Source organism: Bremerella alba (assembly GCF_013618625.1).
Classification (GTDB): domain Bacteria; phylum Planctomycetota; class Planctomycetia; order Pirellulales; family Pirellulaceae; genus Bremerella; species Bremerella alba.
Map to the genome: position 1 here is coordinate 57,672 of NZ_JABRWO010000012.1, position 57,671 is coordinate 115,342.

The 57,671-nt window shown below is 54.5% G+C and carries 45 protein-coding genes (2 of these 45 cut by a window edge); 23 read left to right on the top strand and 22 right to left on the bottom strand.

Annotated features, from left to right (window positions below):
- From HOV93_RS19925 to HOV93_RS19960, 8 genes are all read right to left on the bottom strand, one after another.
- On the bottom strand, nucleotides 1-148 hold the 5' portion of the coding sequence (locus HOV93_RS19925; RefSeq protein WP_235990705.1) for a sigma-54-dependent transcriptional regulator. Its footprint begins 1,265 nt before the window's first position; the window shows 148 of its 1,413 coding nt (coding positions 1-148); the start codon lies at nucleotides 146-148; its stop codon lies off the left edge, out of view.
- Entirely contained in the window at nucleotides 145-999 is an 855-nt protein-coding gene (locus tag HOV93_RS19930) for a sensor histidine kinase (protein ID WP_207398300.1), read from the bottom strand. The genes HOV93_RS19925 and HOV93_RS19930 overlap by 4 nt, the downstream gene beginning before the upstream one ends.
- A gap of 45 nt (nucleotides 1,000-1,044) precedes the next feature.
- Nucleotides 1,045-1,503, bottom strand: a complete 459-nt coding sequence (locus HOV93_RS19935; protein ID WP_207398301.1) for a hypothetical protein — start codon at nucleotides 1,501-1,503, stop codon at nucleotides 1,045-1,047.
- A 17-nt stretch (nucleotides 1,504-1,520) separates the two neighbouring features.
- Nucleotides 1,521-4,046 (bottom strand): tetratricopeptide repeat protein, encoded by a 2,526-nt coding sequence (locus tag HOV93_RS19940; protein ID WP_207398302.1) that lies wholly within the window; start codon nucleotides 4,044-4,046, stop codon nucleotides 1,521-1,523.
- Between the two features lie 408 nt (nucleotides 4,047-4,454).
- Nucleotides 4,455-5,198 (bottom strand): alpha/beta hydrolase, encoded by a 744-nt coding sequence (locus tag HOV93_RS19945; RefSeq protein WP_207398303.1) that lies wholly within the window; start codon nucleotides 5,196-5,198, stop codon nucleotides 4,455-4,457.
- A gap of 323 nt (nucleotides 5,199-5,521) precedes the next feature.
- Complete coding sequence (gene mdh / locus HOV93_RS19950; RefSeq protein ID WP_207398304.1) at nucleotides 5,522-6,469, bottom strand: malate dehydrogenase; 948 nt, start codon at nucleotides 6,467-6,469, stop codon at nucleotides 5,522-5,524.
- A gap of 186 nt (nucleotides 6,470-6,655) precedes the next feature.
- A complete protein-coding gene (locus HOV93_RS19955; RefSeq protein WP_207398305.1) occupies nucleotides 6,656-8,110 on the bottom strand; it encodes a hypothetical protein in 1,455 nt (484 codons plus the stop codon).
- Nucleotides 8,103-9,209 carry a hypothetical protein gene (locus HOV93_RS19960; protein ID WP_207398306.1) on the bottom strand — a complete coding sequence of 369 codons (1,107 nt, stop codon included), beginning with the start codon at nucleotides 9,207-9,209 and terminating at the stop codon, nucleotides 8,103-8,105. Before HOV93_RS19960 ends, HOV93_RS19955 begins: the two co-directional genes overlap by 8 nt.
- Before the next feature lie 360 nt (nucleotides 9,210-9,569).
- Between HOV93_RS19960 and HOV93_RS19965 the strand changes: the two genes are divergently transcribed.
- The 7 genes from HOV93_RS19965 (at nucleotide 9,570) to HOV93_RS19995 (ending at nucleotide 18,814) form a co-directional block, all read left to right on the top strand.
- Entirely contained in the window at nucleotides 9,570-10,070 is a 501-nt protein-coding gene (locus tag HOV93_RS19965) for an RNA polymerase sigma factor (RefSeq protein ID WP_207398307.1), read from the top strand.
- Nucleotides 10,071-10,187: 117 nt separating this feature from the next.
- Nucleotides 10,188-12,209, top strand: coding sequence for a VWA domain-containing protein (locus tag HOV93_RS19970; RefSeq protein WP_207398308.1), 2,022 nt, complete (start codon nucleotides 10,188-10,190; stop codon nucleotides 12,207-12,209).
- Between the two features lie 262 nt (nucleotides 12,210-12,471).
- Complete coding sequence (locus HOV93_RS19975; RefSeq protein ID WP_207398309.1) at nucleotides 12,472-15,642, top strand: tetratricopeptide repeat protein; 3,171 nt, start codon at nucleotides 12,472-12,474, stop codon at nucleotides 15,640-15,642.
- Nucleotides 15,643-15,717: 75 nt separating this feature from the next.
- Complete coding sequence (locus HOV93_RS19980; RefSeq protein ID WP_207398310.1) at nucleotides 15,718-16,734, top strand: tetratricopeptide repeat protein; 1,017 nt, start codon at nucleotides 15,718-15,720, stop codon at nucleotides 16,732-16,734.
- Nucleotides 16,735-16,979: 245 nt separating this feature from the next.
- Entirely contained in the window at nucleotides 16,980-17,798 is an 819-nt protein-coding gene (locus HOV93_RS19985; RefSeq protein ID WP_235990707.1) for a MotA/TolQ/ExbB proton channel family protein, read from the top strand.
- Nucleotides 17,799-17,843: 45 nt separating this feature from the next.
- On the top strand, nucleotides 17,844-18,293 hold the full coding sequence (locus HOV93_RS19990; RefSeq protein WP_207398311.1) for an ExbD/TolR family protein: 450 nt from the start codon (nucleotides 17,844-17,846) through the stop codon (nucleotides 18,291-18,293).
- 17 nt (nucleotides 18,294-18,310) lie between these two features.
- Entirely contained in the window at nucleotides 18,311-18,814 is a 504-nt protein-coding gene (locus HOV93_RS19995; protein ID WP_207398312.1) for an ExbD/TolR family protein, read from the top strand.
- A 34-nt stretch (nucleotides 18,815-18,848) separates the two neighbouring features.
- Here HOV93_RS19995 and xerD read toward each other — a convergent pair whose 3' ends face one another.
- Nucleotides 18,849-19,790: a site-specific tyrosine recombinase XerD gene (gene xerD, locus HOV93_RS20000; RefSeq protein ID WP_207398313.1), complete on the bottom strand. Its 942-nt coding sequence runs from the start codon at nucleotides 19,788-19,790 to the stop codon at nucleotides 18,849-18,851.
- Between the two features lie 181 nt (nucleotides 19,791-19,971).
- On the opposite strand from xerD, the gene galE reads away from it, so the two are divergent.
- From galE to HOV93_RS20020, 4 genes are all read left to right on the top strand, one after another.
- Complete coding sequence (galE, locus tag HOV93_RS20005) at nucleotides 19,972-20,955, top strand: UDP-glucose 4-epimerase GalE (protein ID WP_207398314.1); 984 nt, start codon at nucleotides 19,972-19,974, stop codon at nucleotides 20,953-20,955.
- Between the two features lie 39 nt (nucleotides 20,956-20,994).
- Nucleotides 20,995-22,215, top strand: a complete 1,221-nt coding sequence (locus HOV93_RS20010) for a 1-acyl-sn-glycerol-3-phosphate acyltransferase (RefSeq protein WP_207398315.1) — start codon at nucleotides 20,995-20,997, stop codon at nucleotides 22,213-22,215.
- 80 nt (nucleotides 22,216-22,295) lie between these two features.
- Nucleotides 22,296-23,318 carry a 3'-5' exoribonuclease YhaM family protein gene (locus HOV93_RS20015; protein ID WP_207398316.1) on the top strand — a complete coding sequence of 341 codons (1,023 nt, stop codon included), beginning with the start codon at nucleotides 22,296-22,298 and terminating at the stop codon, nucleotides 23,316-23,318.
- Between the two features lie 114 nt (nucleotides 23,319-23,432).
- The gene (locus HOV93_RS20020) at nucleotides 23,433-24,725 is read left to right on the top strand and encodes a sensor domain-containing diguanylate cyclase (protein ID WP_207398317.1); all 1,293 of its coding nucleotides are present in this window, start codon (nucleotides 23,433-23,435) and stop codon (nucleotides 24,723-24,725) included.
- A 9-nt stretch (nucleotides 24,726-24,734) separates the two neighbouring features.
- On the opposite strand, the gene prmC is transcribed toward HOV93_RS20020, so the two are convergent.
- The 3 genes from prmC to rpmE all read right to left on the bottom strand — a co-directional run bounded on the left by prmC (nucleotide 24,735) and on the right by rpmE (nucleotide 27,110).
- Nucleotides 24,735-25,616, bottom strand: a complete 882-nt coding sequence (gene prmC / locus HOV93_RS20025) for a peptide chain release factor N(5)-glutamine methyltransferase (protein ID WP_235990711.1) — start codon at nucleotides 25,614-25,616, stop codon at nucleotides 24,735-24,737.
- A gap of 56 nt (nucleotides 25,617-25,672) precedes the next feature.
- On the bottom strand, nucleotides 25,673-26,749 hold the full coding sequence (prfA, locus tag HOV93_RS20030) for a peptide chain release factor 1 (RefSeq protein ID WP_207398318.1): 1,077 nt from the start codon (nucleotides 26,747-26,749) through the stop codon (nucleotides 25,673-25,675).
- Between the two features lie 130 nt (nucleotides 26,750-26,879).
- A complete protein-coding gene (gene rpmE, locus HOV93_RS20035) occupies nucleotides 26,880-27,110 on the bottom strand; it encodes a 50S ribosomal protein L31 (protein WP_207398319.1) in 231 nt (76 codons plus the stop codon).
- A 241-nt stretch (nucleotides 27,111-27,351) separates the two neighbouring features.
- Here rpmE and ubiE point away from each other — a divergent pair, with 241 nt between their 5' ends.
- The 5 genes from ubiE to HOV93_RS20060 all read left to right on the top strand — a co-directional run bounded on the left by ubiE (nucleotide 27,352) and on the right by HOV93_RS20060 (nucleotide 31,774).
- Nucleotides 27,352-28,062 carry a bifunctional demethylmenaquinone methyltransferase/2-methoxy-6-polyprenyl-1,4-benzoquinol methylase UbiE gene (ubiE, locus tag HOV93_RS20040; RefSeq protein WP_207398320.1) on the top strand — a complete coding sequence of 237 codons (711 nt, stop codon included), beginning with the start codon at nucleotides 27,352-27,354 and terminating at the stop codon, nucleotides 28,060-28,062.
- Nucleotides 28,059-28,712 (top strand): UbiX family flavin prenyltransferase, encoded by a 654-nt coding sequence (locus tag HOV93_RS20045; protein ID WP_207398321.1) that lies wholly within the window; start codon nucleotides 28,059-28,061, stop codon nucleotides 28,710-28,712. The genes ubiE and HOV93_RS20045 overlap by 4 nt, the downstream gene beginning before the upstream one ends.
- Nucleotides 28,705-29,613, top strand: coding sequence for a UbiA-like polyprenyltransferase (locus tag HOV93_RS20050; RefSeq protein ID WP_207398322.1), 909 nt, complete (start codon nucleotides 28,705-28,707; stop codon nucleotides 29,611-29,613). Before HOV93_RS20045 ends, HOV93_RS20050 begins: the two co-directional genes overlap by 8 nt.
- Before the next feature lie 115 nt (nucleotides 29,614-29,728).
- Nucleotides 29,729-30,880 carry an aminofutalosine synthase MqnE gene (mqnE, locus tag HOV93_RS20055; RefSeq protein ID WP_207398323.1) on the top strand — a complete coding sequence of 384 codons (1,152 nt, stop codon included), beginning with the start codon at nucleotides 29,729-29,731 and terminating at the stop codon, nucleotides 30,878-30,880.
- Between the two features lie 126 nt (nucleotides 30,881-31,006).
- Nucleotides 31,007-31,774: a hypothetical protein gene (locus HOV93_RS20060; protein ID WP_207398324.1), complete on the top strand. Its 768-nt coding sequence runs from the start codon at nucleotides 31,007-31,009 to the stop codon at nucleotides 31,772-31,774.
- 70 nt (nucleotides 31,775-31,844) lie between these two features.
- On the opposite strand, the gene HOV93_RS20065 is transcribed toward HOV93_RS20060, so the two are convergent.
- From HOV93_RS20065 to priA, 5 genes are all read right to left on the bottom strand, one after another.
- Nucleotides 31,845-33,302 (bottom strand): sulfatase family protein, encoded by a 1,458-nt coding sequence (locus HOV93_RS20065; protein ID WP_315853441.1) that lies wholly within the window; start codon nucleotides 33,300-33,302, stop codon nucleotides 31,845-31,847.
- Nucleotides 33,303-33,384: 82 nt separating this feature from the next.
- Nucleotides 33,385-35,481 carry an ATP-dependent DNA helicase RecG gene (recG, locus tag HOV93_RS20070; protein ID WP_207398326.1) on the bottom strand — a complete coding sequence of 699 codons (2,097 nt, stop codon included), beginning with the start codon at nucleotides 35,479-35,481 and terminating at the stop codon, nucleotides 33,385-33,387.
- 29 nt (nucleotides 35,482-35,510) lie between these two features.
- On the bottom strand, nucleotides 35,511-35,975 hold the full coding sequence (gene rnhA / locus HOV93_RS20075) for a ribonuclease HI (protein WP_207398327.1): 465 nt from the start codon (nucleotides 35,973-35,975) through the stop codon (nucleotides 35,511-35,513).
- Between the two features lie 82 nt (nucleotides 35,976-36,057).
- Nucleotides 36,058-37,965 (bottom strand): sensor histidine kinase, encoded by a 1,908-nt coding sequence (locus HOV93_RS20080; protein WP_207398328.1) that lies wholly within the window; start codon nucleotides 37,963-37,965, stop codon nucleotides 36,058-36,060.
- 114 nt (nucleotides 37,966-38,079) lie between these two features.
- Complete coding sequence (priA, locus tag HOV93_RS20085; protein WP_315853442.1) at nucleotides 38,080-40,365, bottom strand: replication restart helicase PriA; 2,286 nt, start codon at nucleotides 40,363-40,365, stop codon at nucleotides 38,080-38,082.
- A gap of 126 nt (nucleotides 40,366-40,491) precedes the next feature.
- Here priA and nadD point away from each other — a divergent pair, with 126 nt between their 5' ends.
- Nucleotides 40,492-41,115: a nicotinate-nucleotide adenylyltransferase gene (nadD, locus tag HOV93_RS20090; RefSeq protein WP_207398329.1), complete on the top strand. Its 624-nt coding sequence runs from the start codon at nucleotides 40,492-40,494 to the stop codon at nucleotides 41,113-41,115.
- Nucleotides 41,116-41,128: 13 nt separating this feature from the next.
- On the opposite strand, the gene HOV93_RS20095 is transcribed toward nadD, so the two are convergent.
- On the bottom strand, nucleotides 41,129-41,389 hold the full coding sequence (locus HOV93_RS20095) for a hypothetical protein (protein ID WP_207398330.1): 261 nt from the start codon (nucleotides 41,387-41,389) through the stop codon (nucleotides 41,129-41,131).
- A 221-nt stretch (nucleotides 41,390-41,610) separates the two neighbouring features.
- On the opposite strand from HOV93_RS20095, the gene HOV93_RS20100 reads away from it, so the two are divergent.
- Together HOV93_RS20100 and aroF are read left to right on the top strand one after the other, a co-directional pair.
- Nucleotides 41,611-42,465, top strand: coding sequence for a sensor histidine kinase (locus HOV93_RS20100; protein ID WP_207398331.1), 855 nt, complete (start codon nucleotides 41,611-41,613; stop codon nucleotides 42,463-42,465).
- Between the two features lie 274 nt (nucleotides 42,466-42,739).
- Complete coding sequence (gene aroF / locus HOV93_RS20105) at nucleotides 42,740-43,765, top strand: 3-deoxy-7-phosphoheptulonate synthase (protein ID WP_207398332.1); 1,026 nt, start codon at nucleotides 42,740-42,742, stop codon at nucleotides 43,763-43,765.
- A gap of 43 nt (nucleotides 43,766-43,808) precedes the next feature.
- On the opposite strand, the gene HOV93_RS20110 is transcribed toward aroF, so the two are convergent.
- The 4 genes from HOV93_RS20110 to HOV93_RS20125 all read right to left on the bottom strand — a co-directional run bounded on the left by HOV93_RS20110 (nucleotide 43,809) and on the right by HOV93_RS20125 (nucleotide 52,196).
- A complete protein-coding gene (locus HOV93_RS20110) occupies nucleotides 43,809-46,019 on the bottom strand; it encodes a hypothetical protein (RefSeq protein ID WP_207398333.1) in 2,211 nt (736 codons plus the stop codon).
- A gap of 25 nt (nucleotides 46,020-46,044) precedes the next feature.
- The gene (locus tag HOV93_RS20115) at nucleotides 46,045-49,029 is read right to left on the bottom strand and encodes a serine/threonine protein kinase (protein ID WP_207398334.1); all 2,985 of its coding nucleotides are present in this window, start codon (nucleotides 49,027-49,029) and stop codon (nucleotides 46,045-46,047) included.
- 283 nt (nucleotides 49,030-49,312) lie between these two features.
- Nucleotides 49,313-50,356, bottom strand: a complete 1,044-nt coding sequence (locus tag HOV93_RS20120) for a threonine aldolase family protein (protein ID WP_207398335.1) — start codon at nucleotides 50,354-50,356, stop codon at nucleotides 49,313-49,315.
- 103 nt (nucleotides 50,357-50,459) lie between these two features.
- Nucleotides 50,460-52,196, bottom strand: a complete 1,737-nt coding sequence (locus HOV93_RS20125) for a DUF1559 domain-containing protein (protein WP_207398336.1) — start codon at nucleotides 52,194-52,196, stop codon at nucleotides 50,460-50,462.
- Between the two features lie 206 nt (nucleotides 52,197-52,402).
- Here HOV93_RS20125 and rlmKL point away from each other — a divergent pair, with 206 nt between their 5' ends.
- The 4 genes from rlmKL to hisB form a co-directional block, all read left to right on the top strand.
- Nucleotides 52,403-54,604, top strand: coding sequence for a bifunctional 23S rRNA (guanine(2069)-N(7))-methyltransferase RlmK/23S rRNA (guanine(2445)-N(2))-methyltransferase RlmL (gene rlmKL, locus HOV93_RS20130; protein WP_207398337.1), 2,202 nt, complete (start codon nucleotides 52,403-52,405; stop codon nucleotides 54,602-54,604).
- Nucleotides 54,605-54,777: 173 nt separating this feature from the next.
- Nucleotides 54,778-56,142 carry a histidinol dehydrogenase gene (gene hisD, locus HOV93_RS20135; protein WP_207398338.1) on the top strand — a complete coding sequence of 455 codons (1,365 nt, stop codon included), beginning with the start codon at nucleotides 54,778-54,780 and terminating at the stop codon, nucleotides 56,140-56,142.
- Between the two features lie 76 nt (nucleotides 56,143-56,218).
- Complete coding sequence (hisC, locus tag HOV93_RS20140) at nucleotides 56,219-57,277, top strand: histidinol-phosphate transaminase (protein ID WP_207398339.1); 1,059 nt, start codon at nucleotides 56,219-56,221, stop codon at nucleotides 57,275-57,277.
- Between the two features lie 21 nt (nucleotides 57,278-57,298).
- Nucleotides 57,299-57,671: the 5' portion of an imidazoleglycerol-phosphate dehydratase HisB gene (hisB, locus tag HOV93_RS20145; RefSeq protein WP_207398340.1), read on the top strand. It continues 221 nt past the right edge of the window; 373 of the gene's 594 nt are visible here — the first part of the coding sequence; it begins with the start codon at nucleotides 57,299-57,301; the stop codon falls past the right edge of the window.

Here is a 57,671-nt window from a genome sequence, read left to right on the forward strand (position 1 = left end):
GATCAAGCGCCTCGCGACCGCTACCACAACAGGCCGTTTGATATCCAATCATGGAAACGGCATCGCCCAGGCTTTCACGCGAGTGCGGGTTGTCGTCGACAATCAGAACGGAATGACTTGGAGTGCTCTTTTTCATTGCGTCGATCATGCGGCTGCCTTCAGAGATTTCATCGGAAACATAAGCGTAAATGCGGCACCGAAGTCAGGGCAGTTCATCGCGGAGACTTGCCCCTGATGGACTTCCACGACTCGCTGGACGATAGCCAGACCGAGACCAGTTCCGGTGCTCTTGGTGCTATAAAATGGATCGAAAATGCGCCGCACATCGGTGTGGGAAATCCCACAACCAGTGTCGGCAAACTCTATTTCCAGATGGCCGAAGTTAACCTGGGAGGTGATTGTCAGGATGCCTCCGTCAGGCATCACATCCAAAGCGTTGAGAATCAAGTTCAGAAACGCCCGCTTGAGCATGTCCTTATCGGACAGCAACATCTCTTGCTCGGTCAGATCGAGACGAACTTGAACGTTTTGGGCCTGAAATTGCGGCGCCAGATCTTCGCAGATTTCGCGGATCATTTGCGACGTCGGCACATAGGCTTGACTAGGCTGTCGATCGGCCGTGAAGTGCAGTAAGTCATCGACAGTCGTATTGAGCACGGTCAGACCGGACTCGATCTTGCCTACAATACGTTTTGTATCAGGGTCGCTATCTACTTTTCGTTTGAGCAGCCCTGTATAAAGCGTCAGCGGCATGAGGCCGTTGCGTACCTCGTGAGCGATATGCGACGCAACCAAACCAAGATCGGCCAGGCGATTCTTTCGTGCGAGTTCGCGATTTTTGACTTCCAACTCGTCGGACAATCTCGCCACTTCTTTGCGAAGCGATTCGTGCGTTTCTTGGAGACGCACGGTGGCTTTATCCCAGCACGAAAGCAGCTCGCGAAGATCAATCGACTCGTCATTGGCCGAGAGATTCCATAGGCGATTGCTGTCGGGCATCGTAGGTTCTTCGTTGGGAGAGGTCATATCTCTGGGGGCCCCTTCTTACTCGGCGGTTAAATCGAAGCCGCGACTTGCGGGCAAGTTCGTGTTGTTGTAAGCCGATGCGGAATCAGCGGCAGTGTGCGTCTCTTGAAGCATCTTCGAGATCTCGTCGCGATGCGTGGAGACGAGATCAGTGCTCTTCTGCTCTAACTGTTTCAGCTCCGTTAGCAGTACTTCACAATGCTTGGCCTTTTGGGAACACTGAGTGCGTTCGCTGGCACTTCGCCAAACTCGGGCATCTGGATTTTGGTGACGAAAGGGATCGATCGTACGATCAATCTGAGTCAATCTTTCAATCAACGTTTGCTTGGCAACCAACACACGCATCAAGTCGTCGATATGATCGTCATGCCCGGCCAATCTCAGTTGGTATTGCGAAAGGGTCAGCAATTGCGTCAGAACTTCGTGCTTCTGACCAATGAGCTGAGCCAGTTGATCGGTTTCCTCAATACAAGGCATACAAATCAGCTTTCCAGTTAAAGGGTGGCCCCTAACCAATCGAGGTAGTTTTGCCAGTCATCACGCGAACCATGAGTCGTCTCCGAATAGTCGATGCCATCGGCGAGGCGCGATAGCACAATCTTGGCCTGCTCGACCGTGCCTCGGGCTTCGGTCGATTGATTCATATAACGATAACAATTGGCAATCTGAACAAATGCTTCCAGCGAAACGGCTTCGGTTTGATAACGATTCGAAGCGGTGGAATAGGCCTCGATCGCATCCTTGTAGCGTGCCAACTCGAACATGGCTGCCCCTTGTGCGAAGTAGCAGTTCCGCAAGATACTTGCCTCGACCGGATGAAGGTCAGCTTGCATTTCGAGTTTCGTCGTCAATTCGAATTCCAGGTCATTGTAAATCTCGATCGCGCTTTCGAGATGCTCCTTCACTTCCTTGTCGAACTTGATCCGTTGCGTTTCAATGTTAACCAGGCGAAACTTCTTTTTAGGCAACATGGACGAACGCCGATGACACTCGGCGATCAGATAGCGGGCACTGATCGAACGGGGATCGTCGGGGTAACGTCGGACGGCCGCATGCAGATACTTGATCGCACCCTTGTAGCTCTCGTTACTTTGCTCGAGAAATTGAAACGCTTCGCGAGGAATGCTTTCGGGAGCTTCTAGAGCTCCTTTAACACGTGCCTGGGCTTCAAACATCTCCCCTTCCAGGTGCAACACTTGACCGAGTGCAAACAGCGAATCTTGCCATTCACGGCTGCTCGGCTCGAGTCGACCATCGTCGAGGTTGGCCGTCAAAACACTCTTGGCCTCGGCCAGCTTACCAAGTTCCATGTAGGCCTCGCCGCCGAGCACGCGGGCTTCGTAGACCGACGGATCTTTCGGGTAAAACTCTAGGCACTCATTAATTGGGCTCAAGGCATCTTCGGCTCGGTCGAGTGCGATCAAAGCTCGGGCCGTAGCAACCAAAGCTCGGGGCTGGTGCTCGCGGGTTTCATATCGCTGGTAATCGGCGAGAATCTCTACAGCCTTGCTGAAATCTTGGCCGCGAAGATAGGCCGAAGCGCTATTCCAGAGGTCATTCGTGTACTCGCTCGTAGCGAACCGATACTCAGCCAAATCCAGATAAACCTTACCGGCACTGCGGAAACGAAACCGTGACTTCGCACGCAATTCAAGCGATTGATTGAAGGGTACTTCGTCAGCTTGCTGCTCGAGATAGTCCCCCCAAGCATGTTGCACATCGGCTTCGATCTGAAAGGCCTGATCAGCTGGAAATAAAGGACGCAGTGCCTGGGCGACTTCTACCGCTGGAGCGAATTTCTCGGCCGACTTCCAGGCGTCGATCGCTCGAGTCACGCGTTGACGGAAATCGACCTCGTCCACCCAAGGGTTTTCATACTTGCCGCTGAGCGTTGCTTCGCGAAGTGCTCGGCGATAGATCTCGACCGCTTCTTCGTCTTTATCTTCCGCACGAAGCAGTTCGGCCTCTTCTAGCCCAGCCGCCACGCTTTCTGGTGTTCGGTAGTAAATTTTCCGCGTACGGGTTGCTTGCTGCATCGCTTCGTCCAACTGCTCGTTGGCCCGCAGCATGACTGCCAGTAAGTACGAAGCCTTTCGAGTTGAATCCGCCGCAACCAACTGATTGCTGGCGGCTTTGCGGAACAAACGAATTGCCGAGTTGAGCGAGTCCTGAGCCTGTTCTTCTTCACCAGCTGATAGAGAATCTTGATAGCGGCGACGTGCAACCAATCCCTGCACAATCACGCCGTCCACATAGCTTGGCGAAGTCGGTGGAATTTCTAGAATCGTCTCCAGCGTTTCATCAAGTTGCCCGAGTTCGAATTGAATACGGGCCAAGCGAATGTGGGCTTCTGATTTTTGCGTTGGTGTAAGAACCGGATGGGAATCGTATAGCCGACTCCACTTCAATGCTTGCTCTAGATTTTCTGGCGTGGATGGCTGGATGGCCAAAAAGCAGTCGGCCAGAGCATTTTCGATTTCGAGCTGGTGCAAAGGATAGTCGGAATAAATTTTCGCGAGAGACTGGATAGCCTTTTCGTACTGTTTTGATTCCATCTGGCTAATACCCAACAGGTACTCGCCGCGAATTTTGTACTCAGGTGGAAATCCTCGCTCGCGGGCAGTTTCTAAATGCTGCACCGCTACGCGATAAACGGTCTCGCGGTCCTTGGGATTGAGAAACTCTTTCGCTTCGTCGTGCAGAATCATGCCCAACAAAAATGGTGCCGCGCCTTGGTACGGCTCATGAACATGCAGGTCTTCGACATGGGTGCGAGCAATCTCTCGCGCTTTAGAGACCTCTCCGTTTTCGTAAGCCTCGATGGCTGCGGCTAAGGTTTGCTCTTCGGCTTCGCCACCGCGAACGAGTACCCACGAGATTCCAGAAACAAGCCCTGCCACGATAACTGTTCCGGCAATCAGAAACATCCGATTGCCACCCAGCATGTCCATAAAACTACCACGAGGATTCGTCCCCTTGGTCGCTTCAGTTGCATCGCTTTGGTCAGTTTCCGTCGACATCGAAATTTGTTCTCAAGTTCCTTAGTGGCTCAAGTCGATATCGACAACGGGTAGGTTCGCTTTCGACTTTTCACAAGGTCATTCAAATACAATCGCGACTTTCTGCGAGCGCACGCAGCCGCGCATATTTTCGCGGGACAATATGTACAGAAATGCAGGGAAACAGGTCAAGACAGGATTGATGAGATCTTTCGCTGCGACCGATTGAAATGACCTACAAGTCCCTATGCCCGCCATTAGGAGGCTATCTGTGGCGACAGCAATGACAGCATGTAAAATTCCCGGCCTAGCCGATAACTTTTCACAGGGAAACGCTGACAACCCTGGAGGAACGCCAAAGAAAAAACCCTCGCTAATGCGAGGGTTATGCGGTGTGTTTAAGTGAGGACCAGCCTGGCAATGGGCGAGTTATCTCAAGACCTGCCCCATGACCCAGCCGTTCATATCTTCCAGCATGTCGGTCATGATGCCGTCGCCACAGAGATATTCGCGAACATCCATCTTTAGCCCAGCACTGTGGCCTAGACGAATATTCTCGCAAAACTGCTCTTCGGTGTAATAAGTACTTTCATGGCAGTGCATCAACATGATGGGAAGCTGTTCGCACAATGAAAGACTTCTTAGCGGGGCATGCCCATTGGGTAAGGGGCCATTAATCGAGATGACACCTGCGTAATCGCTAGGATTTTGCAGGGCCAACCGTAATGCCATCGTCGCTCCATCCTGGTAGCCGGCTAGGAAAATACGGCGACCATGAATGTTGAACTGGTCGGATGCTGACTCGATCGCCATCTCGACGCGACGAGATGCGGCCTCGATATTGGCTTCATCTTGCGACCAATAATAGCTGGCGAACTCGCTGCCGGTATCTCGCGTGTGACGACGAGTACCACGAGGACCAACAGCAACAAAATTGCGAGTGCTGGTCAGTGGCATAATTCGGCGCAACTGGGATTCGTTGTCGAACGCCCCATGCAGCCAGACGATCAGCGGATACGCATAGCCTGGTTCGTAGTGCAACGGAGTGAACAACTCCAGCGGGCAAGCCTGATTTGAATCTCGCCGAATGCGAAATTCGTAAACCTTACTTTGCTGAACGCTGAGGTTGGACGAATGGGTCGTTGGAAGCGCTGGCGTGTCTAAACGTTTCATGAAGACGTTCTGCAGACTCTCGGTGTTGGTTGTTTGGAGAGTGAAGCCCAAATGTGGCGATGTTCGCCAATTGGGTCAAGATCAGCCTCACCATCTTTTTGACTGATCGATTCACTTTGTTAGTGCCAACGCTGAGAAATCGTCTTCTAGCGTCCTGCGCGACATCCTTGTCGCCCCGTTGGAATAAGCATTGAAACACGAATGATTGAGGGAAACAATCTTGCTAGCGAGACCAACTATCCGTAAAATTTCATGGCCCAAGAAATGCATGGACCATGAATTGCTAGTCGCTTGGCGGGCTTCCCCGGGCAGACAACTTTTGATTACGAAGCTAAGAGTTTATCCATGGCTTCAACCAATCCCTTGACGGCGTCGACGCTCTTTTGGAAGTCGGACTTCTCTTGTTCGGTGAGTTCGAGTTCGACGACTTTCTCGACACCGTTGGAACCCAGGATGACAGGCACACCGACGTAGTAGCCACCCACGCCATACTCCTTGTCGCAGTAAGCGGCACAAGGAATCAGACGCTTCTTATCACGAACGATCGCTTCCACCATCTGAGTTGTGGCGGCCGCCGGTGCGTAGTAAGCGCTGCCGGTCTTAAGCAAACCAACAATCTCTGCCCCACCCTTGCGAGCGCGATCGACGATTTCTTCTAGACGTTTTTCGTCCATCAAGCGAGTGACAGGAATACCGCCAACCGAGGTGCAGGACGGCATCGGCACCATCGTATCGCCGTGGCCACCCATCAGCATGGCGGTTACGTCTTCGACACTGACGCCAAGTTCCATGGCAATGAATGTGCGATAACGGGCCGTATCTAAAACACCGGCCTGACCCATCACGCGATTGGCAGGGAAACCGCTGACCTTCAGCGCCTGTTGGACCATAGCATCCAATGGATTGCTGACAACGATGATCGTGCAGTTAGGACTGGTCGATTTGATTTGTTCGGTCACGGCGGTGACGATCTTCGCGTTGGTCGCCAGTAGATCGTCACGGCTCATGCCGGGTTTACGCGGAATGCCGGCCGTGATGACGACGACATCGCTGTCTTTCGTGTCGGCGTAATCGGTGGTACCGACAATATTGCTATCGAAGCCGACGATCGGCGAGGCCTGCATCAGGTCGAGGGCCTTACCCTTGGGCATGTCTTCGGTTTGCGGAATGTCCAGCAGCACAACGTCACCCAGTTCAGCGGCAGCACACCAGTGAGCACAAGTGGCCCCCACATTACCGGCACCGACAATCGTGATCTTGGCTCGTTTCATGAGAAAGTTCTCCTCAATAGCCCAGCTACTGCTGGGATTAATGGTTGAAGACGTGTCCGCAAGGTGAACCGCCCAAAGCTGCTATGCCACGCAAGGCGAGTCTGAAGCTGAATATGGGCGCACTGCCAACGATTATCAAGAGGGCTTGACGGCCTAACGTGCATCTTCAAGAAGGTTCGGCACGATTTAACGTCGACGAGACGCAGATTTGCGAGAGAACACAACACCAAACGCAATCCCCAGCCCAACCACGACGCCCAATACGACCAGCATCGAGAGCACGAACTGATTGGTTTGAGGATCGCTGGGTGCTGCATACCGCTCGACGCTGGCGGCAATAAACAGCGGGCTAATCTGCCGCCGGGTGAAATCGTCCCGAGACATAAAAGGGGTCCGATAGGCCCAAAGTTTGAAGAACGCCCCGGTCACGGCAACCGACTGATGCAGGTCCTCTCCTACCGAAAGCCCCGAAGGAAGTTCAGCCACGCAAACGAGAACCGGATAGTCGTTCGAAAATTCTTTGCGCGTCGACTCGTCCCCGGCACGCTGAGATACGATTGGATTCGCAATGGGAACGAAGACGGAAAGCTCGTAGTAGTGGTCGATACCTAATCGCTGCCGGATATCCTCGTCATCAACCTCAATCTTAGTAATTCGACGGCAAAGCCCCGTGAGTCGCATGAACTTGGCACGGTACTTCTTCGGGGCAATCATTAAGCCTACCTTGGGCTCGGTCAGATACTGAGAAACGGTTTGATTCGCCATGGCCGTTTGCTGATCGGCCGGAATTCGTTTCACCGCGGCCATCATTTGATAAAACGGTTCCCGTTCGAGCCCCTCGAATTTGACACGATCTTTGACATGCGAAAGCTCACCGATGTCCATCCCTTGCTCCGCCAAGCGTACCTGATCGGCCGTTACCCCCAGATCATGATTGGGCTCGCTGGGGTGCCACGAGATCTTAGGCGTCGCGAAGACAAAACCTTGGCGATCCTCACCTGTCTCAAATGACTTCAGAAAAATACCAGGACAACTGATGGATGCCCCCAAGATATTTTTTTCGGGATTAAGAGTGACCTTCCAGGGCTGCGGAATGTCCTCGACGATGATGGTACCGAACGTCGTACCGGTCGGCGTATCGAGCATGGCATCCACTTCATAGTAGGTGGCCAAACCTACGCCTTCGACGGCTTCTTGTGGGACGGTCATCTCGCGCACCGACTCAACACTTCCCGTTAGTAGATAGATTTCCAGTCGGTGGTCTTGCGGATTTGCTTCGAGTGCCTCCCACGGGGTCTCCAACTTTAGCCAACGCGTGACGCGATGGGGCTGCAAACGTCGAATCCGCGTTAACGCACGAATGACGGCCTCTTGCTCGCCGTCTTCCAACGGTTGACCATCTAGAAACATCTGAAGGTAACTGTCACCGAAGTCGATCAACTCGAAGAACTCCCGCGCTGACATCTGGTCGAAATCAGGGACGTGATCCCCAGTCGGTCCAGCTTCGCCTTCCGAAACCTCACTCTCAGCTACAGGCGACGGGTCTTCTACTCCCTGGGCACCAAGAGAGCCATCCCCACCGAGCAGAAGCAGAAGAACCAAGAGACACAGCAGATTGAATTTATTCAGCGATTTAGTCATCAGGTTTTTCGGACGACGAATGGTTCTTGAGTTGAGTGGACAGGGTACCGAGTTGATCTCGCACCGAAACCCCAACAGAGATGTCGGCCGCGTTCTCTTCAAAATTCTTTCGATTACGATGCCGTACCAACTTCTCGACTTGGGAATCGCGGTTGCGGTTGTTCCACCAGATAAAACCAACGACGACGATCGCCCCCCCCATCGCACACCCGACGCCAACGACGATCTCGACTGTCGTTATCTCGCGTTGTTCCATCAAGGGCGCTTGCCAGTTGGCAGTTCGCGCCAAGAGAAGCGGGGCCGTCATTGTTCCCCCTTTGGCAGCATACACCCACTTTTTAAAGTAGACGGCCTGAAAAGAAACCGTTTCATGAATCTCGTTGCCCACGGGAAAGCCTGCTGGAAGATTCATACTGTAGATAACAATGGGCGAGTTATCCCCGCCTGCAAAGACCCACAGCTGCCATAAGTTGCCGGCACGTTCGTCGAGCGGATTCGGCGGAAGCTTGACACAGCGGCGGACGGTTCCCTGGATCGTCACCAGCTTGCCGCGATATAACTTCGATTGCTGAAATAATTGTCCAAACTGGACCAGCGGAGCATGCTCGACCGACAAGTCCTGGGGAGTCGCATCTCGCATACGGTCAAAAATTTGCGACCAGGCCTCGAAATCGGATGCGCGAAAAGGACTACTATCTTCGACCAGTGCCAAAGCTTCCGGATCGGCCCAAACCTGATCGTGGGCCTCTTTCGCGTTCCCCTTCCCTTTGCCACCCAGTGTATAGGGTGTCGCTGGGCGGCGACTGCCGACAACCCGAAATTCTCCATCTGTGCCGTTGTCGCCGGCGACCGCTTTACGGGGGACCTGGATTTGATGCTGGGTCACTCGGGCACGATCATTATTAGATACGCCTTCCCCTGACGTTTTATCCGGAGCAATCCAACGCCACGTTTCAGGGTCGGCCGCTCGTATCATGAGGACAACCACCAACCCCAGCGAGCCAACGAGCATCATCAGACGCAACTGCTCACCTCGCGCAAAGTAATTCCGCGGAGGCTTTTGACTCGGTTTCGACGATTCAGGAGTTACTTGGGACATGTCACGACATTATACGGAAAGAGGTAAGCAACTCACGCAGCTACGGCCAAACACGTTTAGCCGATCGCTCGCAAGCGACTTGCCCGGCCTAACCAACGGACGAGCAAGTACTTTCCTTAAATCTAGATTTGAAAAAGAGATACGGCAACACGGCAAAAACTCAGGCTCCATCCTACCGTTCCCCTCGCGCCTTTGCTGAACTCTATGGTATCATGGGTTTTATCTCGAAATACGCTCCTCTTTCTGGGAATAATCCAATTCGTTGCCAACGAATGCTTAGTAAGGAGGAGTTGATAGACAGTCTCTGCTAGGTGTCAGCCTGGCAGGAATCGTTCACTCAGTTCCTCTTTGGAGTTCGCGTTGGCTCTTTCTGCCGAGCAGTTTCATCGATTGGTCGACCAGCATGGTCCTACGCTTTATCGCGTTGCTTATCGCTTGATGGGTAATCGCCATGACGCTGAGGATGTTGTGCAGGATGCTTTCCGATCGGTCTGGGACAGCCGGGATCGATTTGACGCAGAGAAGGGAGAGCGTGCTTGGCTGGTTGCGATTCTCCGTCGTCGCGTTGTCGATCGATGGCGGCGAAAAAAACAGCCCATGCCCCTTTCCGACCACGACAAGACCACGCCAGAATTGGTCGCACCGGTCGAACCAGAACAAGGGTTCAGCGACGAGATGCAGGCGGCCCTACAGTGCCTCTCGGAAGAACTTCGCGAGGCGATTCTGTTGGTGGTTGTGGGTGAACTGACCCACCAGGAAGCTGCAGACCTACTGAAAGTCCCCTTAGGAACAGTCCTTTCCCGTGTGAGTCGTGCCCGCAAGAAACTTCATTTAGAATTGTCCATTCGATTGCCATCCTGAGCGATCCGCAGCGGCATCGCCAATAACATCCATAATCAGATTTAGTCCCTAACTAGTATTACCGTGAATTCCTCCGACCACGATCGCGAACTTGACCGACAACTCCGAGGGGTCGCTATGCCGACCGATCTCGTTGCCCGGCTTAAGTGCATCCCAGAGGCTGCTGACATTGATGCAGCCCTCGATCGCGAATTGTCGGCAGTAGAAATACCGGGCGGTCTCACTGAACAACTGCACGAGATCGCTGCCTCACAGGCATTGGTAACTCGTAGTGTTCGCCAACGAAGTGCCGCCGACCGTAGCCCTCGAGTTTCATGGGCAGTTGGTATTTGGACGGTGGCAGCCACCTTGCTTCTCGCACTGGGTATCGGATCGATTTGGCAAATCAACCGGAATTCGGATATCGCCAAGCATGACCCGGTGTCAGTGATCTCTGCGCCGGTCAGGCTCGCGGAGCAGTCCCTGGCACTCGAGTGGCTAGGCCCTACTCGCTCAGAAATTGAAGGCCAGGCCCAACTCTCGGACTTACTCCCTTTAGTCGACATTCAATCCGTTTCGCCAGCGATCACCGAAGTATCCCTTCCGGAAATACAGGTCGCGCATTCCGATGTGCCAAGGATAAAGTCCCTCTCGGAAGAATTACCGGAAGATTTGCTGGCCAGCACGTTTCTTATGCGTTGGCAGCCGCTGGGTGCTAATCCAATGATTCGCTCGATGCACGGTCGCCCACAGCTTTTATTGCCTTCGGCGAACGCGGTATCCTTTTTCTCCGAATCCCAAGCTTATGATCGAGAGTTCCTTCTGCGGGAATCGTCACATCCATTTGCTTCCCCTCAGCATCCTTCGATGCGGTCTACAAGCGTGCCGATAACCGGGGACCAGAAGAGTTTCGAGAATAGCCTCTTCTCCGAGAATCCCTTCTCGCCTGAGGTGCTGGAAAACGCTCGCTCGGAAGAGTGGCTCGCCGCGACCGGCAAGTTCTATGTACCGGCTCAACCCAACCAACTCGAACTTCGTACGGCAGCTGGCCCAGCCGTATTTGCCGGAGCAGGCACCCAATTGCTTGAAATCGGGATCGTCGCCGGCTCGACCGATTCAAAAGATCGCGCCCCGGTTCATCTCACTGTGGCCGTGACGCCTCCTGAGTCGAAACAACATGCATTGCGAACGTGGCTACCCGTCAAAATCGCCCTTCGCGAGATGATTGAACAGCTTCGCCCGCACGACAGCGTGACGTTGGTGGTCATGTCCGACCTACCCTATGTTTTGATCGACGATGCCACCAGCGAGCATCGCGAGGAGTGGTTTGCCGCGCTCGATCGCATCGATTTAGGCAGTCCGTCGAATCTAGCGGAAGGGATTCGATTCGCCTCGGCTACCTCGTTAACCAAGGCAGGCTTTGGGGATATTCGCCGCTCGTTGGTGGTGCTATCCGATCGCTTCCCAGCCCTCGACGTTTCGACCAACGAGCAACTACGCCCCCTGATTGAAAATGCCTCGCAGCAGGGCGTTAAGTTCAGCTGGATTCAACTCGAAGATGAAAATTATGCGTCTCTCGTCCCTGCACCGTCTGCACTGCACGGCATGGGCGACTGGCTAGTAACCAATTCACTGCAACGACTAGGCCGTATCCTAAATCAGCAAATTCACGGGGCACCGTCGCTGATCGGCACCAATCCGAACGTTCGCGTTAAATGGAACCAGAAGTCCGTTGCCCAATACCGACTGATTGGTTACCAACCAGTCGGTGGCGATTTTGTGTCCACCTCCGCAACACACGAGTTTCACGCCCTCGATAGTGGTACCCTGCTATTTGAATTAGTGCTTCCCGAGGACGGACCAAACGACATCGCATCGATCGAGTTGACCTGGAACGATACCAGCGGCAAAGCTCGTAAATCGGTACAGAAAGTTAGTCGCCTGCAATTTGCTCCGTCTTGGCAGGCATCCCCCTTATCACTGCAAGCGGCACAGCTTACCCAGCAAAGCTTGGCCTTGCATCAAAATTCGTACTTTTCACGGCGTCGTGGCAACACGATCGATGAGTTAGATAATTGGGCTTCTTCCCTGAATCCTGCAATCCGGCAACATGCGAGCTATCCTCGACTGGAAGTCCTGTTGCCGAGCCTGCATGATTAAGTCAGGATGGAAGTTCACCTGAATACGGCCAACCTTGAAACGTCATGGTTAAGTCGATCATTTGACAAAAGGAACAGCACCTCCTCCCCCATCTCTTCTTAAGAGCATCCGTACGATCGCAGCCAAACAAGGTTCGCGTTAGTATCGGATGTGAACGATTAGCCTTTTCGCCTTCACAATCGAGTATGCCTGCGGTACCGATTAGCACCGAGAAGTCTTCGTTTGGGCAGAGGTTTTGCCTTGTCTTATAGGATAGAACCAAATGCGGATTACTAAGCTGATTTTGCTCGCAACCGGCCTTATTATGGCATTTTCGTCGGTTACGAATGCCAAGGAACCGTTCGACGAATTCTTCAATGGGCTCTTGCAACGCGGGTACCACGAACAAGCGATCTGGTACATCGATTCGATGGCCAACAATGCTGGCCTACCAGAGGAAGTCAAAAAGACCCTCGATTACCGCAAGGCGATTGCTCAAATCGAAGCGGCCCGTCGCAGTCCGAATCTTGACTCGCGCGAAGAATTGCTCGTCGCAGCCGGTAACAACCTGGGTAAATTCCTTAAAGCCAACCCCCAAAGCGATCGCGTAATCGATGCGTCGATCCAGCGAGGCAATGTGTTATCGGATCAAGCCCGCTTGGCCGAAGCCCGAGCACGTCGCGAGGAAAAGCCGGCCGACAAGAGACCTTTTCTCGATACGGCCCATAAACGCTACGAAGAAGCACGAAAAGTCTTTGAAGATGCGAACAAGCAAATTCGAGAAGCGTTGACCGCCTTGCCTAAGGTGCTCGATCCCTCGAAAGATTCCGCCAAAATTGCGTTCCGCGATGAAATGCGAGCGTCTTATATCCAGACGCAACTGTTAGCTTCCAATTGCCTCTTCGAGATGGCCAAAACACTTCCGGAAGACCATAAAGACCGCAAAAAGCAGCTAGAGCAAGCAGCCAAAGAATTCGGCGAAACGTACAGCAAGTACAAATCGCGTCTGGCCGGTCTCTATGCTCGGTTGTACGAAGCACAAGCTCAGCAGGCTTTGGACAAGACCAAAGAAGCCATCGCGATCTATGTCGACGACCTGATGCTATTAGGCGATCAGCCAGAGCAGTTTCGCCAGGTCAAACTCAAAGCCGCGATCGGTCTATCAACGATCTGGATGCAGAAAGATGAGCAAGCGAAAGTGCTCAGTGAGATCGCTCCATGGCTGGACGAACAACAACTGCGAGCCAACCAGGAACGAGACGAAGACTGGCTGAACATCAAGATGATTGTCGCCAAAGCCTATAAAAAAGATGCCGATGGCCGTGATAACAAAGACAAGCAGCGGGGCAATAATCGCCGCGAGGCATTGAAACTGGCCGTCGATGTTGCCAAGTACCCGAGCGAGTTTCAAAAGGAAGCGTTGGCAATCCGCGCCGAGTTGCAAGGGGAAGATGCCGTTGCTCAAGATGACTCGGATGCCAAAACATTCCAGGAAGCTGTCACCGCAGGTCGCGACCTTATCAATGAAGCGAATACCCAAAGCTTCGCCGTGAGGAAGATGCAAGCCGACTTAAAGGCCACCAAGGATAAGGCGGCCAAAGAGCAATTGGCCAGCCAGATTGAAACGGACGAAAAGGTCGTTCAAGATGCTTTCAGTAAAGCGGAAAGCAAGTTTCAACAAGCCCTGCAACTTGCCGACCGAGACACTCCTTCGGACGAAGTGAACGGCGTACAGTACTTTCTCTCCTTCCTGGGTTTCCAAGATGGTGATTACTGGCAAACCTACGCTCGGGCGTCTTTCGTTGCTCAGCGATACCCGAACAGTCCTAGCGCTAAGCCATGTGCCAAAATGGCGCTCGCATGTGCCCTACGATTGTTTGAAGCCGCCCCGGCCGACAATCGCTCGTTCGAGTTAAGCCTGGTTCAAGACACGACCGACTTCATGGTTAAGACGTGGCCAGATTCGGAAGAAGCGGGTCAGGCATTGTTGGCACTCATTGGGTTCCAACTGCAACAAGCGAGTTCCAAAGAGCTTTCCTGGGACCAACAAAAAGCGATGCTGGAAGCCGCTGAAAAGTCTGTAGCCAAGATTGGTGACGGAACGGCTGCCAAAGCGGATGCCCAGTTAAAGGTGGGTCAAACGTATTGGAATCTCTTCTTACGTGGTAACTCACTGCGTCGTGAAGCGAAAGACAACCCTGACGCCATGGGAGTTCCCACTGATGAGCAACTCGCCGCAATCAAGGAAAAAACCCAGAGTATCCTCTCAGCCGGTGTCGACTCATATCAAGGCGAAGATCCGGATTATAGCTATGTCCTCGGAGCGTTGTCCCTCATCCAGGTCTACACCGACACGGGCGAGCCCAACAAAGCCGTCGAACTGCTTGAAAAGAAAAAAACCGGCCTAATGGGTCTAGTCGAGAGCAAGAATGCTGTCGCAACCCGGCCTGGTATCGATCAACTGATCTACAAGGCGGCCGTCCGAGCTTATATTTCGGCACTTCCCACGACGACCGACGCTTCCAAGACAGAGTCGTTGATGGCCAATGCTGAGAAAGCCATGGCACAACTCAAGAGCCTGGCTGGCAACGATGCGAATAGCCAAAAGCAACTGGTTGCCATCTACATTTCTCTGGCCAATGACCTGAAAACCCAGTTGGACAATGCCAACCCGGCATCCAAAGTTGCCCTGGCGGGTGCGTTCGAGAAGTTCCTCAATCGCGTCGCCGAATCAAGTAAGGAACCTAACGTGCTGAACTGGGTTGGCGAAACGTTCTACAACCTAGGACAAAGTTTCTCGGAAGACCCAAGCTTTAACGGAGACACGAAGAGCTTCTACAACAAGGCAATCGCCGCCTACCAGCAAATTATTGACCAAGCTGGTAGCGGCTCGCTGAACCCGGCTCTCGTGCAGCAAGTTCGAGTTCGTATTGCCATGGCCCAGCGGGAAATTGGCGAGTATGAACAGGCCGTCGCCACGTTTGCCGATGTGCTGAAGGAAAAGAATATGATGGTGAACGTTCAAGTCGAAGCCGCGAAAACCTTCTACATGTGGGGACTCAACGGAGGAGACTCGAAGACGTTCTATCAATCGCTGATGGGTGCCAAGCCTAATCCGGAAACCAAGCAGAATGTGATCTGGGGCTGGGGTCGTTTGCAATCCATCTTGGCACGCTACGCCCAAGCTGGTGCTGATCCTTCGCCTTTTAAAGAGACGTTCTTCGAGTGTCGGTACTACCTCGCGGCGTGCCGATACCAATTCGCGCTCTCTCAATCGAGTAAGGATAAGAAAGATCAGTATTTGGCCGCTGCCGCCAAAGATATTTCCTCGACCCAGTCGTTTGATCCCAGCTTAGGCGGGGACGAGTGGTTCCAGAAATTCGATACACTGATGCGAAGAATTCAAAAGGACCTGACTGGTGATGTCAAAGGACTCGACAAGCCACAACCTTAAGTGGCCCGGAAGTCAGGTACTCTTTTCCCCAAACTATTCCCGTAAATGATCGATCTATTCGAGGAGTGATAAATAATGCGTCAAATTCTCTTTCAAGCTGTCGCTATGGCGCTGGTCGCCGGTGGACCGCTACTGGCCGATTCAGTTCGCACCGAAAGCGGCGCTCAAACGGGCACCATTATTGGCGCAACCAAAGACGCCGTCCAACTTAGCAAGGGTGGTTCCAACGTTGAGATTCCTACGAATGAAATCGTCGAAATCGCACTCGACGCCGAACCGTTCGACGTGAAGACAGCCCGTCGCATGGTTCAAAGCGGTCAGTTCGCCGACGCGATCGACAAACTCCAAGGCATTGAAGGGGGCAATAACGAACTCGTTAAACAGGAAATCGATTTCCTTCGCGCTTACTCGATGGGCAAACTGGCCCTGGCCGGTTCGGGCGACCGACAGAAAGCTGCCCAGGCACTGCTAGGCTTTGCGACCAGTTCGTCTAACAGCTTTCATTTCTATGAAGTGGCTCGAATGCTGGGTGATCTCGCCGTCAGTGGCGGAGACTACGCTTCGGCGGCCAAGTACTACGGCGGATTGAACTCGGCTCCTTGGCCCGACTATCGCATGTCAGCCCAAGTTTTGGCCGGTCGTGCATTGCTGGCCCAGGACAAAACAGCCGAAGCCATCGCCAACTTTGATGAAGTGATCTCGGCCAACGCGACGGTTTCTGGTGCTGCCCGTCAGAAAAGCTTCGCCGCCGTCGGAAAAGCCAAAGCTTTGGCTTCTAGTGGCAAACCTGCCGAAGGCATCGCGCTCGCTCAGAAAGTGGTTGAAAACGCCGACCCGGACGACAAAGAACTGTTCGGTCGTGCTTACAACGCTCTTGGGCTGTGTCAGCTGAAGCAAAACAACTCGAAAGAAGCACTCTTGGCTTACCTACATACAGACATCCTCTTCTACACCGACCCTGAAATCCACGCCGAAGCCTTGTATCACCTGGCCAATCTCTGGAAGGATCTGAACGATCCCGATCAGTCCACCGATGCACGAAATTTGCTCAATGACCGCTATCCCGGAAGCATTTGGGCTAATCGGCAATAATTCACCCAGGCTGGTGCGATTAAAAGGGAGAGTTTGCCCAAAAACGTCGGCAAACTCTCGGTGCAGATGCTTTTCGAGGGGAAATCACCCAACTAGAATACGAATCCACCTCGTCGACATTCCCTTCAAAACAAGATCTTCCTTTCACCCTCTTTCTGGGTACAAGACAGGTCGAACCCGTTTCTTAGTGCTTAAACAAACTACCAAGACATAGCTCAGATAATCGCCAAAGTCTGGAGAACCCAATGTTGCGTCGATCTCAAGCGTACTCCCTGTCCCTCTGCGTGGCTTCTGTGGCCTTGATGTTGGGCATTTTTCTGACCACCCAGTCAGTCACAGCCCAAGATGCCGCTGCAGACGCCGAGCCTGCTGCCGCAGAACCGGCTGCTGCCCCAGCAGCCGGCGATGGTGCCGGCGATGCGGCTGCTCCTGCCGAAGCCCCCAAGACGGTCTTCGAATGGGTTTACACTTCGTTGAGCTATTACTTCTGGATCTTCATGGTCATTTCGATCGTGTTCGTAGCCCTGTTGGTGATGAACATCATGAATGCCCGCCGCGAAAATGTCGTTCCCCTGGCATTGGTCGAAAGCTTCGAGGCCTGCCTAGAAGAAAACCAGGTTCAGGAAGCCTACGACATGGCCAAGGAAGATGAATCGTTCCTCGGCAAGGTTCTTTCGGCCGGCTTGGAAAAGGTCTCACTAGGCTACGACAAAGCCCTTGAAGCGATGCAGGAAGTGGGCGAAGAAGAGAACATGAAGCTCGACCATCGCCTAAGCTACCTGGCCCTGATCGGTACGCTCAGCCCCATGATCGGATTGTTCGGTACGGTCGACGGGATGATTAAGTCGTTTAGTGTGATCGCTCGTAGTGGTGGTACGCCAGACGCCTCGGCACTGGCCGAAGGTATTTCGACCGCATTGTTCACCACGCTTGTCGGTTTGGCCCTCGCCATTCCAGCGATTGCCGCCTACAACATCCTTCGCAACCGAGTCGATCGCCTGGCGCTGGAAGTCGGCATCACCGGCGAAGGCCTGATGAGCCGTTTCCAAAATGTCGGCAAGTAGTCTCCCTTAAGTCCATGTGATCTCTTTCGCGAAAAGATGTAGCTAATGAAGATCAAAAAGAATAAGCGGGAGATGCTCGAAGGGGACCTGACCCCTATGATCGACATGACGTTTCAGTTGATCGCATTCTTTATGGTGCTGATCAACTTTACCCAGGCCGATCAGAACAAAAAGATTCAGCTCCCGCAGAGTGAACTGGCCAAGCCGCCGGAAGTTCCCTTTGAAAATGCCATCACGCTGCAAATGTATCAGGACGGTATGGCATACTTCGACGGCAACGACTATACGCTCGATTCCCTTCGGCAACGCTTAGTTGTCGAGAAGCAAATCGCCGACGATTTCAAAGCTGATACAGGCGGTGCGAAGAGTGTCACCGTCATTATTCGCGGTGATGGTCGCGTTGCCACCGGCAAAGTTCAAGAGATGATCAAGCTCTGCCAGGACGTTGGCTTTGAAAAATTTGCCCTCAGAGCCAAAGAAGAAGCTCCCAACTAAGGTATACGGTTAGGTTCATGAAACTTCGCAAGAACGAAGTCCACGGACGCGAAAAGATCGATGTGCCGATGACACCGATGATTGACATCGTGTTTCAGCTCCTCGTCTTTTTTATCATGACGTTCAAAATCGTCGCGATGGAAGGGGACTTCAACATCAACATGCCCCAGGCAGCCGCCGGGGCACCCAGTACGAGCCTTCAGGTTCCGATGAAACTGAAGCTACGTGCCGGCCCCAACGGTGCCCTGCAATCGGTGGCACTCAACAATACGTCTTTCGATGGAAATGCACGCGAAAAGTTCGCTCAGTTGCAAGATGCCATCGTTCAGCAAATCGGCGTCGCGGACGGCCCTAGCTCGGCCCAGGAAGAATCGGAAATCGAAATCGATGCCGATTACCAGCTGCAATACACTTACGTGATTGAAGCAATCACCGCAGTGACCGGCCGCATTGATCCCAAAACGGGCGAAGTGCAGAAACTGATCGAGAAGATCAAGTTTGCACCTGGTGCCGGTGGTTAATCTCCGTACGCAATTGACTCAACCTAAGTAAAGTTCACGCTCGCGGATGAAACGCAGCGTGAACTTTTTTTAGGCGCGTCTGATCGACGTGCGTGTAAATTTGGGTTGTCGCAATGCTCGCATGACCGAGCAGTTCTTGAACCTGGCGAAGGTCGGCCCCACCGGCAAGCAGGTGTGTGGCAAAGCTATGCCGCATTGTATGCGGGCTGACGGCCGGGTCGATCCCAGCACGGCGGGCATATTTCTTCACGAGCTCCCAGATCGCCTCGCGTCGCAGCGGTCGACCGGTTCGCGTCAAAAAGAACGCAGGCGAATCGAAGCCCCGAGCCAACAGCTTGGGGCGTTCCTTTTCCAGGTATAACCTACACGCGGAGACCGCCTTTTCGCCCAAAGGGACGATGCGTTGCTTGTTCCCTTTACCATGCAGCCGACAATGACCTTCGCTCAAGTGAACGTTTTTCGCATCCAGGCTGGCGATCTCCGATGCTCGGCATCCACACGCATACAAGACCTCCAAAATGGCTCGGTCACGCCGCCAGTAAGGATCTTCACTCCAGGGGGCCGTCAAGAAATCATCGATTTGATAGGGTGGTATCACCGTCGGAATTTTTTGCCATAGCTTCTGGCAGCCTAGAAGTTCCGCCAGGTTATCCTGCATTATTCCTTCTAACTGCAGGTAACGGAAAAACACCTTCAAGGAGATGATATGCCGGGCTACCGATGCCGGAGCGAGATTCTGCGCGTGGAGCCATGCCACGTAATCAGAAAGTTGGACAATGTTCAGCGTCGTAGGATTTTTTGTCCCCAGCCATGTCCGAAATCGCTGTAAATCTCGCGAATAAGCTTGGATGGTATTGGGCGAAAGATGGCATTCGGTGGTCAGATATGTCACCATCGCTGCGATCAGACGCTCGGTCCGCTCGCCTTCTGGTTGTGGCAACGGCCGCTTGAGTTTCAGTTTTAATTTTCGGGGCATCGAGATCCCAAGCTATTTTTAGGAGAGACTATCCACCGTATAGGTGTTTTCGGCATTCCGTCGGGGCCGTCGCACGTTGTTGATGAGGATTCAGGTCGTATTGATCGTAGGGACGCAATGCGACAGAATCGGTGCAGATGCGATCCCCGCATTTTTGGCTAAGGCATTCAAGGAAAAGAAGATGCGCGTTCTTGTCACCGGCGGAGCAGGCTACATAGGTTCTCACACGGCCCGAAAACTGGCGGTCGGGGGACACAATGTTGTCGTCTACGACAACCTTTCCGCAGGGCATCGAGGCGCGGTCGGCAAGCTTCCCTTGGTGGTCGGAGACCTATCCGACGGCGAAAAGCTGACCGCCACCCTGAAAGAATACAACATAGAAGCGGTGATCCACTTCGCAGCGTTCGCACTTGTCGGCGAATCGGTCACGAATCCGGCCAAGTACTATCAGAACAATGTTCTCGGTACGCTGAGCCTGCTCGATGCTATGCGGGCCGCTGATGTGACTCGCATTGTGTTTTCGAGCACTTGTGCCACTTATGGTATTCCTGCGTCTTCGCCCATAGACGAAAGCTTCCCTCAGGCACCTGTGAATCCTTACGGCTTCACAAAACTGGCAATCGAACATGCGCTGCAGGATTACGCTCACGCTTATGGAATGGCTTTCGCGGCACTTCGTTACTTCAATGCCGCAGGGGCTTCCGCCGACGGAGATATCGGCGAAGATCACACGCCAGAATCGCACTTGATACCCTTGGTTCTGCAGGTGGCGTTGGGGCAAAGAAAATCGATCAGCATTTTCGGCAACGACTACCCCACCTCGGACGGGACATGCATTCGCGATTACATTCATGTCGACGACCTGGCCGATGCCCATTTAGCGGCGATGCAGCAGATTACGCCTGATCATTGCCTGAAACTCAACTTGGGGACTGGGCAAGGGGTCAGTGTCCAAGAGATCATTCAGGCAAGCCGAGATGTTACCGGCAAGGATATTCCCGCAGAAATTGGCCCTAGGCGCGAGGGAGATCCCCCTGCCCTGGTAGCCAACGCCGATAAGGCTCATAAAATTCTTAATTGGCAACCAAAGTACATGGACGTCCGCGAAACGATTGAAACTGCCTGGCGATGGCATCATTCGCATCCTCACGGATTCGCCCAGTAAAAGAAAATGCGTTGAGTCCGAAAGGATTTCCGCGAACTCATGCAGAATATCATTATCGAAAAGCCATATCGATTTGTTCCGCCGCACCGCGGGACTCGCTGGCCTGCGTTTATCCAGAAATTCAATCTTTACGGTAAATACCTCCAACACTTTGAAGGCGTTCAGTCTTACGAGGTCCGAAACGCAGACCGCTTACAGAAGTCGCTCGATGCCAACCATGGCATTCTTCTGGCGCCCAATCACAGCCGCCTGTCCGATCCATTGGTGCTGGGCTTCCTGGCAAAAGAAGTTGATTGCAACCTTTACTCGATGGCCAGCTGGCACCTCTTTAATCAAGGATCGTTTAAAGCGTGGGCCATCCGAATCATGGGGGGCTTCAGCATCTATCGAGAAGGTGTTGATCGAAAGTCGCTGGCAACGGCAGTTGACGCCATGGTCGAGGCCGATCGACCACTGGTCGTTTTTTCTGAAGGTTCGACCACGCGTACCAACGACCACCTCCACCCGCTTCTGGATGGGGTCGCCTTCGTAGCACGTTCCGCCGCCAAACGGCGTATCAAGGAAGGTCGCGGCGAGACAGTGATCCATCCGATTGGTATCAAGTACGTCTTCCAGGGAGACATCGACGCCACGGTTCGCCCCGTGCTGCACGAGATCGAACAACGCTTAGGCTGGCGAACGTCCGAGGAACTTCGACTGCTCGAACGTGTCGAACGCATGGGAGAAGGGTTATTTTGCCTGGAAGAGATTCGATATTCGGGAAGTGCTCACTCGGACGATGACATGGCCACCCGCACCGAGCGATTGATTGACTGCATTCTGCATCCGCTAGAGAAAGAGTGGCTTCGCGTCGAATCGACCGGAAACATATTACCACGCATCAAAGCACTACGCTCACGAATCCTGCCCGACATGATCGAGGGCAAACTCTCACCGGAAGAGCGATCACGACGCTGGATGCAATTGGAAGACATCTACGTTGCACAGCAGATTTCGTGTTACATCCCGAACTACCTGCGAGACTATCCTAGCGTCGATCGCCTTTTGGAAACGGTCGAGCGATACGAGGAAGACCTGAAGGACAAGACAACCGTGCACGGGGCCTTGAAGGTCATTATCGATGTCGACGAACCGATCATGGTGTCCGATGAGCGACGCCCCAAGGGTGATGAAGATCCCTTAATGTCTCAACTGCGAGATCGTCTTCAAGCCAAGCTGACTCATCTCTCGAAAGAATCGAAACTCTACGGTTCCGAATAAATCGATTGGCATTCACTTCGCCCCCTAATAAGATGGGGTCTGTTATCCACGCTTTGGTAGCAGAGATCAGGGGATGTGCAGTGATTCAGGTCGATCGCTTAGCAGCGTTGCAGCACGGTCAAGAAGCCGATTTTTTCGCGCAATTATTTCAAAAGGACCTTCGCTTAACACGGCAAGGGCGCCCCTTTTATCTTCTCGAGTTTCGAGATCGTACCCGGAATATTGCGGCCACGATTTGGGAAGGATCGACTCATGAAGCGGCATGCCGTGACGAGTGGACCGTTGGGCACTTCTACAAGCTTCGAGGAACTTTTCAAGAGACGATTCACGGAGGAAAGATCGAGATAAAACGCCTTCGCCCGGTCGAAGCAAGCGACCACGAGAGCGGTTTCGATCCCGCGACCTGCCAGCCGTCGTCGGAAGCAGATCCCCAAGAACTCTTCGACCGTCTGTTGGATTTGGTCGATCAAGAGATCGATACGCCTGAGCTTAACTCCCTTGTAACGACCATTTTGGAAACCAACCGAGAACGAATCGAAGCCTTACCCGGCGCGGTGCATCATCATCATGCGTACGCCGGTGGGTTCCTTGAGCATATCTTCAGCGTGGCCCAAAATGTCATGTACTTGCTCAATGCCTACCGCGGCCAGCACCCTTCCCTGCGAGACCCTATCACGCGGCAGTTGACGATCGCAGGTGCCCTGCTGCACGACATCGGTAAACTAGAGGAATTAGACGGCGAAGTCGCCAACACGGCCTACACGGCACACGGCGAACTGATAGGACACATCGTGCTTGGACGTGACTTGGTACGAGATTCAGCTCGGGACCTTGGAATTGACCTGAGTACGGAGTGGCTACTTCGCTTGGAACATCTCGTTCTTAGTCACCAAGGAACATCCGCCAACGGAAGCCCGAAACCTCCGATGACCTGGGAAGCCAACTTAATATACTGGGCGGATGAACTCGACGGAAATATCTTTCGCCTAGCCAAAGCTTGTGAGCAACAGGATGACGGAGCCCCCTTCGTACCTAAGAGCAACCCATTCAGGCGGCGTATCTATCGGGGGGATTTGCCGTCGCATCCGGACAAATCGTCATAATCATCCAAATTTTTCCACTTCGATTTTCGACAATCATGCAACGTAGCCTACGTTTACGTGACCCATCCAACGGATGGTAGGTAAGGGGTACACGCACACGTCGGGGTTAAGTGGATGTTTCTATTTCTTCTGCTGATGATCGGAGCGAATCTGTTGATCGGATTCTGCGCCGCCGTACGCGTTCGTCAATTGATTCAAAATCAAACATCGATCGTCAGTGTCGAGACCGCCGAGATTTTCCTCAACGAATTCGAGAACCATTCGGCTGCCGCCCCGATCAACAACGACTCCAAGCCCAAACTACCGCAGCCTGAACCCGAAGAAGTCATTCCTTACGAATACTTGTCGGTTCTTGAAGAAGAGGCAGTCGTCGCCAACGGCCTGGTCGAAGCGTCCGCTCAGGTCCTTCGTCTGGAAGTCGGCAAATATCGAGCTCGGCTCGTAGAAATAGAAAACAAGCTTCGCGAAACGTGGTATCAACCAACCGAAGATGCCCTTCACGAAATAGCCGAGCAGCTTGATGTCATTAATATCGACTGGCTCGAAAAACAAGCAGAAGCCTCTCAACATTTGGACAGCAGCCAGGAAGGGCTCGGGGCATATGCCGACATTGGAACCCGTCTCTGCGACACCCTGTTCGAGCAAACAGCCCAGATCGAAACGACACTCAGCAATTTGCAACAGATCGATTTCCAAGACAACCTGAACGATGTCTGTCGCAAGCTAGTATTGGAAATCGCTCGACTGATCGATCTCTGCCATGACCTGCGCGACAAGATGACTGAAACCATCGTGACAGTGCTCCGCGCAGAAAAACGTCTGGCCACGGTCGACAACGGAATGAAGATCGACTCGTTAACCGGATTGAACAACCGAACGGGAATTGAGTGCCAGCTGTTTCAGTGGTGGCGAGACGATATCCGTCGAGAACGCGCGCTAAGCGTTGCCGCCGTCGACATCGATGAGTTTCGCAAGTTCAACGAACGCCTGGGCACCGAGGTGGGCGACAAGATTATCGCCTCGCTGGGAAAATACCTCGCCGACTGTATCCGGACGGAACGCGGCTTCGAGTATGCGATGCGTCTAGAGGGTCAGCGATTCCTGCTCTTCTTCGGCGATGTCGGCCCCCGTGGTGCCACCAGCGCCGTCGAACGTATCCGCCAGACAGTGGACGGGACAGTCTTTGAGTTCGATGGCGAAGAACTCGAACTTCATGTCAGCGCCGGGGTTACGGAAGCCAAGCAGGACGACACTGTCCCCAAGCTGTTCGCGAGAGCAATCACTGCTTTGAGGACGGCGAAAAAGAATGGGCGTAATCGCACATTCATCGACGAGGGCCAGGGGCCGCAGCCGATCGATCCGCCGACCTATAAGATTCGCGATAAGGTCATTATGATCGACAAGTAAGCCATCTAGCTAAGCGGTCTTCTTTGCAATCAAGTAGCGATCGAGCTTTGCCAGATCTTTGCCGATCGAAATCCGCTCGTAAAACCCAGTCGCCTCGGCAATCTTGGTAACACGCTTGGCAACCATCGGGCTGAATTCCATCAGCAGCCATCCGCCGGGCTTCAGATAGTCGGTGGCCTCTTCCAAGATTCTTCGCAAGATGGCGGTGCCTTCTTCCTCGGCGAACAATGCATCATGCGGCTCGTGTGCGATGACATGCGCATCCATTAGAGGCCGTTCCGATTGAGCGATGTAGGGCGGATTGCTGACGATGACATCGAACAGGGCCCCGTCCGGTACCGCTGCGAACAGGTCGCCGGTGGCGAACTCGATCCGCTCATTCACGCCGTGTTTCTCAGCATTTTGCTTCGCGACGGCCAACGCTTTTTCACTGATGTCGGTCGCTAGCACGCTGGCCTTAGAAATTTGCTTGGCAATGGTAACAGCGATAATCCCGCTGCCGGTTCCGATATCGAGAATGCATACCGTTTCATCTTTTGATCTCCCTTTAAGAAGATCGAGCGTTTCGATCACCAAGTGCTCGGTCTCGGGGCGCGGAATGAGAACATCCGGCGTGACCAGGAATTCCATCGAGTAGAACTCACTGGTTCCGAGCACGTAAGCTACCGGCTTACCAGTGGCTCGCTGTTTGACCAGTTCGCGAAACTTAGCACGCTTTTCTTCGTCAACGACTTCCTCGAACCGGGCATAAAGCTGAATCTTGGGGCACCCTAACGAATGACCAAGCATCAACTGAGCTTCCAGCCGTGCCTCTTCGCTTCCCTTCGATTCCAGGTACTCCGTCGTCCAGTTCAAGAGACGGCCAATCGTCCATGGTTCGGCAGTCGACATGCGGGTAAAATTCGCCTTGAAGGAAGGATTGGGACAAACGGCAAATCGCAGGCTTATTAGTCGAGATCTCCCATCTCGCCGCGAAGCTGTTCGCGATCATGATCGATCAACGCGTCGATAACCTGCTGTACTTGGCCGGCCATGACCTGATCGAGCTTATACAACGTCAAATTGATACGATGATCGGTGATGCGATTTTCGGGGAAGTTATAAGTTCGGATACGCTGACTGCGGTCGCCAGACCCGACCAGGCTCTTTCGCTCGTCGGCACGCTCCTGGGCTTCTTTCGCACGTTGGCTGTCATACAGCTTGGTCTTCAACAAACGCAAAGCACGATCCAGATTCTTGTGCTGACTTCGTTCTTCACAGCACTGGACGATGACGCCCGTTTCCTGGTGAATCAAACGCACGGCCGATGCTGTCTTGTTGACGTGCTGCCCACCGGGACCACTACTGGCCGCATAACGTTCGACCGTGTAACTATCAGGGCTGAGATTGAACTCGACTTCTTCCGGTTCCGCCATCACCGCCACGGTAGCCGCCGAGGTGTGCACGCGACCTTTGGTTTCCGTTTCCGGAACGCGCTGCACACGGTGGCCGCCACTCTCGTATTGCATTTCGCGATAGACACCTTCGCCATGGACGGAAATAATCGCTTCCTTGAATCCGCCTAGTTCGGTCGGGCTAGATTCCATGATCTCGTACTTCCACTTCTTGGTTTCCGCGAAGCGTTTGTACATTTCATAGAGGTCACGGGCGAAAAGAGCCGCTTCATCACCACCGGCACCGCCACGAATTTCCAGCACAATTTTATCACGATCAGCATCTTCGCCACCGATCGTCATGTCTAATAGATCGCGCCAGATCTTCTCTCGTTTCGCCTTGAGGTCTACGAGATCCGCTTCAGCCAATTCGGCCATCTCGACATCGTCTCCCTCCATCAGTTCTCGAGCATCTTCGATCTCGCTCACGATATCTTTGAACTGACGATAGCGTGTCGCCGTACGGGCCAACGTGCCATGTTCGCGCGCAACGCTCGCCATCATCGACGAGTTCGACAAAACGTCTGGATCGCTCATCTGCTGTTCGAGAAACTCGAAGCGAGAAAGCTTTTCTTCCAAAATCTCGCGCATGAGAGGCTTTGTCCTGAGAGGTACCTGACCGGCTGATTAATAAGTCAGGTCGATTGCGGGATTCTACGAAAACACGCGAGTCCCCAATGCCAGGAAACTCGCGTGATGATGACGGTTAAAATGGAAGAAGCTACTTCTTCTTTTTCTTCGACAGACTGGCGTAGTTGCCTGCGAACTTGTTCTTGAACTTCTCGATACGACCGCCCGCGTCAAGGAAGCGTTCCTTACCGGTGTAGAAAGGGTGGCACACGTTGCAAACGTCGACCACGATTTCCTTGCGGGTGCTTCGCGTGGTGAACGAATTGCCACAACCGCACTTCACGACTGTATCAATATATTTGGGGTGGATTTTTTCTCTCATGGACCTTCACTCCGTGACAAGTTCGCGGACTAGCCCTGCGCCGGTCCGTTCCCTTGAGATGCTGGGAAACCTACGATTATAGAGTTCTGATGCCGAATCGGCAATCGTAGTTACCCCCCTCCCCTCGAGCTTACCGGCAGATAGCAATTCACAAGACATGGGATGTTACCAGAAGGTGACAATTCCGGTAGATTAAATAGTTTCACCCGTTAGGTTTAAGACAATTCAGGCCCAAGCACGCATGGCGATCGACAAATCGGGAACCCGCGTTCGACAGATGTTCTCGGAAATTGCGGGCAACTATGACCGCATGAATCATCTTTTGTCGATGAATATCGACAAATACTGGCGTTGGCGAACCGTTAAAATCGTCCCCCCTACTGGCGATAGCCCTATCTTGGACGTCTGCACAGGGACCGGCGACCTGGCCCTGGCGTACTACAAAGCAGCCGATGGTAAAGTTCAAGTCGAAGCCACAGACTTCTGCCCCGAAATGCTTGAGGTCGGCGAAGTTAAGAAGCAAAAACTCGGCATCAACGGTCAGGTTCGCTTTCAAGAGGCCGATACCCAGCAACTTCCCTTCGATGACGACACGTTTCAGATCGTCTCCGTCGCGTTTGGTCTCCGGAATGTTGCCGATACCGATCTGGGCCTGAAAGAGATGGCTCGCGTTTGCCGGCCCGGAGGTAAGATCGCGGTGCTCGAGTTCTCGCAACCCCGTTATCAGCCAATCCGCGGTCTCTACCAGTTCTACTTTAAGAACATTCTTCCCCGTGTCGGTCAGGCCTTGGCCAAGAACAAGCAAGATGCCTACAAGTACTTGCCAGACAGTGTCGGCGAGTTCCCACATGGCGAAGCGTTAGCCGAGCGGATGCGAGCCGTTGGGCTGAAAGATGTCTACTTCAAGCCGTTTACTTTTGGCGTGGCAACATTATACGTGGGGACAAAATGAGCCTGCCCGTAGTCGTGGCAATCACCGGAGCAAGCGGAGCCGTCTATGCAAAGCGGCTTTTGAACGTGCTGCACCACAGCGGCTACGATGTGCAACTCTCGATCAGCCCTTCCGGCAAGGTCGTATTTCAGCAGGAATTGGGCATCCGGCTGGAACTCGATAACTTCGATCCCGAAACGCTCGTTCCATTGACGATCGACGCCGACGATAAGCGATTACTCGAAACGGTCAAACTCAATCAAGCCACTACGCCAGGCGACTTTCAGTACTACCACTACGCCGATTTCATGTCGCCCATGGCCAGTGGATCGGCTCGTTCGGCAGGCATGGTCGTGTGCCCTTGCTCCGGAGGCACCCTCGCTGGAATTGTCAGTGGTACTTGCACCAATCTCATTCAACGGGCTGCCGAAGTCCATTTGAAAGAACGCCGTAAACTGATCCTTGTGCCACGTGAGACGCCCCTCTCCCTCGGTTACATCGACAACATGAAAAAAGCAACCGAGGCCGGTGCGGTCGTGATGCCGGCCATGCCAGGCTGGTATCACGGGGTGCGGTCGCTCGATGACCTGATCGACTTCATGGTTGCCCGCATTTTAGATCAGCTGGAAATTCCACACGCTTTAATGCAACGCTGGGGAGAAGATGCCTGAGCGACTTCGTCACATTTTGGAAATGATCCGCTTCAGCCATACGGTTTTTGCGATGCCGTTTGCCGTGCTGGCAACCCTCATGGCTTGGTGCCTACCGGCTCCTGAAGGGCAAACCGTATCGCTTAGCTGGCAAGCAGGACTAGGAATTGTGCTGTGCATGGTTTTTGCCCGTAGCGCTGCAATGGCATTCAATCGGTTGGTGGATCGAAAAATCGATGCCGGGAACCCACGAACCGCCACACGGCATTTACCCTCGGGCATACTTTCGGTGCAGAGTGTCGCCTTTTTCACCGTCGGTTGTAGCATCGGCTTTGTTGCCTCGACGCTCTTATTCTGGCCAAACTGGCTGCCGCTGGCATTGTCGGTGCCAGTCCTGGCATTTTTGTGCGGATACAGCTACACGAAACGTTTCACTTCTTTGGCCCACTATTGGCTTGGGGTTTCCCTGATGCTCGCCCCCATTTGTGCGTGGGTGGCGATTCGCGGAGAAGTAGTTCTGGCCCACCCGCCCGACATCCTGCCGGCATTGATGCTCGGATTAGGGGTCCTGTTCTGGGTCGCCGGGTTCGACATCATTTATGCCTGTCAAGATGCCGATTTCGACCGCGATACCAAGCTCCGCAGTGTGCCAGCTAAGTACGGTGTGCCAGGAGCTTTACGGATTGCTGCTGTCAGCCACTTGCTGGCCGTGCTGGCCTTCGCTGCCCTGCCCTTTACGGCTGCGTCGCTTGGTATTATTTACTGGATCGGATTGGCCGCCGTTGCCGCTCTGCTGCTGTACGAACACGCTTTGGTCCGCCCCAATGACCTGTCGAAGGTCAATCTGGCGTTTTTCAATGTGAATACAGTCATTGGGCTTGGAGTCCTGGCGTTTACCAGCTTGGATCTCCTTTGGAACTGACCCACCTTGCAGCATGACGGCCAAATCGCGACCATAAACGTTAATGATCGCACTGACAGTGCGGTTGCCACAGCATAAGAACATTCTTCCCTTTTATTCAGCCAAGCGACCTGGAATGATTCGAGCAGACAAGATTTCGTTGGATACCATCGGTAAGAAGGTCGAAAACGGCGAACGCCTGAACCTGGACGAAGGGGTTTTCCTTTACCGGGACGACGTTCCGCTAAATGAAGTCGCGGAGTTGGCCAACAAGGTTCGCGAGCGGAAGAATGGCAACTATGCGTACTTCAACATCAATACGCACCTGAACCCGACCAATGTCTGCGTCTACCGCTGCAACTTCTGTGCGTTCCGGGCCGATCTTCGCGACCCTCGCGGGTACCTGATGAGCGACGAGCAGATCCTCGCTCGCGGACAGGAAGCGGTCGATAACGGTTGCACCGAAATGCACATCGTTGGCGGTCTGCACCATCAAAAGAAGTTCGACTGGTACGTCAACGTCGTGAAGATCCTGCACGACACATTCCCTATGCTGCACCTCAAAGCGTGGACTGCGGTCGAGATCAACTGGTTCGAGTTCCTTACCAAGAAGTCGGTTCGAGAGATCTTGGAAATCCTACGTGACGCGGGCCTCGGCAGCATGCCAGGCGGTGGCGCTGAAATCTTCCACCGCGAAGTCCGCGACCAGATCTGCGAACACAAAGCCGACACCGGCAAATGGCACGAGATCCATCGCACAGCCCACGAACTGGGCATCAAGACGAACGCCACCATGCTGTATGGGCACATCGAGAACGCTTATCATCGAGTCGACCACTTGATTCGCCTGCGAGAGACTCAAGACGTCAGCGGCGGCTTCCAAACGTTCATCCCGCTGGCCTTTCACCCAGACAACACCGAGTTGGCCGAACTGAGGAAGCTGAAGAAGCCATCGGTGATGATGGACCTGCGAACGATGGCCGTCTCGCGCTTGATGCTGGACAACTTTCCACACATCAAAGCGTACTGGATCATGCTCGGTATCGGCACGGCGCAAACAGCCCTGTCATACGGAGCCGACGACATCGACGGAACGGTACGTCACGAACTGATCTACCACGACGCCGGAGCCACCACCCCGGAAGTCATGTCGGTGGAAGACATCCAGCGACTGATCGTCGAGGCCGGCCGAGAACCGGTCGAACGCGACACGGTCTACAACCGGGTGATTCGCGATCCACAGAATCAGTCGGAATGGACAACCGGCGAGCCCGTGGAAGTAGGCTAATTGGCAAGGACGGCTGAGGGGGACGCCTCCTCATGTCTTCGCAGCGAGCCACTTGATTGCACCAATGGAAACATGAGGCTAACTTGGTATTGGATATCAAGTTAGTCTTACCCTACGGGCCTTGCCATGGATGCGATCGTCGAAGTAATTGGAGCCATATTCCAATTTTTCGTGTACGCATGCATCTACGTAGCGGATATCTGCATTCGTGCGGTCTGGTTTTCTATCGACAGTATTCGCTACGGTTACAAAGGCGCACTCCAACGGAACGAACAGCGTCGCAAAGACGAGTTCACCCCTTTTGCGACACGAATCGGAGGTGCTGTCATCTTTTTTGGCACCGTTTTCATTTCCCTATCCCTTCTGGCTTGGTGGCAAAGCCATCATCAGCAGAAGGTCGACCAAACCGAACGCCTCGTCGATCGCTTAGCTGAAAAGTATTACCAGCAAACGACCGAAGATGATCCCGTTTTCCAAAATGGTCCCCTCTCTGAGCAAGATGCCTGGGGACAACCGGTCCGTTTAGATACCGAGAAGTCCTTGATGGGCTGGTGGATTGTGGTCAGTTCTGACGGCCCCGATGGTCGACCTTCTACGAGCGATGATGTCGAAGCGATTCGTTCAAACTGGGCCAACCTGGAACAAGTGGGCGGTGAACTAGCCGAACGCGGATCGAACGCGATCAAGCAAAAACTCAAAGGGATGTTCTCGGGCGATGACAGTGATCAGCCGAAAGAGGCCGTCGTTCTACTCGCCGAAGAAGGTGCACCCGCGGAAAATTTGCCAATGGACGACGAGTCAGTAGCGACGGAACCGAACCAGGCCAATGCAGAAGAGAAGAAAGGCTGGAAGCTACCCTCCATCAAATTCCGCTGGGGCAAGAAGGATGAGTAGCTCAAGATCTTGAGCCCATCACAATCATTGTCGCTGGATTGGACTACAGACGAGCCTAAAGGTAATACCGTCAGCGTTTGGCGTCATACTGGCGCAGCAACACATCAAGCTCTTGAATCTTCTGCTTAATGTTTGGCCGCGAATCGTTGATCAAATTGTTGTTTTCATTCGGGTCTTCCACCAAATCGTAGAACTCGTCGCAGCCTTGGTTGTGATCGTCACGCACGAGCTTAAAACGATCGGTTCGGTAACATCGAAGCGAAGCGGTCGCATAGTGGATCATGTTGTACTCAGCGAAGACGTCGTTGCTCCAGTCTTCTGGTTGCTCACCCTTTAACAGCGGCAAAAGACTACGGCCTTTCAGCTGCGGGTCTGCTTGTACACCAGCCAATTGTGCCAGCGTGGGGAAAATATCGAGCGCCGTCGCCGTCTGAGCAATCTCTGTTTCCGGCGAAACGATGCCTGGCCAACGCACTACAGCCGGGACTCGAAGAGACTCCTCATACAGGTTTGGACGGTACTTATTGGAAATCACCTTAACACCGTTGTGAACCTCGCCTGGCGGTTGCTTTTTGGTCGCCCACAAGCCATTCCCTTTGTGCCAGATGCCATGGTGCCCCATGTTGAACCCGTGGTCGGAAGTAAAAATCACCAATGTATTATCCGCCAACTGATTCTCATCCAACGCGGCGAGTAGCCGACCTAGGTTTCGGTCGACGCCTGAGGTGCTGGCCAGGTACTCACGCATCATCTTTTTAATCCGCACGATGTCGAGCCCGGGGTAATCAGGGATTGCAGGATCGAGTTCGGCGTACGGCTGCCAATCTTCGGGCGCTACCGGCAACCATTTACCGTGCGGTGCCCGGGTCGACAGGCACAAAAAGAAAGGACGCTGCTTGTTTCTTTCGATAAAGCCGATTGCCCGATCGGTCAGAATATTGGTCGTAAGCCCCTCGAACTTGCGAATCACTCCGTCTTCTTCCAACATCGGGTTATCCGGAGACGTTCCACCGCCGGTAAGTCCCATGAAGTAATCGAACCCGTGCTGCGTCGGATGAAACTTCTCATTGCCCGGAGCGGTCCAGTCCCCCAAGTGCCACTTGCCGACCAGCCCGGTTCGGTAGCCGGCCGTTTTGAGAAGCTCAGCAATGGTGAACGTACCATCGGGATCCAAGCGAACTTCGTCGTTGGGATCGTATAGCTTATGTCCTGGCTGAGGAATGAAATCGGGAATCCCCAACTCACTGGCATACCGTCCTGTCATGAACGAAGCACGGGCCGGACTGCAAACAGGTGTCGTGCAAAAGAAATTACGAAAGACGGCTCCTTCGCTGGCGAGGCGATCCAGGTTGGGTGTCGCCGCAGGGGGAACATTGCGATACTGACCGGAACGTACGGCCGATCCAAACGCCCAAGGTGCCTGATCATCAGTCAGCACGATGACAATGTTTGGCTTTTCTCCCCAGCCGATCGTTGTCATTAGGATGACGAGAAAAAGACTGCATCCAATTTCTGTAAATCTATACACGGAAAAGACCTTCGATACGGACCGGGAGATGTATCCCAGTAGCATACCAGCTTTTCTCTGGCACTCAACTTTCCTATAAGGGCTAACCCAAGTCGCCAATATCGAGTGATTTCCCGTATCGGATCATTACCATTCGCTGAAGCTTTTCCCACTTCGCCCCGGCCAGGTTGGGATCGGTATCGGTGATCGAAAACGCATCCTCACGGGCCTTGGCCAGCAGTTCACCGTCGCGCTGCAAATCAGCGATTCGTAGCGGGGGCATGCCGTGTTGTTTCCACCCGAACAGATCGCCGGGGCCACGAAGCTTAAAGTCGACTTCGGCCAACTCGAATCCGTCGGTAGTGCCTGCGAATGCCGCTAAGCGTTCCTTCGAGGCGTCCGTTGCCGGATTGGCAAACACACAAAGATAGCCGGGGTGCTTGCCACGGCTGATCCGACCGCGAAGCTGATGCAGTTGAGCCAGGCCGAAGCGTTCGCCGCTTTCTATCGTCATGAGCACCGCATTCGCGACGTCGACGCCGACTTCCACCACCGTCGTGGCAATCAAGACATCGATCTTATGATTGGCAAAACGCTGCATCACAGCATCCTTTTCGGCTGGCGGCATGCGTCCATGCAACATCTCCAAACGAAACTCTTCCAGTTCGCCGTTGGCCAGGTGCTCGAGCAGTTGCTCGACGCCGCCGAGTGTGTCGTCGCGCTGCGTTTCATCAACCAGCGGTGCAATGACGTAACCTTGCCGCCCTTCACGAAGCTTCTTGCGAAAAAACTCCCACCACTTGGCCCGCTGCTCGTCTTCGGCAATGTAAGTGCTGACTGACTGCCGACCAGGCGGGGCGTTGCGGATGGTCGAGATATCAAGATCTCCGAACATGCCCAAGGCCACCGTGCGGGGAATCGGCGTGGCGGTCATCACCAGGTAATGCGGATCGTTGCCCGCACTTCGCAGCGCGGCGCGTTGACGGACGCCGAACTTGTGCTGCTCGTCGATGATCACCAAGCCGAGCTTTTGAAACGCAATTTCGGTCGCAATGATGGCCTGAGTTCCGATCAGTAGGTCGATCTCACCGGCGGCGACCTCTGCCAACAGCTTCGAGCGTTCCTTCTCGGTCAGCGAGCCCGTCAGTACCCCAATCCGAACTTTCGCATGACTGAGTAGCTTGGTCAGGGTTCTTGCGTGCTGCTTGGCCAGGACTTCCGTCGGAGCCATCAGGGCGGCCTGGGTCTTGGCGGCAACGGCGGCCAGCATTGCATAGACCGAGACCATTGTCTTACCGGTTCCCACGTCTCCTTGCAGAAGCCGGTTCATGGGGATCGTGCGGTTCAGGTCATGGCAGATATCGTGGATCGACTTGTTCTGGTCTTCGGTCAATTCAAACGGAAGCAGCTTACGGATACGTTCATCAATCCGAAAATCAACGGGAATCGGCAGCGCACTTTTACGGTCATTGAGCTGATGCTTCCTGAGCGACATGGCAAGTTGCAGCACAAGCAATTCCTGATAGATGAACCGCTTTCGGGCTGCTTCCATGTCATCGCGAGAGTGCGGGCGGTGAATCTTATTCAGTGCATCGTGGACGGAGAGCAGCTCGTGTTGCTTCAGAAACGAGTCAGGCAGAACTTCTTCCAGATCGCCACCATGCGTTTCGAGCGCCGTGTGAACCATCTTCCGCATCAAGCCCTGGCGAACTCCTTCGGTTAGTGGGTAGATCGGCAGCAGTTTGCCCCCTTCGGGGTGATCGCCTGGCTCGACGATATCGACCACCGGGTGGGCCATTTCCCAGCGATTGCCTTGAAACCGAGGACGACCCGATACGATCACGTGCTGTCCGATTTGAAATCGCTTTCGCAGAAAAGGCTGATTAAACCAAACACCGCGAACGTAGGCCTGATTATCGCGAACGAGTACTCCCAGTATGCTGCGTCCAGGTCCGGTTCCGCGGAAGTCGACGTCTTCGATCACGCCGGTAATCGAAGCGGGTTCGTCTTCTTTGAGATCGTCGGTAGGGACAATCTCTAGCAAGTCTTGATAGTCGCGCGGAAAGAAAAAGATGAGGTCCAGCGCTGTATAAAGTTGAAGCTTAGCCAACTTCTCGGCACGTTGCGGACCGACCCCTTTGAGGAACTGAACCGGCGTGCGAAGACGCTGCAGAGGGGTCGAAGCGTGGCTGTCTGACATTCCGTCCTCACCAGGGCGATCCGTCGGGGTTATCGGTACGGCTGATACGCCGCCACGGCCAATTCATCGCAACGATCGTTTTCCGGGTGTCCACTGTGACCGGCGACCCGGGTATATTTCACGCGATGTTTTTGCAGTTGCTCGTCCAACTGTTTCCACAGGTCGTCATTCTTAACTGGCTTCCACTGTTTGCCTTCTTTGCGTTGCCAGTTGTTCTTCTTCCAGTTTGGCATCCACTCGGTCATGCCTTTGCCGACATACACGCTATCGGTAAACAGTTCGATATTGCATGCCCGGCTCAGGGTTTGCAGGCCCTGGATGACGGCCATCAATTCCATGCGATTGTTGGTCGTCTCGCGTTCGCCGCCTGATTTTTCCATTTCTTTGCCGGTAGAAGGATGCCGCAAGATGCACGCCCAGCCGCCGGGGCCAGGGTTCCCGCTACAGGCTCCATCGGTGTAAAGAAGAACCTCAGGCTCGAAGGTGGCCGCCATGCACTGCTCCCTATGAATCGATCGCTAAACGAGCGATTATGTCCCGGGATGCGCCTGGGATAAAGCCCCACTTTCAAGATGATCAATTTCTCGTCGTCGAATCGATCGTTTCCGGCGTTTCTACCTGACGCGACCCTTGAATTCGGACAAAATCGCCATGCTTGCTCTTCGTGATGTCATCGATGCGGGAAGTGAACGAGTCTTCACGAACATCGGGACGGTCTTCAATTACCCACGGGATGTCCACGAAAAACGTGCTACCTTTGCCCAGTTCGCTCTCAGCGCGAACCGTTCCACCTAGCAGTTGGCATAACTCTCGGACGATCGACAAGCCGAGGCCTGTCCCCGAGTATTCACGCGTGAGTGTGTCCCCTTGCGAGGCCGTTCCTTGTCGGAACTTCTCGAAAATGATTTCGCGATCCTCTTCCGCAATGCCCACACCCGTGTCGCTCACCGAAAGCTCAAGCCGATTGTCGATGCGATTCGCTTTAACGACAATGCGTCCTCCTTCCGGCGTGAACTTAATGGCATTGGAAAGCAAGTTCGTCAGAATTTGCTGGAACTTCGATTGGTCCTGAAGCGCCGGCTCTTCCTGGGGATCGACGTGACACGTCAGATCGATGTTCTTTTCTTCAGTAAGAGAGCGAACCATGTCACACGCGCCGCTGACAATCGAGGCGACCGAGAAGCGCGACGGGCGGACTTCCATCCGGCCGCTTTCCACCTTGGCTAGGTCGAGAATGTCGTTGATCATGTCCAACAACAAACGCCCCGATTTTCGGATATTCTCGACGTAACGCTTCTGTTTATCGTTCAGGCTGTCGATGCCACGCAGCACGTCCGAGAAACCCAAGATACTATTGAGCGGCGTCCGCAGTTCGTGGCTCATACTTGCCAGGAAGTCGCTTTTCAAGCAGTTCATCTCGTACAACTGCATGTTGGCTTGGGCCAGTTGATCGACCTTGCCGTCGAGATCGTGGTTGACGTAGGTCAACTTGTTCTGGGCATCGATCAAGTGAGCCAACATGCGGTTGAACGATGTCGCTAAATCTTCAAATTCGTCACCAGTGTAGATCTCGGCTCGTACGTCCAAGTGTCCCTGGCTCACCTCGTCGCTCACATCACGCAGGTGAGTCAGCGGTTTCACGATGATGTACCGGACAATCAAGTAAAGTGCGATCATGGAAAGCGCCACCGTAATGATCGCCGTAGCGAGCAGGTAGGCCCGGTTTTTGGTAAGCGCGATCTGCGTGATCTCGTCGTCTTTGACGATCTTGATCACGTTGAAAGGCAATTCATTCTCAAGCGGAAACCCAGTGGTCGAGACGGCCAGATCTAGATTCGTGTTGTGGCAGGCAACTGTGCAGTTTCGTTTCCAATAGATGGGCTGATAGTAAATGTACTTCTGACGCTGGGCATCGTAGAAAGCTTCCGACGCCGGCGAATAGGCAATGGTGTCTTCGTCGTTATCGTCACCACCCCGCCCTAGTTCCACGAATTCGTCGGTCGTTTCTTGGGTGCTGATGCCAGGCGTGCTGAGGAATTTTTCGAGGATATCCTTATCACGCGTTTGCTGAATATCCTTCAACCGCCGTAGGATCTCGGCTTCCTCTTCATTGGCAGGCAGAAGAATGCGTTCTTCGGGTCGACTCGTTGCGGCAAGCTTGCGGTCGGCCGGGTCAAGTGTCATCACTTCCCAGTCGTACTTCATGTACTCCAGTTCGAGCCCCGTATCGCGAACGTGCTCGTCCCATCCTTCAGGATTTTTCTGAGCCTGAGCATCATGCTTCCAGTGGATCTTCATAAGCACCGCATCGACCAAATGCCGACCGGTACTTAGGTTGTTGTTATGCACCAACTGTTCGGTAGACTGTCCGTACCACCAGAAGCTGCCGGTAATCAGCAGCAACAGACACGTTCCGTACAGAAAGCGGCATTTTCGCTCGAGATTGGTCTCGCCGAGTACGCGCTTGATGGAACGATAGGACATAGATCGTTTTCAGTCTTCAGTTTTCAGTGTTCGGCCAGAACACACGTGGAATCGATTACCTTTGAATTCTAGGAGTTTCCCACTTCTGAAACTACCCAGATTTCCTGGATTGGCCTACATCATGTCGATCGGGTCGACATCGGCAATCCACAGGACATCGTCCGGAACGGCTACCTTTTCGCGGCAACGCAGGACCGCGGCCCTCATTAGAAGTCGATCGAAGCTGTGCAGCAGTAAGTGATAGCGATAATTCCCCCGCAGCTTTTCGATAGGGGCAGGAGCCGGGCCTTGCTGCGAGATATCCCCCCCCTGCTCTTGAGCAAAACGAGTCAACTCCTCAGAAACCTGCTGCATGAAAAGCTCCACCGCAGGCTGCGTCGGACCACGCGCAATGATCCGAACCATGTGCGCAAATGGCGTCATTTGAAAGTCGCGACGAAATGGCAGCTCACGTTCGGCAAACAGTGCGTAGTCGTGCCGCGTGGCCGCCTCGATCGCTGGATGATCGGGGCTTAGCGTTTGCACCAGGACTTCCCCCCCCAGGTCTCCTCGACCGGTTCGTCCGGCAACTTGGGTAATCAGCTGGAAGGTCCGCTCACCAGCACGGACATCGGGAAAGTGCAACGCTGTGTCCGCATTGATCACACCCACCAGTGTCACATTGGGAAAGTCCAACCCCTTAGCGATCATCTGTGTACCGACCAGAATCTTCACTTCTTGACTGCGAAACCGCTCGAGCGCCGCTTCGTGCGACCCTGGCTTCTTCATCGTGTCCGAGTCCATCCGAATGATCGGATACGATCCGAATTTCGACTTCACCTCTTGCTCAAGTTTCTGGGTTCCGATTCCCGAAAATCGAATCCCGCTATAGCGACACGTGGGTTCCGGACAGACGCGGGGAGCCGAACTCCGGTAGTCGCAGTAATGGCAAACCGTGCTGCCGTCGGTGATATGATGCGTCAGCGGAATTTCGCAGTGAGGGCACTCGACCAGATGCCCACAAGCTGGGCACTGAATGTGGGTACTATGCCCTCGACGATTCAGTAGCAAGATGATCTGCCCGTCCAGTTCAAGAGTCCGCTTCATCGATTGGTAAAGCTGTCGACTAATGGCCCCACGAAAGCTGGCCGTTTTGTCGTATCGCATGTCGACGGTGCGCACAGCTGGTAATGGACGATTGCCAATGCGGTGTGGCATTGGGATCAACGCGTACTGACCTTCCTGGGCGCGATAGTAGGTTTCGAGCGAAGGAGTCGCCGTCCCCAAAATCAGCGGGACCTTCTCGTATTCGGCCCGCTTCGCGGCGACTTCCCGGGCATGGTAGCGCGGCATGGAATCTTGCTTGAACGAAGTATCGTGCTCTTCATCCAGGATGATCATCCCCAACTGTGGTGTCGGAGCAAACACGGCACTGCGGGCCCCTACCACAACGTTGACGATGCCTGAGGCAATGCGTTTCCACTGCCAGTGCCGTTCGACATCGCTCATATGGCTGTGCAGGACGGCTATCCGATCGAACCGCGAAGCAAATCGCTGCTTGGTTTGCGGGGTGAGGCTGATTTCCGGAACCAGGACAATCGCCTGCTTCCCTTGATCGATCACGTGCTCAATGGCCTGAATATAGACTTCGGTCTTTCCGCTGCCCGTGACCCCATGCAACAAGATAGGCTTGGGTTGCGGGTCGCTGACTTGGGCAAGGATCGTTTTTAGCGCCGACGATTGAGCTTCATTCAATGTCTTGGCTACTTCGCGCTCGATATCAATCTCGTCGAAGTGGGCATGACTAACGCGGCGAACCTCGGATTCGATCAGCTTTTTTTTGCGAAGCCCGGTGATGGGCGCCTGGGTGCAGCGGCACTTGTCGGCCAAATCCCCAGGCGTCATCGGTTTACTGGAAGCGGCCAGTGTAGTCAGCACGTGATGCTGTTTCTCAGGCAACTTGATTGTGGCAATCCGGACAGCCACTTCCCTGGGAACGCTCAGCAGCGTCACTTCCCGCGTCCCCGCATTGCCGCGTACTGCCGCCGGGATAACCGCGTCGAGAACCTGTCCCCAACTGGCCAGGTAATACTCGGCCATCCACTGGGTCATCTGCAGCATTTGCGAGGAAAGCAGCGTCTGTTGATCGAGGGCCGACAACACGTACTTCAACTTGCGACGGCCATACTCTTTCCGTTCGACGGCCACGCAGTATGCCATCACGCGGCGATTGGATCTTCCCAGGGGGACGTAAACCCGGCGGCCCGGCAAGATTTCGCCTACCAATTCATCGGGAACCAGGTAATCGAACGACTTCTCTGGCCCGGTCGACATTACGATCGATGCAACCAGCCCTGTCTGGGCATCGTCTTGCTCCCAGGGGGTCGAATCGTCGCCGAAAAGTCCTTTTTGATTCTTCACAAAATCCCGAAATGTTGGCGGTCGAAGCGGTCATCCTGGCCAATTATGCCCAGGACCGATACGATAGCACTTTGACGGCAACCTTCCCACCACGCCGAAATCGGCTAGCGAGAAAGGGGGAGTTTCATGCGATTAGGAATTTACGGGGGTTCGTTTTCCCCCATTCATAACGGCCACTTACTCCTCGCAGAATCGTGTCGCGAGCAGTACGCACTCGATGAAGTGTGGTTTCTGCCAGCGGCTACCAATCCCTTGAAACAAGACGGCGTGCTGGCCTCGGATGCCCATCGCGTGGCAATGATCGAACTTGCGATCGCTGGCAACCTTGCGTTCAAATGCAGTTCTCTTGAGCTTCAGCGGGGTGGTCTCAGTTATACTGTCGACACACTTAGAGCAGTGCAGAAAATCGTCCCCCAGGCCGAGCTATTCCTACTGGTCGGCGGCGACTCATTTGCCTCTTTCTTTCATTGGCACAAGATCGAAGAAATCTGTGCGCTGGCCACCATTTGCACTGTCGGCCGTCCCGGTAGTGATTTAAGCGACTGGGGACGCCTGCCGGAAGTCCTTAGCGAAGATCAAATGGCGCACATCCAGCAGCATTTTGTCGAAATGCCGCTGATTGATCTTTCCAGCACGGACATCCGCCAACGGATCGCTAGCGGCAAATCCATCCGTTATATGGTGCCGCGCAGTGTCGAAAAGTACCTTGAAACGCAGCGAGTCTTTAGCAAACAAGCGGCGCCGGCCTAGTGCGCAACTGCCGTTATGCAGCGCGTCGACGCCCCAACACCTGCCCCAGTTGCGGCGTCAGGGGTGTTTGCTCTAAGGAAGGGTCGCTTTTAAGGGCATCCAGCACTTGATCTAGCTGCTCCATGGAAGACAGGCTGAGATCGAGAAAGATCCAACGTTTGCCAGCGATTTCGCAAACGCCGCCTCCTTGACCGTCGAGCCATTCACGGCGTATCTGATAGCCCAGGTCCTTTGCGGTAGCGATGGCCTGGTCGAGCAGATCGAGGGTGTGCATCCTTGCGAACTCCGATGATCTAGGTAATTTGCATGAGCAACAATAAAGGTTGCCGATTGTTCAGGCGGAAATTGTAGCGATCAATGGGGAATCGTCGATAGACATATTACGGGCCAGCGCGATTAGGCCGTCGATTTCGTCGAAAGGATTCTACGATTTCGGTTGATACAGGCTGCTAGCTCGCTCACCAGTCGCGATTAAACACGGAAGCAGGGTCAAGGATGAACCACTCGCAATCCCCCACGGACGCTTCGCTGATTGAACGTCAGGCGAAGGAAATTGAAATCTTGAAACGCCGCCTGCTTGAAGCGCAAAAACTGTCCGCGATGGGGGAGCTCGTCAGCACGACAACCCATGAATTTAATAATGTGCTGATGGCGGTGATTAACTATGCCCGGATGGGGCTGCGTCACCAAGACGAACAGACACGCAACAACTGTTTCGAAAAGATCGCCGCCGCCGGAGATCGGGCCGCCAAGATCACCACTGGCGTGCTGGCCATGGCCAAAAACCGTGGCAACCGCATGGAGCCGACTGACCTGTCGAAGATCGTCGACGATACGATGGTTCTACTCGAACGCGAACTTCGCAAGTATCGCATCGAATTGGAATTTCAAAACGGTGACGTTCCTTTGGCAATGGCCAACGGCAACCAAATTCAGCAGGTGCTGTTGAATCTGATGATCAACGCTCGTCAGGCAATGCCCAAAGGAGGGTGCCTGATCCTAAAGCTTTCCTACGATAAGCAGGCCCACACGGTCGATCTCTTGGTCCGCGATCACGGCACCGGTATTCCGACCGATCAGTTGCCCCATATCTTTGATGCGTTCTATACGACCAAAACGGGTCCTGATGAAACGGGCAAAGGGGGAACCGGAATCGGTCTGGCCGCTTGCCGCGACATTGTCGAAGCCCACAACGGAAAGATTCGCGTGCAAAGCACCGTGGGGATGGGAACCGCCTTTACGATTCGAATTCCGGCCGCCGCCGCGAACCCAACCGCAACCTCAACGGTCTCTAGCGGCGTACCAATCGCAGGCAACGAAATGCTTCCCACGTCGCCTGTTCGGCACTAAGTAAACTTCGTGCTTCACCGCAAGTTCATCAAATTCGGGCTTGCCACAAACGAAAACGCGCACATAATAGGCGATATGAACAGCTGGCAGTTTACTTTTGGTTTCTATTTCCCCTACTTTCCGAGTAGGGCCGAGGATTCTGTGTAAACTGCTAACTGCAAAACGCGAGAACTCCAAAAGCCCTGAATCGGAAAGCGATTCAGGGCTTTTTTCGTTTCTATCACCAACTTTAAGACCTGACACCTCACCAAACGAAGACTGGGAAGAGAAAGCAATGATCATTGTCATGAAACGGGATGCCACCGGCGAGATGGTTCAACATGCCGCCGAGAAAGTCGAGAAACTAGGGCTCAAAGCCCATGTCATTCAAGGGACAGAAAGGACCGTGATCGCCGCAATTGGTGATAAACGAGAAGAAATGCGAGAATCTTTCGAGACCGTCGCAGGCGTCTCAAAAGTTGTCCCGATCCTGGCCCCCTACAAAGTCGCTAGTCGTGAAGTAAAGCCTGAGCCAACCCTGGTCAAAGCGGGCAGTTTGGAAGTCGGCAATGGGAAATGTGGCGTCATCGCCGGTCCTTGCAGCGTGGAAAGCGAAGACCAAATTGTCCAGACGGCTCGGTCAGTCAAAGCCGCCGGCGCCACGGCCCTACGAGGAGGCGCATTCAAACCACGTACCAGCCCTTACTCGTTCCAGGGACTGAAAGAAGAGGGCCTGAAAATGCTGGCCACTGCCCGCGAAGAAACAGGCCTGGCAATCGTCACCGAAGTGGTCGCTTCTGAAGATGTTGCACTCGTTGCCAAGTACGCCGATGTCCTGCAAATCGGTGCTCGTAACATGCAAAACTACCGCCTGCTGGAAGAAGTAGGCCGGGTCGATCGTGCCGTTCTGCTTAAGCGCGGACCTTCCGCCACCATCGACGAACTTCTGCTGGCTGCGGAATACATTCTCAACGAAGGCAACAGCCGCGTTATGCTCTGCGAACGGGGAATCCGTACCTTCGAATCGCATACGCGATTCACGCTTCCGTTAGCCACAGTGACTTACCTGCATCAAAAGACGCACCTACCGGTGGTGATCGATCCTAGCCACGGCACAGGGCACGCATCCTTGGTCCCGGACATGTGCGTCGCCAGCGTCGCAATTAAAGCCGACGGAATCATCGTGGAAGTGCACCCCGAGCCGGACGAGGCCATGAGCGACGGCTACCAATCGCTCGACTTACCCAGCTTCACGGAAACCATGACACGCTGCCGCGCGGTGGCCAATGCCGTTGGTATTCAGTGCGGGGCTGACGTTTAATCCAAAAGATCGTCTGGCGGAAAAGCCTCGGAAGATCTCCGCGTCAGTTGGAGATCTTCCGCTGTAAAGCGAATTTCAATCGCTGGTGATCGTCTTTCGAGAGCAGCCCCAACAGGTGCTTGGAAACGGGGTCGTACAGTAGATCGCCGTACCCTGTCTTGCGAAGATCGGTCAGCTCGCGTTTGGCGCCGTTAATCAGCGCGGCGGCTTCCGATTTACCAAGCTCTAGCTTGCTAACATCGTAGAACTCTAACCACGGCATGATGGGTACGCTGCGCTGGCTGATCAGTTGAACTGTCGTGGGATTGATCGGCAAAGCATCCAGTTTCCAAGCCTTGCAAAATTGCTCAAGCGCTTGCTGCGTGGTCACGCCTGGGGCGGACAATGTCACCGGGGTAGCAGGGCCTAACTTATTCATCGCCAGCGAGTCCCAGTCGCACAAAATGGTCAGGCCACTCTTCTTCTCAAGCTGGTCGATCACCTTGTACAGTGGCGTCGGTACAATGACTTGCAGCTTCACGTCCTTCTGCAGAGCGGGAGAAAGTTGGTCGCTGCGTAGCGTCAAATCGAATAGTTCTTTGGAAAACGTACTACGCTGCGGAAGACCACGAGCAATTCGCAGCTTCTCCAAAAACACAACCGCTTTGAAATGCGCGACTTCACTTTGAGTGATCATGATCGCCCCTGGATCGATCCGGTAAAGCCCGTCCCCGCGAGACTGCTTCCAGGAAAGAGGCTCGACCAAGTGCGTCATCAGGTAGGCAATATCAGCCACTTCTTTCTGCTGAGTGGCCAAGTCATCGACCAACAAACGAGAGACCCGTTTGTGGCCATCCAACGGCTGCGTGATACGTAATCGCGCACTTTTATCTGTCGCTCGTACTTCAAGCCCAAATGGCCGAACGGCTGTTTCTAAAATGCCTTCGATTGATGTCTGGGTCTGTTTTACGGAGATCGGCGTTTTGGCATGGATATCAGCCGAAGCCAACGCGAGAGGATCGAGCGTGACCGGCACCGTGCTCATCTGCGTCACGAAGGAAGCAAACTCGTTGAGCGGCATCTGATCGAATTCAATTCGTATGATCGGATCACGCAGCCGCTGAGCAACATCCACCTCAGGAATTGGCGGCACAAGTTCCGGCGCCTTAGAGACGTCGGCTTGCGGCACGACCGGGTTCGCTTCCGCAGGGCCAGGATTGGTACTGGCCGATTGCTCGAACACTTCCGGATCCAACACGGGGAACGACTCGCCAAACACTTCATACAGCGGGTCGTCCTTCAGTTCTAAGATCGAAGGTTTCGCGGCCGCAACCTTCGGCTTTCCATCGTCTTCGCTTGGCGAGGCCGCCGGCGGCTTTTCGGAAGGAGATGCCCCTCCCGGATCGTCGAATAGAAACGGGTTCTCTTCGCTGGCCATCATTGGCTCAGGCGTCGTTTCGTCGGCTGCTTCCGGCTGAGGTGGCGACTCGACCGGTGATTCTTCTGAGGTTGGTAGGGGCTCGGCAGGTTCTGGAGTTGGTTCTTCCGGGGTGGGCTGCGGTGTTTCTTCATCGGCAGCAGGCTCGGTCTCCGCAGGTGGCGTTTCCTCGGTAGGTGGCTCGAACTGGGCAACCTGCGTCGACTCAGGCTCTTCCGGATGGACCGTCACCTCTTGGTCACGACCAGAGAAGACGGCGTACCCAATCACAGCGAATGTGGCGATCGCCATGACCGACGTTCCGCCGATCAGGGCCAGGTTTCGCATTTTGCCAACCGAAGCGGTATTGGAAAAACGGTTGACCTCGGGCGTCGCTTCTTCGGGAGGCTGGGTCGCCGAAGGAGTTGGCGTGGTTGTCTGAACAGGAGGCGAACCGGCCAACATCTCGTCGAGATTCTCGAACACTGCGTCCGAGCTAGAAACTTTGGCTGCGGCAGGCGGTGACTCGGTGGCTGGTAACTCTGTTGCCGATGCCTCGATGGCTGGTGAGTCCGTCGTAGGTGTTTCGGTCGGGGGAGCTATCGGCGGCGGTGGCTCCGATGTCTGCGGCGCCGGCGCGGAGTTAGCAGGTGCAGGAGCTTCCGGCTGGGAAACAACGGGCGCGGCGACCGGCGCGGCCTTGGGCGTAGATTTTTCAGGCGCAGCTTTCCCATCCGGTGCATGGATTTCGACCATACTGCCACACTTCGGGCAGTTGACGATCTGGCCGATGAGCGAACGGCTGGTCACCTTGAGGCGAGCAGCACAGGTCGGGCATTGAACTCGGAATAGGGTCACGCGATTACTCTCGCACAAGAAGAGGCTATTGGATCTTGAACACGTCAGGCAACGTGTAGTTATTCTTTGCCGCAGCGGCGCGGGTGGTGACTAGCACCTTCTTTGCATCGTCAGGGCCGTCCACGGGATGAATCACGTAAATGAGTTTCTGCACTTCACTATTGGGGCCAGGCGAGGCCTCAGGATTGGCACGCACAAGCAACTGGGCCAAAATTTCACCAGCTGGTTTGTTGTCGTGTGTGAAGTCTTTAATTTCCTTATTGCGTGTAATACCGTCCAACTGCAAATCGCCACCGATAATGTCGATCGGAATATCGGTTTCTTCGCCAATATCGCGAATGGCGAACTCAAGCGAGTTCTGCGGGAACGAAATGCTCATTTTGCTGGCCAGCTTCTCCTGGATCGTTTCCGGAGTCTTCGCCGCCGGCATCGCTTCTCCACTTGCCGGACCGGCGGCACCAGCCGAGTTAGCGGCGAGCATCAACTCGGCACCAGCAACCATGTTTTGACCGGCGGCGGCGGGAAGCATGATGTTGATGACTGCCTGATTGGCCTCGACCCCAGTTCGCGATTGCTGGTAAGCAAACTGAACCATGTTCGGGAAACGCGAAGCCAGCCGGCGCCAATAAGGCGTGGGGTTCACTCCTGGCACGGCATCTTCCAACTTACGCGAGACGCCGTTAATCCGTTCTTTTACTGAACTGGCCAGGCTAGGCGGATCGAGACTGAGCGATCCCATGCAGCGCATTTCCAGGTACAGGTTTTGGCCGACGTGCCCACTCAGCAGAACCGCGCGAATCCCCTCTCCGAGAAAGTCCTTGACGCCAGCGGCACCGGCGGCCAGTTCTCCTCGCATGACCTGACCGCTCGCGTTAGCCAGGAACTGAGGTTCGACCAGCAAGCTCACCGTTTGCTGATCGTCGGACTCGCGGCGAAGTTGCTCTAGTTCACGTGTCAATTGAGGCGCGGCCACGCCACGCTGGGCAATCGCCTCGACGACGGCCTTCGAACCAGCCACGAACTGGCTGTCTTCCTTGCCGGGGATCGGCATGACAGTCCAGCCCTTCACGTCGTACATGGCCGGTATGCCACTGGCGATCGGATTGGGATTGCCCCACAGGGAGAGCAGATTAGTTCCCCCTTTAAGCTTGGCAACCAGGCAAGGCGGCCCACCGGCAGTCGATGCTCCGAAGCTAACCGTCAACGTCTCAAGCTGCTCGAAACGAACGCCTAACTCCCCTTCCAACTGCTGTCGTACGGCAGCAAAATCAGGCCCCAGAGCTCTGAGAATCCGATCCCCTTCCGGATTGCCGGTCAGGTCGCTCGTTCGCACGACCAACGCCAGGCGAGTATCATTCGCGACCCCTGTTAAATCGATCGGCTGGCCATCGGTCGGCGAGGCCCACAGAGTTTGCCCATCGTCTTGCACTATCTGAGGGCCAGCCGGTGCCGCAGGTTCGGGCTCTACATCGGGAGTTGGTTCGACCGGAGGTGCTTCTGGGTTCTCTTCCGGTGGGTTTTCGACTTGCTCGCCATTGTCGGCAATATCATCCGTCGGGAAGGCTACCTGATAGCCATAAATTCCACCAACAATCGCCGCAATCGCCATCACCCCTAAAACGACTAAGCTAGTGATTTTTCGTTGCAATTTGCGTTTACGAATGCGTTCGGTCAATGCCGTCGCGCGACTGGGTCCTCCCTCTTGGGTAGGCTGAGCCGCAGCAACTACGGCTTGCGGAACGGCAACCGGTGGTGCCGGAGTCGCGACGACCGGCTGAGGTGGGCCAGCCGCCGGAGGTGCTGCACCAGGAAAGGGCGCTGCAGCAGGAGGAACCGGTTGCGGAATCGGAGCGGCGGCAGGGGCTTGTCCAGGAAAGGGAACTGCCGGTAGTGCCGCAGCAGCTGGAGCCGGAGGCGATACCGCTTCACTTGAATTGGCTGTCAGGTGTTGCAGGTAGCTTCCCATCGTCGGCAGAGCATCGGCGAGCGGGGGCGAAAGCTGGGTAGCGTCGACAAATGGTCGTAAAGCTTCGGCAACATCTTGAGCGCTTTGATAACGCCCGCCGGGGTTCTTGGCAAGCAGATATTGAATGGCCTGCACCAAGTTGGCGGGGATGTAGGGGGGCGAAGGAACTTGGCCGCTGGCGTGCTGCTGAAGTCGCTCGGAGATGCTTCCTTCGACAAACGGTTTACCCGTCAGAAGATCGAACAGGATCGCTCCGAGCGCGTACAAGTCGCTCAGCTTCGTGGGGGCTGCCCCCGCTTGCTGAAGTTCGGGTGCGGCAACATTTGCCAACACATCCAAACGTGTTTTCTGAGCTTCATCCGACCATTGAATGGCTTCCACAGGACGCACCGGCAGATGCAACAGCTTGAGGTTGCCAGTCGGTTCGAGCCACAGTTGATTCATGGTCAGATCGCCGACAACCATTCCCTGGCTATGAATTTGCGTCGCACCGATCGCAGCTTGTCGGACCAAGCGAGCGCAATCAGGCGTCGGAATGGGCACCCCGTCGCCGGGGCGGCTTTCTGCCAATAGATTGCCGTCGAGTTGCTCGGTGACCAAGTAGCTTCGCTTGGTTCCTTGGCGCAAATGGAAGCAACGAATCAGGTGGGGATGGGGAACGGACGATCGCAATCGACACATCTGCTGAACGATCGGAAACCGAACCGTATCTTCCTGAATCTCAGGTGCGATCGGGTGCAACCAAACAGGATGCCCTGTCGAAATATGCTTACCTGCATACGACCCTTGTAGTGGCCCTGCTTCCAGTCGATCGGTGATTTGATATTCACCGATGTTGATGGCTTTCGCACGACCGGCCAGCAAAACGCGGGCCTGGTACGTGGTGAGGTGCCCACCTTTGACCAGCCAAGTCGCTAGTGCCCGGGCATCGCCATTGCTGGCCGTCTGCTGATATTGATCATGCAGCGGCTTACAGGCCTCTTTGGTCATGAGGCCTGATTCAAGGATCAGCTTCCAGAAATCGTTCGTCTTGGTAACTTGCATGCTAGTTTGCGATCAGTCTCTGTTGTTCCATTACGACGCGGACCGCACGGCTATTTTACATCCACTTGGCCATGTCAGTCTCGACAACCACTAGCGGGCGTAAACCGTTTTCCGTCAACCTATTAGTGTACCGCGCAGGTTCCTCAAAGAGCAAAACTTCGGTCAGGTTTTCACGGCTTGCCGACACCTCCTCTGAATGCTCCGAAATACCAGGACAAGCGTCAAAATCGATCGAAAAAACCTTTACAGAAACGACGGGCAGTCTGAGGTTGCCGCCGTGTTTCTAAGCCATCCCAGGCAGTGTTTGCTTGATAACCTCAATAGCAGCATCGATTTGCGTCATGGAAACATCCAAATGCGTCACCATGCGGATCTTTTGGGGGGCAACCGAGAGGACCTTAACGCCTTTTTCCGATAGCGCTGACTGAAGTTGTGCTGCGGTGCCCAATTCTTTCTCAATACTGAAGATCACAATGTTGGTCTCGACTGGGTCGACATCTAAAGCGATCCCCTCGCTTTGGCGAACAGCTTCAGCCAACCTAGCGGCTTTTTCGTGATCTTCGCTCAACCGGTCGACATTATTCTGCAGGGCGAACAGGGCACCGGCGGCGATGATTCCGGACTGCCGCATCCCCCCGCCAAAGAGTTTACGGCCTCGCTTTGCCTGACGGATAAACTCTGCCGGGCCGACTAGTGCACTGCCGACGGGTGCCCCCAGTCCTTTGCTGAAACAGACGCTGACGGTGTCGAACATGCCGCTCCAGTCGGCCACCGAGATACCGGTGGCTACTGCGGCATTGAAGAGCCTGGCCCCGTCGAGATGCGTCTTGAGACCGCCAGCGTGTGCCCAGCTTGTAATCTTTTCGACGGTCTCAAACGGCAGGACTTTGCCGGAGCCACGATTGTGCGTGTTCTCGAGGCAAACCAGTTTCGTCCGCACCAGATGGTCGTTCTCGGGGCGGATTATTCCCTCAAACTGCTCAGGCTTTAAAACGCCGTTCTCGCCGGGAAGCGTGCGAGCCACCACGCCACTTAGCTGCGCGAAGGCCGCTTGTTCGTAGTTGTAAACGTGGCAGTTTTCCTCGCACAGAAATTCATCCCCCGGCTGACAGTGCAACCGGATTGCGATCTGATTGGTCATACTTCCCGACGGCATGTAGATTGCGGCCTCTTTGCCAAGCATCTCTGCGGTGAGCTTTTCCAGCCGCTCGGTCGTCGGATCGACTTCGATAACGGCATCCCCCACTTCGGCCTGGGCCATAAATTGCCGCATCTCAGGCGTAGGCTGGGTAACAGTGTCACTGCGAAGATCGATAGGAAAGTTCATGGCGACCTGAAAAACGTTGTTGGTGGGAAAATAAAAGCCTCCCTACATTTTGCAGAGAGGCTTTACACATGCCTAGGACGCTGGACGAATTTAATCCCAAAGCTTAGTCACGCGGGATTTGTAAGACATTTCCATCATTACGTTGGAAGATATTTTTAAGGTTATTGGTGTCTACGTTTTCGCTGATGAACCGTACGCTTCCGTCACCGAAGAGACAGTTGAATCCATTCGGTTGGGCATTGCCGAGTCCCTTTAAGACGTTCATCAGGTCAACTTCCAGATCACTCGGCTTGGTCCAGATAACGGCGGCATCATCGTTGACTTCCACACACATCGCCGTGTTGGACAGCCCGTCGGTGATATCGCGGAATCCTGCCCCCTTTGTAATCTTCTGACCTTCCGATGTCGGCTGCGATTTTGCTTCGAATATCGTATTCTTCCCGACAGGAACCAAATAGGTCGTGTACCCTTCCGGGGCCGTGCTGTTAGGGCGGCGATAGGTTTCCGGCATGTGTTTGATGAACTGCTTGTTGTGTTCGCTGTCCCATGGTTCATCCATATGAAACTGGTCGAACATTGCGGATTGCTCAATGAACGGCAAAATCATCACCCGCCACGACAGAAGTGGCTTTCCCTCGGCATCCGTTTTTGCTTGGGCCGGAAGGCCACGGTACACGTCGTGAAAGTTATGCATCGCCAACCCAATTTGCTTCAGGTTGTTGCTCGACTGCATGCGACGCGCGGCCGAGCGTGCTTGCTGAACGGCCGGCAAGAGCAGCGCGACAAGAATACCAATCACAGCGATATTCGCCCCGACGATACTTTCGTCACTTCTCTCAAAGCTTAATACGAGGGACGTGCCTTCCTTCTTTGGTCGCAACGCATCGAGCATGCTTTCCGATACGCGAATCTGATAGCGTCCCATAGCGGCTTCGATTTCGTCTTCACTGTTCACAAGCTTGTCGGCTTCCGACAGCATGGTTTGCTTTCCCATATCGAGGGCAAAGCGGATCATATCGTCTAATCGACCGGTAGCGGCTTCGTCGACGCCGTTAATTTTGAGCGTCGCGGCCATCTTCTCGGTGCAGTGGCAGCTCAGCGTGACCGATTCGGTGTAGTTGGGAACCTGCTTATACATGGTGAACGGCGGCGGAATCTGTTGCTGAGACAACATCCCGTTAAGTTGATCGCGAACCGGGGCCATATTGAACGCAAGATAACCATCGGCCCCATCATTGGCTGCGGCCAGAGTTTCAGCCGGTTTGGTCAGCTTGGCATTGGGCCCGTTAGCGACGACTTCGCCCATTAGCCCCAGCGAACCGAGCATGAATGTATGCTCGTCCAGCATGTGGGCAGCCACGTAATCCACTTGATAGGCATCGGTGTAGAATGCTTTGCCATTGAGTTCGGGAAAAGCATCCTCAATATCTTCGTCTTCGGCCATGCCATCGACTAGACTTTCGATCCCCGCAAAGAACGTTTCCTTGCTCAGCGTTTCCGAGGTCTTGATGACCGCAAACATGTCAGGAGACGGAAAGTCTGGCGAGGGTGGCGTGATCACAAACGAAATCGATGTGATCTTCATCGGATTGAAGCCCAAGTACTTCTTTCCGCATGCTTCCGCAACTTCGACCGGATAGGCCTGCACCATGGGATTGGTCAGAAAGCGATCGGCTTGCACGAAACCGACGCCGACAGCGTTCTCAGGCACGTAATTCAAGCCTGGCAATTGATCCTCGACAGCCGGAGCAGCGGCTTCCTGGGCCATCAACAACTGCGGAGGAAACGCCATTGTCGCCGCCAAAAAGCCAATAAAAAGGGCACTCGGTAGATGTCTCATGGATTACTCGCCTCCGCGTTTGCCATGCCTGCCAATAGAAAAAGATTCACTCCACAAGAATGAATTTATATACCGTTCCAGCAGGGGCTTCGAGCGCTTTTTGATGAAGTTTTTACGGTCGCCGTCTTACTCAGACGCACTATGCCTTTCTCACCCTGGCACGTACGATGAAGAATTCCATGAACTTTGCTAGGTAGTTTCCGCGCGTGAATTCCTCGAATCCCCTCAATCTGCTGGCCTCGACTGCGTTCGGCATTGAAGCCGTCACGGCCCGCGAACTGCAAACGCTCGGCTATAAAACCGAGATCCTCGGCTCCGGTCGCGTGCGTTTCGCCGGCAACTATAACGACGCGATGAAGGCCAACCTGCATCTGCGGACGGCCGATCGTGTGTTGATTGAAGTTGCCCAGATTCCGGCCGGCGATTTCGATGCCCTGTTCGATGGTGTCAAAGAGCTTCCGTGGGAAGCATTTATCGACGCCGAGGGAGCTTTCCCGGTCAAAGGCCGCAGCTACCAGTCGCAGCTTACCAGCGTTCCGGCCGTGCAAAGAGCCACCAAGCGGGCCATCGTCGAGCGGCTTCAATCAGCCCACGGCGAGAAACTTCCGGAATCGGGCGCGACCTACACCGTAGAAGTCGCCATCGCGAAAGATATCGCCACCCTCACCATCGACACCTCGGGGGCAGGTCTCGCGCGTCGCGGATATTTAGACGCCGAGCGGCACTCGCCGATGAAAACAACGCTAGCCGCGGCGTTGGTTCAGCTCAGTCACTGGAACCCCGATCGCCCCCTGGTCGATCCGTTCTGCGGAAGTGGCGTTGTGCTGATCGAAGCGGCGATGATCGGTCGAAAGATGGTGCCGGGCCTGCTGAGAGACTTCGCCCTGGTCGATTGGCCGGCAGTCGACCAGGAAGCCTGGCTCGATTTGCTGGAAGAAGCCAGAGCCCAGGTCCTCGAGACGCTGCCAGAGTCGATCATCGGATACGACGAAGACGGCTCCGCCCTCCGCCTGGCCCGGCAGCAAGCGATCGATGCAGGCGTCGACCACAACATTCACTTCCAGCGGCAATCGTTCGCCGAACTAACCAGCAAACGCAAGTATGGTTGCCTGATCACCAGCACCCCGTACGACGACCACTCGCGTGCCCGACGCGAGCAATGGGAGTTTCATTGCAGCTTCCCCGGTGTGCTGCGGCAGTTGCCTACCTGGTCGCACTTCATCCTGACGGCGTTTCCCGAGTTTGAACGAGCCATCGGGCAGGAAGCGACCAAACGCCGCAAGATGTACAACGGCCGGACGGAATGTCACTACTATCAATATCATGGGCCTCCGCCCCCAAAGGCGAATGACGAGTCGGCGCCGGAGTCCGCGGAACAACAGCCCCGGCGCAGCTTCACACCAGCATTTGGTGGACTAGACGACAAAGCCAAAGAGCAGGCTCAACTGCTAAAGAACCGGCTCTCTAAACGGGCTCGCCATCTTCGCCGCTGGCCCAAGAAGGGGATTCATTGTTACCGCTTATACGAGCGTGATATTCCCGAAATCCCGCTGGTGATCGACCTCTACCATGATTACCTGCACATCACCGACTACGACCGACCGCACGATCGCACGCCAGCGCAATATGCCGACTGGCTCGACCACATGGCCGAAGCAGCTCGTGAAGTGCTTGAGATCCCTGAGGGGCACGTCTTTGTCAAGCATCGCACGCGGCAGTCTGGCAACACGCAGCACGAGAAAGTTGCTGAAGAGTCGAAGATTGTGGTCGTTGAAGAAGGAGGCCTGAAGTTCGAGGCCAACCTTTCCGACTACGTTGATACAGGGCTGTTCCTCGATCATCGCAACCTGCGAAGTCAATTCCGTGACGAAGCCAGCGGCAAGCGGGTACTAAACTTGTTTTGCTACACAGGTGCGTTCAGCGTTTATGCGGCCGCAGGCGGAGCGACTTCGACAACCAGTGTCGACCTGAACGCCAACTACCTAGACTGGGCCGGAAGAAACTTCCAGCTCAACGGACTGTCGATCTCCAAGCACCATTTCATCCGCAGCGATGTGATGGATTACCTCCGCAACCAACGACCGGAGCCCAAATTTGATCTGGCGATTGTCGATGTGCCGACGTTTTCTAACAGCAAACGAACCGACGACGTATGGGACGTCCAAGACGATCACGTCGAACTGATCGGGCTGACGCTGAACCTGTTAAGCGAAGGAGGCGTCCTCTATTTCTCCAACAACTTCCGTCGCTTCAAGCTGAACGAAGAGGCATTAGAGAACGTGCAAATTCGGGAAATTTCGAAACACACCGTGCCAGAGGACTTTCGTAACCAGCGCATCCACCGCTGCTGGAAAATGGTGCGAAAGACAGGGAAAGCTTCCAATGATATCACAGAAGGCCACGGATAATTCCCTTTGTCTCTACTCCTATCTATGTTCATGCGTGAGATTCGTGGTTAGCCCCCTTCCCTGAATCAGAGATCAACCGAAGTTCGCCCCTTTCCTCTGAGTGCCGCGTGCAGCAAAATAGTAGGTTCTCCCAGTACTGAGATCGTTTGCTATCGAACCCCCAGAAAGCTGAAATGGATCTGAAGTCGAAAATCGCCCGGATTGATACCCGGCACGATGACGTCGAAGCTCAACTGCAACAGGTACGCGACAAGCTAAGCCCTAAGGGTGACCTCGTCAGCGAAGCGGGTCGCAAGCGGACGATGGAAGTATTCGGCGAGCCACTGAGCCCGCTGCAAGTGGTGCAAAAGATCTGCTCCGACGTCGAAAGCCGCGGACTAGCAGCCGTGCTCGACTACGGCAAAAAGCTGGATGGTAAGCAGTTGTATGCTTCCACCATTCGCGTCTCCGACGAAGAGCTGCGTCTGGCTCACGAAGCCGCCGATCCAGCGTTCCTACAAACGATCCGCGACATTCGCGAAAACATCCTCCGCTTTCAAACGGCCATCCTCCATAAAGACATCGAGGTTCCGCTCGAACATGGCGGAAAGCTACGACATCGTTACGCCCCGTTGAAGCGTGTGGGCATCTGCGTCCCAGGCGGTGCGGCTGCGTATCCGTCGACCGTCCTCATGACGGCCGTTCCGGCTCTTGCCGCCGGCGTGGAAGAATTGGCCGTGATCGCTCCGCCAACACCGTTTGGTTCGTACAACTTGGATCTGCTTGCGACCTGCGTCGAGTTGGGCGTGAAGGAAGTTTACCGTGTCGGTGGTGCCCAAGGGGTGGCAGCGCTGGCATACGGCGTCGAAGGCATTCCTAAAGTGCAGAAGATTGTCGGCCCTGGCAACTTGTTTGTTGCACTCGCCAAAAAACATGTCTTCGGGGAAGTCGATATCGACTCGATTGCCGGACCGAGCGAAGTGGTCGTTGTGGCCGATACGACCGCCAAGCCGCAGTACATCGCCGCAGACATGCTGGCCCAGGCCGAACATTCTCCTGGTAGCAGCGTCCTGATTAGTTGGGACGAGACGCTCATTGACGACGCTTTGACCGAACTGGAAAAACAAGTCGCCGTTCTGGATCGTTGCGATTTGACGGTTCAAAGCTTAATCGACTTCGGTGCCGCTATCCTCACCAAGAATGAAGACGAGGCGTGCCGTATCGCCACCGACCTGGCCCCCGAGCACTTGCACATCACGACAACCGATAGCGAAGCGACGGCTGAAAAGATCCTCACCGCAGGAGCGACTTTCCTCGGCAATTACACTCCGGTAGCGGTGGGGGATTATGCTGCTGGTCCGTCGCATGTGCTACCGACCGGTGCCACGGCCCACTGGGCAAGCGGGCTATCGGCCAACGACTTCCTTCGCTCCCGCAGCGTGATTCACTTCACGGCAGACGGACTAAAATCGATCGCCCCGCTAGTCACCACGCTAGCCGACAAAGAAGGCCTGACCGCTCACAAGCGAAGCGTTACGATTCGTACCGAAGACAATTAAGATAAATCAAAAACTACGAAGAGGGGCAACCGTGTAATCCGCGGTTCATCTCCCCAACCAAATTTGCAGGAACACCATGGGCTACTTTCGTCCTGAGATTGAAGCGATCGCTGGTTATAAGCCAGGCGAACAACCGCAAGGCGGGAAGTTCATTAAGCTGAACACCAACGAGAACCCCTACCCTGCCTCGCCGAAGGTTGCCCAGGCAATCCGCCAGCGTTTGGACCAGGGCCTGGAGAAATATCCCGACCCAACCGGGACGGCATTTCGTATTCGCGCAGCGGAAGTGCTGGGGGTCGAGCCCGATTGGATCCTCTGCGGAAACGGCAGCGACGATATTCTGACCATCCTGACCCGGGCCTTCGTCGGCGATGGCGAGTGGCTGCGGCTGCCGACGCCCAGCTACATCCTCTACAAGACTCTGGCCGATATCCAAGGAGCCGACAGCGAAGAAATTCCGTTCAACGATGACTGGACGCTGCCAGAGTCGTTCGGTACTTCCAGCAATCATCTGAAGCTGACGTTTCTGCCCAATCCCAACAGTCCCAGCGGCACCGTCGTGCCCAAGGCTCAACTGCGAGCGATCGCGGACTCGCTCCCCTGCCCCTTGTTGATCGACGAAGCGTATGCCGATTTCGCCGACGACAACTGCATCGATCTCGTAAAAGAGAACGAGAAGATCATGGTCTCGCGGACACTCAGCAAGTCGTACGCGTTGGCTGGCCTTCGGTTTGGATTTCTGGTTGCCCAGCCGCAAATCATCGAGCAGTTGATGAAGGTCAAAGACAGCTATAACTGCGATGCTCTTTCACTGGCCGGTGCATTGGCCGCAATCGACGATCAGAAGTGGGTTGCCGAAAACAAAGCAAAGATCGTCCTCACCAGGGGCAACCTGACCCAGCGGCTGCGTAAGATGGGCTTTACCGTCCCAGATTCGCAGGCAAACTTCGTTTGGGCGACGCAGCCAGGCGTTAAACTCAAACCGATTTACGAATTCCTCAAGCAGAACCACGTTCTGATCAGATACATGCAGTACCCGGGAATTACCGAAGGCATTCGGATCTCGGTCGGCACCGATGGCCAAAACGACGTATGCTTGGACTTGATCGAGCAATACTTTCAGCAGAATTCCTAGAACCCGCACAATCGCTCGCCCATGACCCGCACCGCTAAAATCGAACGCGACACGACCGAAACGAAGATCAAGCTCGAGCTGAACCTCGATGGCTCTGGCAACTTCTCAGGAAGCACCGGCGTGGGGTTCTTCGATCACATGTTGCAGCTATTCACGCGGCATGGTTGTTTCGACTTGAATGTCGAGGTCGACGGCGACCTGCACGTCGATCAGCATCACACAGTGGAAGACACCGGAATTTGCATCGGCCAGGCCATTCGCGAGGCGATCGGTGACAAGAAGGGAATCCGCCGTTACGGCCACTTCACGCTGCCGATGGAAGAGACCTTGTGCAGCACCGTGTGGGACCTTAGCGGGCGGTATTACCTGGTCTTCAATGCCCCGTTCACGACCG

Bases quoted from the DNA above. Each gene is read 5' to 3' on its own strand.
- HOV93_RS19930 (WP_207398300.1), bottom strand. From the start codon at position 999: ATGCCCGACAGCAATCGCCTATGGAATCTCTCGGCCAATGACGAGTCG.
- HOV93_RS19935 (WP_207398301.1), bottom strand. From the start codon at position 1,503: ATGCCTTGTATTGAGGAAACCGATCAACTGGCTCAGCTCATTGGTCAG.
- HOV93_RS19940 (WP_207398302.1), bottom strand. From the start codon at position 4,046: ATGTCGACGGAAACTGACCAAAGCGATGCAACTGAAGCGACCAAGGGG.
- HOV93_RS19945 (WP_207398303.1), bottom strand. From the start codon at position 5,198: ATGAAACGTTTAGACACGCCAGCGCTTCCAACGACCCATTCGTCCAAC.
- mdh (WP_207398304.1), bottom strand. From the start codon at position 6,469: ATGAAACGAGCCAAGATCACGATTGTCGGTGCCGGTAATGTGGGGGCC.
- HOV93_RS19955 (WP_207398305.1), bottom strand. From the start codon at position 8,110: ATGACTAAATCGCTGAATAAATTCAATCTGCTGTGTCTCTTGGTTCTT.
- HOV93_RS19960 (WP_207398306.1), bottom strand. From the start codon at position 9,209: ATGTCCCAAGTAACTCCTGAATCGTCGAAACCGAGTCAAAAGCCTCCG.
- HOV93_RS19970 (WP_207398308.1), top strand. From the start codon at position 10,188: ATGCCGACCGATCTCGTTGCCCGGCTTAAGTGCATCCCAGAGGCTGCT.
- HOV93_RS19975 (WP_207398309.1), top strand. From the start codon at position 12,472: ATGCGGATTACTAAGCTGATTTTGCTCGCAACCGGCCTTATTATGGCA.
- HOV93_RS19980 (WP_207398310.1), top strand. From the start codon at position 15,718: ATGCGTCAAATTCTCTTTCAAGCTGTCGCTATGGCGCTGGTCGCCGGT.
- HOV93_RS19985 (WP_235990707.1), top strand. From the start codon at position 16,980: ATGTTGCGTCGATCTCAAGCGTACTCCCTGTCCCTCTGCGTGGCTTCT.
- HOV93_RS19990 (WP_207398311.1), top strand. From the start codon at position 17,844: ATGAAGATCAAAAAGAATAAGCGGGAGATGCTCGAAGGGGACCTGACC.
- HOV93_RS19995 (WP_207398312.1), top strand. From the start codon at position 18,311: ATGAAACTTCGCAAGAACGAAGTCCACGGACGCGAAAAGATCGATGTG.
- xerD (WP_207398313.1), bottom strand. From the start codon at position 19,790: ATGCCCCGAAAATTAAAACTGAAACTCAAGCGGCCGTTGCCACAACCA.
- galE (WP_207398314.1), top strand. From the start codon at position 19,972: ATGCGCGTTCTTGTCACCGGCGGAGCAGGCTACATAGGTTCTCACACG.
- HOV93_RS20010 (WP_207398315.1), top strand. From the start codon at position 20,995: ATGCAGAATATCATTATCGAAAAGCCATATCGATTTGTTCCGCCGCAC.
- HOV93_RS20020 (WP_207398317.1), top strand. From the start codon at position 23,433: ATGTTTCTATTTCTTCTGCTGATGATCGGAGCGAATCTGTTGATCGGA.
- prmC (WP_235990711.1), bottom strand. From the start codon at position 25,616: ATGTCGACTGCCGAACCATGGACGATTGGCCGTCTCTTGAACTGGACG.
- prfA (WP_207398318.1), bottom strand. From the start codon at position 26,749: ATGCGCGAGATTTTGGAAGAAAAGCTTTCTCGCTTCGAGTTTCTCGAA.
- rpmE (WP_207398319.1), bottom strand. From the start codon at position 27,110: ATGAGAGAAAAAATCCACCCCAAATATATTGATACAGTCGTGAAGTGC.
- ubiE (WP_207398320.1), top strand. From the start codon at position 27,352: ATGGCGATCGACAAATCGGGAACCCGCGTTCGACAGATGTTCTCGGAA.
- HOV93_RS20045 (WP_207398321.1), top strand. From the start codon at position 28,059: ATGAGCCTGCCCGTAGTCGTGGCAATCACCGGAGCAAGCGGAGCCGTC.
- HOV93_RS20050 (WP_207398322.1), top strand. From the start codon at position 28,705: ATGCCTGAGCGACTTCGTCACATTTTGGAAATGATCCGCTTCAGCCAT.
- mqnE (WP_207398323.1), top strand. From the start codon at position 29,729: ATGATTCGAGCAGACAAGATTTCGTTGGATACCATCGGTAAGAAGGTC.
- HOV93_RS20060 (WP_207398324.1), top strand. From the start codon at position 31,007: ATGGATGCGATCGTCGAAGTAATTGGAGCCATATTCCAATTTTTCGTG.
- recG (WP_207398326.1), bottom strand. From the start codon at position 35,481: ATGTCAGACAGCCACGCTTCGACCCCTCTGCAGCGTCTTCGCACGCCG.
- rnhA (WP_207398327.1), bottom strand. From the start codon at position 35,975: ATGGCGGCCACCTTCGAGCCTGAGGTTCTTCTTTACACCGATGGAGCC.
- HOV93_RS20080 (WP_207398328.1), bottom strand. From the start codon at position 37,965: ATGTCCTATCGTTCCATCAAGCGCGTACTCGGCGAGACCAATCTCGAG.
- nadD (WP_207398329.1), top strand. From the start codon at position 40,492: ATGCGATTAGGAATTTACGGGGGTTCGTTTTCCCCCATTCATAACGGC.
- HOV93_RS20095 (WP_207398330.1), bottom strand. From the start codon at position 41,389: ATGCACACCCTCGATCTGCTCGACCAGGCCATCGCTACCGCAAAGGAC.
- HOV93_RS20100 (WP_207398331.1), top strand. From the start codon at position 41,611: ATGAACCACTCGCAATCCCCCACGGACGCTTCGCTGATTGAACGTCAG.
- aroF (WP_207398332.1), top strand. From the start codon at position 42,740: ATGATCATTGTCATGAAACGGGATGCCACCGGCGAGATGGTTCAACAT.
- HOV93_RS20115 (WP_207398334.1), bottom strand. From the start codon at position 49,029: ATGCAAGTTACCAAGACGAACGATTTCTGGAAGCTGATCCTTGAATCA.
- HOV93_RS20120 (WP_207398335.1), bottom strand. From the start codon at position 50,356: ATGAACTTTCCTATCGATCTTCGCAGTGACACTGTTACCCAGCCTACG.
- HOV93_RS20125 (WP_207398336.1), bottom strand. From the start codon at position 52,196: ATGAGACATCTACCGAGTGCCCTTTTTATTGGCTTTTTGGCGGCGACA.
- hisD (WP_207398338.1), top strand. From the start codon at position 54,778: ATGGATCTGAAGTCGAAAATCGCCCGGATTGATACCCGGCACGATGAC.
- hisC (WP_207398339.1), top strand. From the start codon at position 56,219: ATGGGCTACTTTCGTCCTGAGATTGAAGCGATCGCTGGTTATAAGCCA.